This window comes from Ochrobactrum sp. RH2CCR150 (assembly GCA_014138095.1).
Classification (GTDB): Bacteria; Pseudomonadota; Alphaproteobacteria; order Rhizobiales; family Rhizobiaceae; genus Brucella; species Brucella gambitense.
In genome coordinates this window covers 1-57,671 of record JACGXE010000005.1, presented here as the reverse complement: position 1 = coordinate 57,671, position 57,671 = coordinate 1, and the positions used below count along the sequence as shown (strand labels likewise).

The following is a 57,671-nucleotide window of genomic DNA, read 5'->3' as shown; positions in this document are numbered from 1 at the left end:
CCAGACGACCCTGTTGGTCGAAACGGAAGGACGACAGAACTTCCTTCGTGTCCCAAGCGCCCTGACGTTCCGGCAGAATGCTCTTTTTCAGATTGTCGGAGAGCGGCGTGGTTGCAAAATTGAAATAGGGCAGATGTACCAGTTCGGCGCGGACTTCTGCCCATGGCGCATTGGTATAGGCATTGGTGGCGACGACCACCCAGTCAGCCGTGACCGAACCCTTGGCGGTTTTGACGGTCCACTTGCCGTTCTGCTCGCTGGCGCCGACCACCGGGCTGCCCGTGAAAATCTGTGCGCCTGCGCCAACTGCCGCATGGGCCAGACCGCGCACATAGGCCAGCGGCTGGATCGTACCGGCGCGCAGATCGAGCAGCGAACCCGCATAGGCCTTGGTGCCGACCTTGGCTTCCGTTTCCCTGGCGTCGAGCAGTTTCACATTGGCGCCACGACGTGCCCATTGCTCACAGCGGTCTTCCAGTTCCTTCAGGCCCTTCGCGCCCACGGCGCAATGCAGCGTGCCCTGCTTTTCGACTTCGCAGGCAATCTTGTTTTTCTCGATGATTTCGAAAACCAGCTTCGGTCCATTGCCCAGAACATCGAGCAGACGCGCACCGTATTTTTCGCCGAGAACACCCGGCAGATCATCGGGCATCACCCACATGCCGGCGTTGACCAGACCCACATTGCGACCCGAACCGCCAAAGCCGATCTCAATACCTTCAAGGACGATCGCCTTCACGCCCTTTTCCGCCAGATGCAAAGCCGTGGAAAGACCGGAGAAACCGCCGCCCACAATCACCACGTCCGCCGTCATGTCACCTTGCAGCGACGTGGTCTTCGGAGCAGCCGGAGCGGTCTTTTCCCAAAGACCATGAGAGCGCGGATCGTTCAACATTGAGAGCAACCATTTCATATAGTGGAAAACGGGCTATCCACCCGACTGCATCTATTTCACGCCGCGAAAGCCGGATGGACAGCGCTAATTGCGCAACAATTCATTCCGGTTTGGAATGAACCAGTGCCGAATAGTCCGTATTGCCCACCTGCCCGGCGATCCACTGGCAGAACACCTGGGTCAGCGGATTCTCCAGTTTTCCTTCCGGCACAACGAGATAATAGTCATTCTCGGTACGCATGGGCTTTTCGAAAAGCAGCACCAGATCGCCATCACGCAGTTCCTGCTCGATCAGGTAAAGCGGTAGAAGCGCAAAGCCGAGACCGGCCAGCGCCGCCCCGATCACCATCGAGAACTGGTCGAAACGGTGCCCACGATAGGCGGACTGCCCCTCGACGCCGCAGCTCTCAAACCATTGTGCCCACATTTTCGGACGTGTCGCGAGATGCAGAAGCGGCTCACTTTCCAGATCTTCCGGCGCGGCGGGATGGCGCGCTTCCAGCAGGCGCGGGCTTGCGACGGGCACGATCACCTCGCTGCACAGAAAAGTGCAGGTTGCGTGCGCCCAGACCGGCTGCCCATAGTGAATGGCAAGATCGTGCGGCTGTTCCTCGAAATCGAAGACGCCCGAACGCGACGCCACATTGATGGCAATGCCGGGATGTTTCTCGACAAAATCGGGGATACGCGGCATCAGCCAGCGCGTGCCGAATGTCGGCAAGGTCGCGACGCTGAAAGACGATGTGGACTGCGCCGAAGCCATGGCGCGCAACATCGTATCTTCGGTCTGGTTGAGAAGACGCCGGACTTCCGGCAGAAACTTGCGCCCCGCATCGGACAGGAGAATGCGCTGGCGGATACGCTCGAACAAAAGCACGCCGAGCTGGCTTTCCAGATCCTTGATCTGACGGCTGACGGCGCTCTGGGTGAGATTGAGTTCATTGGCCGCCTGGGTGAAGCTGCCATGCCGCGCAGCACATTCAAAGGCTTGCAAAGTGGCGATGTCCGGAATCAGTCTCCTGCTTAGCTTCATTCCAATCTCGCATTAACATAGTTGCTTTCGGCGCAATCATAACCGGAAAGCGGCTGATATGATACATTTTCATCATAATCCCGTCATGTTTTCGCAATGCTGAATATGACCCCTACAAAGACGATCCAAGGTCCACGGAAGCATACGCCATGAACGCGCAGAAATTCGTATCGCCAGACGCCATTCGCTCCGCCTTTTCGGCTGCGATGTCCGGCATGTACAGGGAAGAAGTGCCTGCCTACGGCACGCTGATGGAACTCGTCGCAGATGTGAACGCCAAGGTTCTGGCGGACGACAGCCATCTGCACGAACGCCTCACGGAAACCGACTCGCTGGAGCGTATTTCCGAAGAGCGTCATGGCGCTATCCGCCTCGGTACCGCTGCTGAACTTTCCATGATGCGCCGTGTCTTCGCGGTGATGGGCATGTTCCCGGTCGGCTATTACGACCTGAGCGCGGCTGGCGTTCCTGTGCACTCCACCGCTTTCCGTCCGATTGACGATGCCGCGCTGAAGCACAATCCGTTCCGCGTCTTCACCTCGCTTCTTCGTCTCGACCTCATCGCCGACGAGAAGCTGCGTGCGGAGTCGGAAGAAGTTCTGGCCAAGCGCAACATCTTTACCGCGGGCGCGGTAGTGCTTGTCGAGAAGGCAGAAGCCGAAGGCGGCCTCAATGATGCCGACGCCAAGGCTTTCGTTGCCGAAGTGCTGGAAACCTTCCGCTGGCACGATCACGCCAATGTCTCGACCGAGCTATACCATCGCCTGCATGATGCACACCGCCTGATTGCCGACGTTGTTTCGTTCAAGGGCCCGCATATCAACCATCTGACACCGCGCACGCTCGACATCGACGCCGTGCAGGACCAGATGCCGGAACGGGGCATCAATCCGAAGGCTGTTGTCGAAGGCCCGCCAACCCGCAAGTGCCCGATCCTCCTGCGCCAGACCTCGTTCAAGGCGCTGGAAGAAGAAGTCTCTTTCATAGGCAGCGACGGTCAGTGGACCCCCGGTTCGCACACCGCCCGTTTCGGTGAAATTGAACAGCGCGGCATTGCCCTGACGCCAAAGGGGCGCGGCCTTTACGACAAGCTTCTCAACGACACCCGCGCCATTGCCCGTCCGGCCCCGGATGGCTCCAATGCTAGCACCTATGTGAAGGCGCTGAGCGACACGTTCGCAGCTTTCCCGGACACATGGGCTGGCATTCGTGAAGCGGGCCTCGGCTACTTCGCCTATTCGGTCAAGGACGCCGCAAAGCTTGCAAGCTTCAAGCCAAACACCGATATCGAGCTTCTTGTAGCCGCTGGCGCGGTTCAGTTCGACCCGCTGACCTATGAAGACTTCCTGCCGGTCAGCGCTGCCGGTATATTCCAGTCCAATCTGGGCGATGACGACACGCAGGAATTCGTGGAAAGCCCGAACCAGAAGCGCTTTGAAGAAGACCTTGGCGCCAAGGTTCTCAACGAATTCGAGCATTACGCCCGTATCGAACGTGAATCCATCGAAGCCCTACAGGCCCGCCTCGGCGGCCTTGAAGCGGCAGAGTAAAGTTAAGACATAGAGAGGAAAGCTATGAACACCGCTGTCAGAAAAGTCGATGTGAAGAAGGAAGCCGCAGAGCTTCTCGCCAAGCTCGGTGTTGACGCTGCCGTTTACACCGCAGGCAACTTTGCTGGTTTCAGCCCGGTCTCGGGCGAGCAGATCGCATCCGTCAAGACCCACAGCAAGGACGACGCTGCCAAGATCATCGACAAGGGTGATGAAGCCTTTCGCGCCTGGCGCAATGTTCCGGCACCGAAGCGCGGCGAACTGATCCGTCTTCTGGGCGAAGAACTGCGCGCTTCCAAGGAAGATCTCGGCCGCCTCGTTTCGATCGAAGCTGGCAAGATCACTTCGGAAGGCCTCGGCGAAGTCCAGGAAATGATCGACATCTGCGATTTCGCTGTCGGTCTGTCACGCCAGCTCTACGGCTTGACGATTGCCACCGAACGCGCTGGCCATCGCATGATGGAAACCTGGCATCCGCTCGGCGTTGTCGGCGTCATCTCCGCCTTCAACTTCCCCGTCGCCGTCTGGTCGTGGAACGCCGCCCTCGCCATCGTTTGCGGCAACTCGGTTGTCTGGAAGCCGTCTGAAAAGACCCTCCTCACCGCTCTCGCCTGCGATGCGATCTTCCAGCGCGCGCTCAAGCGTTTCGGCGATGCGCCGGAAGGCCTCTCGCAGGTCCTGCTCGGTGACCGCGAAATCGGCGAAGTCCTCGTGGACAGCCCGAAGGTTCCGGTTCTCTCGGCCACCGGCTCGACCCGCATGGGCCGCGAAGTTGGTCCGCGTCTTGCCAAGCGTTTCGCTCGCGCGATCCTCGAACTCGGCGGCAACAATGCCGGTATCGTCTGCCCGTCGGCCGATCTCGACATGGCTCTGCGCGCAATTGCTTTCGGCGCCATGGGCACCGCTGGTCAGCGCTGCACGACGCTGCGTCGCCTGTTCGTTCATGAAAGCGTTTATGACGCTCTCGTCCCGCGCCTGCAGAAGGCCTATGCCAGCGTTTCCGTCGGTTCGCCGCTTGAAACCACTGCTCTGGTCGGTCCGTTGATCGACAAGGTTGCCTTCGACAACATGCAGAAGGCCCTCAAGGAAGCTTCCGCCCATGGCGGTAAGGTTCAGGGTGGCGAGCGCGTCGATAGCGGCCATGAAAACGCTTACTACGTGCGTCCAGCCATCGTCGAAATGCCAAAGCAGGAAGGTCCGGTTCTCGAAGAAACCTTCGCACCGATCCTTTATGTGATGAAATATTCCGACTTCGACGATGTTCTGGCGAGCCATAACGAAGTCGGCGCAGGCCTGTCGTCCTCGATCTTCACGCTGAACCTGCAGGAAGCAGAACGCTTCCTCTCGGCTGAAGGTTCAGATTGCGGCATCGCCAACGTCAATATCGGCACTTCGGGTGCTGAAATCGGCGGTGCATTCGGCGGCGAAAAGGAAACCGGCGGCGGTCGTGAATCCGGTTCGGATGCGTGGAAGGGCTATATGCGCCGCGCAACCAACACTATCAACTATTCGAAGGCTCTCCCGCTCGCACAGGGCGTTTCCTTCGACATCGACTGATCTTGAAATAAGGTCAAAAGAAAACCCCGCGAAAGCGGGGTTTTTTTATTATGTTATATCTTTCAATCCGGAGCTTAGATGAGATCGGCATCACCGCTTAGGAATAGGGGAGCACGTCCAGCTTTGGCACATCTGTAGGCATTGCCCCGCACACAGCTTCTCGCATTCATCTTTCTTACCAAAATCCTTGCCTTCATGCGGATCCTCCTCAGCTGAAGCCAAAAGAAGTGCCTGAGGAATCGCTTGAGAATCGCGATATACAAATTGTGATGAGTTTATCGATGATGATGCCATCTGTACTGAAGCCTGCTCTCCGGCATAAGCATAACCAGAAGCAATAAAAGTCGACAATGCAAAGAAAAATACTGAATACTTTTTCATAAAACTCTCTAAGAATTAATTACAATTCAGCTTTTAAATTATTATTTCTTAAAATCCATTCCAAGAATTCACTCGCAAATATTGATAACAAAGCGGCTCATCAGGTCACTCAAAAGAAAACCCCGCCGAAGCGGGGTTCTTTATTAGCTGGGCATCGGCGATTAGCGAGATTGTCGTTATGGCGAGACGAAAATCGTGACTTTTGAGAACCGGCACGCAGCGTACTTAGGTACGTGAGCAGCGGAAGCGCAAAAAGGCGCAATTTGCAGGCCGCCAGAGCGGCAATATCAGCCCATGCGTTCGGAGGCGAACGAGCCGGGGCTAGCCGGGAAGACCACGGTGCGGTTGCCGTTGAGGAAAGAACGGTGGTGGATGTGGGCGTGGACCGCACGCGCCAGCACCTGCGCCTCGACATCGCGACCGATGGAAACATAATCGGCAGCGCTCTGCGCATGCGTGATGCGTGCCACGTCCTGCTCGATGATCGGGCCTTCGTCGAGGTCGGCTGTGACGTAATGCGCCGTCGCGCCGATCAGCTTCACACCACGCTCATAGGCCTGCTTGTAGGGGTTCGCGCCCTTGAAAGACGGCAGGAACGAGTGATGAATATTGATGATCTTGCCAGACATCTGCTTGCAAAGCTGGTCGGACAGAACCTGCATGTAACGCGCAAGGACGACCAGCTCCGTGCCGGTATCGTTGACGATATCCATCAGGCGCTGTTCGGCTTCCGGCTTGTTGGCCTTGGTGACGGCTACATGATGGAAGGGGATGTCGTGGTTCACCACGACCTTCTGGTAATCGAAATGGTTCGACACCACACCGACAATATCGATCGGCAGTGCGCCGATCTTCCAGCGATAGAGCAGATCGTTGAGGCAATGGCCGAAGCGCGAGACCATCAAAAGCGTCTTGGTGCGCTTGGCGTTGTCGTGGAAATCGAAATCCATTTCGAACGGGGCCGCAATGGGCTGGAAGCCTTCGCTGAGGGTCTCGAGCGCCACGCCTTCTTCCGAAATGAAACTGACTCGCATGAAGAAACGACCCGTATCGAGATCGTCGAACTGGGCGCTATCAATGATGTTGCAACCCTTCGCCGCAAGATAACCCGAAATTGCGGCAACGATGCCGCGGGTGGACTTGCAGGTGACGGTCAGGACAAAGTTATGCATCGGACTTCCTCAGTTTTCGAAGGCGCGGGCCAAAGCGCGCGCCTTGAAACTAGTTCACGATGCGGTCTCCGCCATGCCAGAATGCGTAATGCACTGACCGGATTGCGCTATCAAGCAACTTTGGAAGAAAGATTGCTCTTATTTGATCAAAGATGCGGATTGCGATCCCGATATCGTGAAACGAGCGCGCGGTTCACGTCACCGGAACCCGGCATATTGGCGCTGAGATAGACCGGCGCGCTGCCATCATCCACGAGGCGGGATGCAACATCGGCAAAGATCGCATTCAGGATCGTCACGCCAAGCGCGGTGGAAACCGGTCCCACCTTCAGGGCGCTGCCCTCCACTTCCAGCACGGCATCGCCCGCAGGCGCATCATTGTCGAGAACGACATCGGCCAGTGAAAGCAGCTGCGTGCGTCCCTTGGCAATCGCGCTGGAATAGGTGACCGACGTAACTGCAATCACCGCCGCCCCCTTCTCGCGGGCATAGCGTGCCGCTTCGATTGGCGCAGCATTGACACCGGAATTGGAAACGACGATCAACACGTCGTCTTCCTGAATGCCGTAGCGGTCGAGGATCGGCAGTACCGCGCCTTCGATCCGCTCGAAATGCGAGCTGGCAACCGCCCCATCCTGCAGCATGATCGCGCCGCAGAGGATCGGCACGGTGATCGCCAGACCACCGGCGCGATAATGCAACTCTTCCGCCATCATATGGGAATGGCCGGTGCCGAACACATAGACCCGGCGGTCAGCGCGCGCGGCGGCGGCAATCAGGTCGGCCGCCCTTTCCATCGGTTCGGCCAGACGGTCACGCAGGCTCGTCAGGCGGGCAATCAGATCGTTAAAATAGCGGTCTGTTATAGCGGTCATCTGCTTTCCCCTCACCCCGCAGCCTGTTTCACGCCGGAGCGCCAGGTAGTTTTCGCAAACAATCCGTCATCGAGATGCACGGCATCCATGCGCATGCCCGGACGCAGCAATCCGCGATCTGCAAGCCGCAGATACCGTGCCGGATAAAGGCTCGCCATGCGCAGGGCTTCGGCCAGCGTCAGCTCCAGTTCCGCCACGCCGAAGCGCACCGCCGAGGCCATGTCGAGGTCGGAACCGGCAATGGTGCCATCCGACAGGATCAGCTTGGAGCAGATGCCGCCCGGCACGCGGTGCACGGCGCGACCATTGATTTCAAAACTGGTCGCATTCGAGCCAACCAGCGACATCGCATCCGTCACGAAGAAAAGATGGGCGTCGCCGCGCTTGGCGCGCAGCGCCAGACGCAGCGCCATCGGATCGACATGATGACCATCGGCTACGATCCCGCACCAGATATCCGGATGGTCGAGCGCTGCGCCTGCCAGACCCGGCGCGCGGTGGCCGATTTGGCTCATGGCGTTGAAGAGATGGGTAACGCTGCGCGCACCGGCATCAAAACGCTTGAAGGCTTCTTCCGCCGTCGTGTCGCTGTGGCCGATGCTGATCACGACACCCGCATCGCTTAAACGGCGCACCTGTTCGGGCGTGACCTGTTCGGCAGCGACGGTCACAAGCAATGTGCCGATCTGCTCCGCCGTGTGGATATAAAGCGCGATATCGGCGTCATCGACCGGGCGCATCAGCTCAGCCAGATGCGCACCCTTGCGCGCAGGCGCCAGATGCGGCCCTTCAAGATGCAGGCCCGCGACGCCCTTGTCGGCTTTCACCGCTTCGACGGCTGCCTCAATGGCGCGGTCACGCACAATCGTCGTGTCGGTAATGAGCGTCGGCAGAAGGCTGGTCGTACCGTATTTACGGTGACCTTCGGCAATCACGAACATGGTCTCCGGCATCGGCTGATCGTTGAGCATACGCCCGCCGCCGCCATTCACCTGCGCATCGATGAAACCCGGAGCAATGACGCCGCCCTTCAGGCGCTCGACCTGATGGGCCTCGCCAAGGGCTGCTTCCGGCACAATGGCTTCAACCTTGCCGTCACTGAAAACAAGGGCGGACTGGTCATGAAACCGCTCGCCATCAAAAATCCGCGCACCCGCGATTGCCGCCTTCTTTGTCATACCGTCACCGTGACCTTGTTGAGATTGCGCGGCTTGTCGGGATCAAAGCCCTTGCGGCGCGTCACCGCTTCAATGACGCGGTAGTAATTGATGAGCGAGACCAGCGGATCGAGATGCGGGCTGCCCGTGCTGGCCGATGGCAGGCGGAAGCCCGGCGTTTCGGCATCGGACAGCGTCACGATGCTCGCGCCGAAGGAATGCAGCCGCTTCAGGGCCTGAATATTGGTGTCGAAAGCCTCGTCGCGTGGCAGGAAGGACAGGATCGGGAACCCCTCCTCGACCAATCGCATCGGACCGTGCATCAGCTCGGCCAGCGAAAAAGCCTCGGCGTGGATATTGGCGGTTTCCTTGGCCTTCAGGGCAGATTCCAACGCAATGGCATAGGCCGTACCGCGACCGCCCGTATAAAGCGAACGCGCATTGAACAGGAGGTTTTCCACGGCTTCGCGCCCATCCGGGCGGGTTGCGGCAAGTGCTTCCGGCAGACGCTGCAAACCGGCGCGCAAATCGGCATCGCCGCTGGCGGCAGCCACCACGCCCGACAGGGCAGCCACTGCTGCAATGAAAGACTTTGTGGCCGCGACGCTCTTCTCCTCGCCTGCATTCAGCGCGAGAACCAGATCCGCCTCTTTCGCGAGAGGGCTGTCCACTACATTGACCACGGCAATCGTCGTCGCGCCGCCCTTTCTGGCAGCGGCCTGTGCCGCCACGATGTCGGGGCTGGCGCCAGACTGCGAAACGGTGAAATGCACGCCGCCGGCAAGCTTCAGCTTCGAGCCATAGACGGAAGCAACCGAAGGCCCGATCGAGGCAACCGGAATGCCCATGGTGATTTCCATCAAATATTTGAAGAATGTCGCCGCGTGATCGGAAGAACCGCGCGCCGCTGTCGTGATGACCGCCGGTTCATTCTTCGCGAAAATCTTTGCGATCTCGGCCAGCGTACCGGCTTCCTTTTCCAGAAGCGTTGCAACCACCGCAGGCGATTGCTCGGTTTCCTGCAACATGAGGGATGGTTGGTTCACCATGATCATTCTCCAATTTTCAGTTCAGCGACGAAGTCATAAGCGTCGGCGCGATAATGCGAGCGGGTGTATTCGACGATACGGTCGTCATCGAGATGCGAGATGCGTTCAATCAAAAGCGCCGGAGCGCCGCGATGCACGCCGAGAAGACGCGCTGTGCCGGGATCAAGCGTAACGGCAGTCAGTCGCTGCAAGGCGCGCACAGGCTTGTAACCACGCCGCGCCAGCGCGCCGTAAAGCGACGCTTCATCGACGCGATCCGTATCCAGATAATGACGCGGCACCACGGCGCGCTCAAAAGCCATCGGCACGCCATCGGCGAGGCGCAGACGGTCAAGCCGCACAATGGACGTATCCACGCCGACGCCGAGCCGAAAGGCTTCGTCTGGCGATGGTTTGTCGATACGGTTCGTCACCACGCGCGCGCCCGGCTCCTTGCCACGCGAAAGCATGTCTTCCGAAAACGATGTCAGCCGCCACAGATGCTGGCTGATGCGCGCTGGGCGCTCTGCAACGAATGTACCGCTGCCGCGCCGGGATTCAACCGCGCCTTGCGCCAGCAGTTCCTTATAGGCATTGCGCACCGTGATGCGCCCAAGCCCAAGCCCCTCGGCCAGATCACGCTCCGGGGGCAACCCGACAGCGGGCGCCAGCTTTCCCTCCTCGATCAGTTCACCGAGAATACGCGCCAGATTGCGATAAAGCGGCCCCGTCCGCTGCGGATCGTGCAGGCCGCGCTCTTCAATGGAAGTGATCAAGGTGGTTCTATTCATGACGAGCATGATAGAACCTATATAGAACCAATAGCAAGTGATGATTTTATGAAATACGCAAGCGCTCGTTCCCGCTGGCGATTTTTGCCAGCGCTTGGACGCAACAGGACAGCATCCGGTCGGACGCAGCCAAGTGACGGCTCAAATTGGAAGCGGATTGGTTCTAGATTCTCTCAACCAACTGCTGACCGGCGGGGCTAAGTTCATAGCGCGTGCGCTGGGTGCGCGGATCGCGCTGCGTGATCACGATATAACCGCCGTCTGCGCCCAGCAGGTTCACCTCACGCAGCACCAGTGCATGCGCAACCCCCAACACCCGGGCGAAGGTCCGGCTGTCGGCGGCAACGCCCAGCGCCAGCGCAGCAACAATGCCTGCGCCAAGCGAAGACAGGTCCGGCGCATTGCCGGTCAGCTTTTCTACGAGCGCCATATAGTCGGCGGCTGCTTGATCCATCAAGCGGCGACGGGCTGTACCGGTCGGAACGAGACGATCACCGATTTCGAGGTCGGCGTAAAACTCTCGTCGCCGGAGCTGCCAATCGGCACGAGCACATTCATCTCCGGATAATAGCCAGCGATACAACCGCGCGGAATGTCATAGGGCACAAAGCGGAAATCACGTGCGACCCGTTCCAGACCATCGACGAAGTCGCCGACAATATCGGCGCGGTCGCCCGCTTCGACACCGATATCCGCCATGTCGAGCGGATTCATGAACACGACCTGCCGCTCGCCATAGACGCCGCGATAGCGGTCATCCATGCCGTAGATGGTCGTGTTGTACTGGTCGTGGCTGCGGAAGGTCTGCAACACATAACGACCCGGACGCCCGCGTGCCTGCTGATGCTCGATGGCTTCCGGCAGTGCGCCAGTCCAGAAAGTGGCCTTGCCGTTCGTCGTATTCCATTCCAGTTCACGCGCCGTATTACGCAGATGGAAACCGCGCGGCACACGCACACGCTTGTTGAAATCGTAGAAATCAGGCAGCACACGCGCGATGCGGTCGCGGATCAGGTCGTAATCGTCGGCCATGTCCAGCCAGTTGACAGGCTTGGGGCCGAGCGTCGCATTGGCCATGCCCGCAATAATCGCCACTTCCGACCGCAGATGCGGCGAGGCTGGCGCATTGATGCCGCCCGATCCATGCACCATGCTCATGGAATCCTCGACCGTGACGATCTGGGCAACGCCCTTGGAATTCAGATCGATCTCAGTGCGTCCGAGACATGGCAGAATGAACGAATCCTGCCCCGGCACCAGATGTGAATGGTTGAGCTTGGTTGCGATATGCACGGTCAGGCGTTGGCTCGACAGCGCTTTCGCGATGATCGGGCTATCCGGCGTCGCGCGGGCAAAATTGCCGCCGAGACCGATAAAGGCCTTCGCCGTTCCGTCCAGCATGGCACCAATGGCACCGATGACATTATGGCCCGGTTCACGCGGCACATCGAAACCGAATTCCTTTTCCAGCGCATCGAGAAATGCGCGCGGCGGATCTTCGTTAATGCCAACCGTGCGGTCGCCCTGCACATTGGAATGGCCACGCACCGGGCACAGGCCCGCGCCGGGTCTGCCGATATTGCCGCGCAGCAGCATGAAATTGGTGATCTCGCGAATGGTGATCACCGAATGGCGATGCTGGGTCACGCCCATGGCCCAGGTGCAGATCACGCGCTCCGCATCCATATAGATCTGCGCGGCCCGCTCCAGAGACTGCCGCAACAGACCGGACTGATCTTCGATCTCCTCCCAGGTCGTCGCATCCACGGCAGCGCGATAGGCTTCGAGTTCGGCGGTATGCGCACTCAGAAAATCCCGGGCGAGAATGGACGGCTCACCTGCGGCGAGCGCCGCGTCATCCGCTGCGAATACCGCCTTTGCCATGCCGCGAAACGCCGCCAGATCACCACCCAGACGCGGCTGGAAATAATCGCTGGCAATCGCTTCGCTGCCGCCATGCAGCATTTCGAGCTTGTTCTGCGGATCAGCAAAACGCTCCAGCCCGCGTTCGCGGATCGGATTGAACACCGCGATGCGCGCGCCGCGTTCGGCAGCACGGCGCAGATCGCCCAGCATGCGCGGATGGTTGGTGCCGGGGTTTTGCCCGACGACGAAAATCGCGTCGGCCTGTTCGAAATCCTCAAGCAGCACCGTGCCCTTGCCGACGCCGACCGATTGTTTCAGCGCCACACCGCTGGCTTCGTGGCACATATTGGAGCAATCGGGGAAATTATTGGTGCCATAGGCACGCACGAAAAGCTGGTAGAGAAAGGCAGCCTCGTTGGAAGCGCGACCCGACGTGTAGAACTCGACCCGGTTCGGATGATCGAACTCACGCAGAAGCGCGCCAATGCGCTCCAGAGCCACATCCCATTCAACCGCCTCATATTTGTCGGTCGCCGCATTGTAGCGAAGCGGATGCGTCAGACGGCCAGTATTTTCCAGATCGTAATCGGTCCATTTGCGCAATTGCGAAACCGTATGGTCCCGGAAGAAAGCGGGCGTGGTGCGCCGGTCGGTCGCCTCCCAGGCCACCGCCTTGACGCCATTTTCGCAGAACTCAAAGGACGAGCCATGTTCCGGGTCGCCCCAGGCGCAACCGGGACAGTCGAAACCATCGGGCTGATTGGCCTTGAGCAAGGCACGCGCACCCGTCAGCGGCGCGCCGCTGGCCAAAAGCTGCTTGCCGCAGCTCTTCAGAGCCCCCCAGCCACCGGCAGCACTTGAGCTTTTGCCGATAAAGCCGGTTTTGGAACCCTTGCCATCCTTGCTCATGTCTCAATCCTTGTTCCATTGCGAACGTATTACGCAGAGCAATAGCATAAGCAAAATAGCCATCACCTTCAATTGACGACCAGTTGATGTCGGTGTTTTGTAGCTTCGCACTTGATTTCAGTCGCGCGATCCTTCATGCGAGTGGTCAAGAAAACTTACCACAAGGGGCAAGAGTAATGTCCAACATCGTTGAAATCGCCGATCTGAAGCGGCTCGCCCAGCGCCGCGTCCCGAAAATGTTTTTCGATTATGCGGATTCGGGCGCTTGGACTGAGTCGACCTATCGTGCCAACGAGGACGACTTCAAGAAGATCAAACTGCGCCAGCGCGTACTGGTCGACATGACCAACCGTTCGCTCGCAACGACTATGATCGGTCAGGATGTAGCCATGCCGGTCGCGCTCGCACCGACAGGCCTCACCGGCATGCAGCATGCCGACGGCGAAATGCTGGCCGCACAGGCTGCCGAGGCTTTCGGCGTGCCCTTCACGCTTTCCACGATGAGCATCTGCTCTATCGAGGACGTTGCCTCGGTGACCAAGAAGCCGTTCTGGTTCCAGCTTTATGTGATGAAGGACCGCGACTTCGTGAAGAACCTGATCGGTCGCGCCAAGGCCGCAGGCTGCTCAGCCCTCGTGCTGACGCTCGACCTGCAAATCCTCGGCCAGCGCCACAAGGATATCCGCAACGGTCTGTCCGCCCCGCCGAAATTCACCCCGAAGCATATCTGGCAGATGGCGACCCGTCCCGGCTGGTGCCTGGGCATGATGGGCACGCAGCGCCGCACCTTCCGTAACATTGCCGGCCACGCCAAGAACGTGACCGACCTGTCCTCGCTTTCCTCCTGGACGGCGGAACAGTTCGACCCGCAGATGAACTGGAACGATGTGGCCTGGATCAAGGAACAATGGGGCGGCAAGCTGATCCTCAAGGGTATCCTTGATGTGGAAGATGCGAAGATGGCCGCCAAGTCCGGCGCAGATGCCATCATCGTGTCCAACCATGGCGGTCGCCAGCTCGATGGCGCGCCGTCATCCATCTCCATGCTGAAGCCGATTGTCGACGCCGTGGGCGATCAGATCGAAGTGCATGTCGATGGCGGCATCCGCTCCGGTCAGGACGTGCTGAAGGCCCGCGCGCTCGGCGCACAGGGTGTCTTCATCGGTCGCCCCTTCCTCTATGGCCTTGGCGCCATGGGCAAGGAAGGCGTCACGCTGGCGCTTGAGATCATCCGCAAGGAACTCGATGTCACCATGGCGCTATGCGGCAAGCGCGATATCAACACGATCGACGCATCAGTCCTGCATTCGGTCAATTTTTAAACGACCACGCTTCCTTTTCCCTCACCCTGAGGAGCCTCTCCTGAGCCTGTCGAAGGAGAGCGTCTCGAAGGGCGAGGGAAAACAGCCGCAGCGCCTGCCCTCGTCCTTCGACCCTTCGGCGGGCTCAGGATGATGCTTCGCTTCGCTCCGCACCTCAGGATGAGGGGATGCGTGGCGGCGGCTTCGATCAGTAACAAGTTCTATCCCCGCGATGACGGCGCTTTCGACAGCAGCACCGTGCGAATGGCGAAGCTGGAATGGATGCGCGCCACGCCCGGCAGACGCGACAGGATTTCCTTGTGAATGATTTCATAAGCCGCAGCGTTTTCAGCTTCGACGCGCAGAATATAATCTGCATCCCCCGTCATCAGATAGCATTCCTGCACTTCCGGATGCCGCCGCACGGCTTCTTCAAAGCGGTTTAGATATTCTTCGGTCTGCCGGTCGAGCGTGATGCGTACAATGGCGACCAGCCGCTCGTCACCGCCCGATGAGCCAACGATGGCCGTATAGCCACGGATGACGCCGCCTTCTTCCAAAATCTGCACCCGTCGCAGACAGGCGGACTGCGACAGCCCCACCTCAGCGGCAAGCTGGCTGTTGGTCATGCGCCCGTCACGGCGCAGACAACGAATGATGTTCCGGTCTATACTGTCGAGTGTCGCCATGCATATTCTTCGAATGAAAAGCTAAAACGTGCGCAGGATGTGCCAAAATTCGCATAATCTGCGACAGATAGCAAAAACATTCGAATAGTCTTCGATTAATATATCTCGATGCCCGTTTGGATGCAGCAACGCATCCGGCGGATATGGGGCAATAAGAATTGCGCAATGGATATGGTTGATATGTCGATGCATTTTTCGAAAGAGCAAAGCGATCTCGCCGCTGGCGGCGTGTTGACCATCGATCTTGCCGCGCTGCGGCACAATTATTCCGCCGTTGCGCAGCACATCGCGCCGACCCGTGCGGCAGCGGTCGTCAAAGCCGATGCCTATGGCCTTGGCGCACATCGCGTTGCGCCCGCCTTTTACGAAGCGGGCTGCCGCGACTTCTTCGTTGCGCATCTGGGCGAAGCCATCGCGCTGCGGCCTGTGCTGAACGCCGATGCGACGCTTTATGTGCTGAACGGCCTGCAACCCGGCACCGAAGCCGCCTGCGCCCGCGAAGGCATCGTGCCGGTGCTCAATTCTCTGGAACAGGTGGAAAACTGGGCCAATCTGGCGGCCAGCAGCGGCAAGAAACTGCCAGCGCTCCTGCAAGTCGATACCGGCATGTCGCGTCTTGGCCTTTCGGCCAAGGAACTGGACCGGCTGGCCGACAATCTTTCGCTGCTCGACGGCATCGATGTGCGGTTTATCATCAGCCATCTGGCGAGCGGCGATGAACCGGAAAACCCGGCCAATGCAAGCCAGCTTGCCGCCATGCGCGCAGCACTGGCGCGCCTGCCGAAACTGCCCGTCGCCTTTGCCAATTCGGGCGGCAGTTTTCTCGACAATTCCTATTATTTCGACCTCGCGCGCCCCGGTGTCGCGCTTTATGGCGTCGGACCCAAAAGCGCGATCGTTCCGGTGCTGACACTGTCGGCGCGCGTCATTCAGGTGCGCGACGTGGAAAAAGGTGCGGCCATCGGTTATGGCGGCACCTATATCGCCGAAGGCCCCATGCGGATTGCCACCATTGCGGTGGGCTATGCCGACGGCTGGTTCCGCGCGCTCAGCAACAAGGGTTCAGCCTTTTATGGCGAAACCCGCCTGCCCATCGTAGGGCGCGTTTCGATGGATTCCATCACGCTCGATGTCAGCGCGCTGCCGGAAGGCACGCTCAAGCTTGGCAGTCTCGTGGAACTGATCGGCCCGCATCAGCGTCTGGAAGACGTGGCGAGCGAATGTGACACGATCCCTTATGAAATTCTGACAGCGCTCGGCAACCGCTATGCCCGTTTCTACGTGGATAGCGCGCGTTCGAGCCAAAATGCATAACAAAAAAGAGGCGAACATGCAGATTACCGTACTCGGCAGTGGCGTCATCGGCGTCACAACGGCTTACTACCTGGCCAAGCTTGGCCATGAAGTGACGGTCATCGACCGCGAGGAAGGTCCGGCGCTGGAAACCAGCTTCGCCAATGCCGGTCAGGTTTCGCCCGGCTATGCCTCGCCATGGGCGGCTCCCGGCATTCCGCTGAAAGCGGCAAAGTGGCTGTTCCAGAAGCATGCGCCGCTGATCATCCGCCCGACATCTGATCCCAAGCAGTATGTCTGGCTGACGCAGATGCTCGCCAACTGCACGGACAGCCGTTACAAGGTCAACAAAACCCGCATGGTCCGCGTGGCGGAATATAGCCGCGATGTTCTTGTCGATCTGCGCAAGGATACCGGCATCGAATATGACCAGCGCATGCAGGGCACCTTGCAGCTCTTCCGCGAGCAATATCAGCTCGATGGCATCGGCAAGGATATCGAAGTGCTGCGGCAGGACGGTGTGCCGTTCGAAGTGCTCGACCGTGACGACTGCGCCAAGATTGAACCTGCGCTCGCCCGCGTGAAGGACAAGTTTGTCGGCGGCCTTCGCCTGCCCCATGACGAAACCGGCGACTGCTTCAAGTTCACCAATGCGCTGGCCAAGATCGCCGAAGGCATGGGCGTCAAATTCCGCTTCGGCGTGAATATCAAGTCGCTGGTTCTGTCTGGCGGTCGCGTTTCCGGCGTGGAAACGTCAGACGGCATTCTCACGGCAGACCGTTATGTGGTTGCGCTCGGCAGCTATACGCCTGCGCTCGTCAAGTCGCTTGGCCTCAATGCGCCGATCTATCCGGTGAAGGGCTATTCGATCACCGCACCGATTATCGATGAGGACCGCGCGCCGGTCTCGACGGTTCTGGACGAAAGCTATAAGATCGCCATCACCCGCCTCGGCGACCGCATCCGTGTCGGCGGCATGGCGGAAGTGTCCGGCTTCACCAAGGATCTTCCGGCGGCCCGTCGCGCAACGCTCGACCTGTCGGTGAGCGATCTGTTCCCCGGCGGTGACCTCAAGGCCGCGACCTTCTGGTCGGGTCTGCGCCCGATGACGCCGGACTCCACGCCGATCATCGGCGGAACCCGTTACGACAACGTGTTCATCAATGCCGGTCACGGCACGCTGGGCTGGACCATGTCCTGCGGCTCGGGCAAGCTTCTGGCCGATCTGGTCAGCGGCAACAAGCCGGATATCCGCGCCGACGATCTCGGTATCTCGCGCTACAATTAAATACCGTTCTCCTGCGCGCCGTCAGAAACTCGGCGGCGTGCAGGCGCTGACCACCTCGCAGGCTGTTGGCCCGATGCATCGAAAGCGATGCGGCAGTTTTGAGGAAAAATAATAGGCGTCGCCCGGCCCCAATATGCGCCGGTCGCTGCCGACGGTCACCTCGATGCGGCCCGAGATGACGATACCGCCCTCCTCGCCCTCATGCATCAGCAGCACCTTGCCTGTGTCGGAGCCCGGCTCATAGCGCTCCTTCAGGATCTGCAACGAGCGCGCAAACAAGTGGTCGCCCACCTGCCGGTAGGAAATGGGGCCTTTGCCGATTTCCACCAGCTCTTCCGCCTGATAGAATACCTTGTGCGGTGTATCCGGCTCCAGCGCGAAAAACTCGGCCATGCCGATCGGAATGCCGTCGAGAATACGCTTGAGCGCACCGACCGACGGATTGGACTGATTGGCCTCGATCAGCGATATGGTCGAGTTGGTTACACCAGCCCTTTTTGCAAGCTCGCGCTGCGACAGATTCTGCCGCATGCGCACATAGCGCAACCTTCCGCCGATATCGATACTCATCGGACATTCCCCTTCTGTTTATGATGTTCGATATAGCATAATTTTCTGAAAGCGACGCCATAAAATCAATAGCTTAAACATTTGAAGAAAAGGGCTTGTTGCCCTTCGCAAAGCGTGTCCTCCTGCCTGAAAATAGGAGGTTACCATGCTCACCAAAACCAACGCGCCCAGCCTTGAAAACTTCTGGATGCCGTTCACCGCAAACCGGCAGTTCAAGGCCGCTCCGCGCCTGCTCGCCAGCGCATCGGGTATGTATTACACCGACACTGACGGCCATCAGGTTCTCGACGGGACGGCTGGTCTGTGGTGCTGCAATGCTGGCCATGGCCGCAAGCGGATTACCGAAGCCGTTGAGCGCCAGATTTCCACGATGGACTTCGCGCCCACCTTCCAGATGGGCCACAATATTGCATTCGATTTCGCCGAAAAGCTCGCGGCCATCGCGCCGGGTGGTCCGGCTGCGCAGCTCGACCGGGTGTTCTTCACCAATTCCGGTTCGGAATCGGTCGATACCGCACTGAAGATTGCCATCGCCTATCAGCGCGCTATCGGTCAGGGTACCCGCACCATGGTGCTGGGTCGCGAAAAGGGCTATCACGGCGTTGGTTTCGGCGGCATTTCGGTTGGCGGTCTGGTCAACAATCGCCGCGTCTTCCCGCAGATCCCTGCCGACCATATGCGCCATACACTCGACATCGAGCGCAATGCCTTCTCGAAGGGCCTGCCTGCGCATGGCATCGAGCTGGCGGATGATCTGGAACGTCTGGTTCAGCTGCACGGCGCTGAAAAGATCGCCGCCGTCATCATCGAACCGATGTCCGGTTCGGCTGGCGTCGTCCTGCCGCCGAAGGGCTATCTGGAACGCATCCGCGCCACTGCCGACAAATACGGCATTCTGCTGATCTTCGACGAAGTCATCACCGGTTTCGGTCGTCTCGGCACGCCGTTTGCCGTCGATTATTTCGGCGTTGTTCCAGACCTCGTCACCACCGCCAAGGGTCTGACCAACGGTGCAATTCCGATGGGCGCAGTCTTTGCCGCGCGCAAGGTCTATGACGGCCTGATGACTGGCCCGGAAAACGCAATCGAGCTGTTCCACGGCTACACCTATTCCGGCCATCCGGTCGCTTGTGCCGCTGGCCTTGCCACACTGGAAGTCTACGCCGAAGAAGGCCTGCTGACCCGTGGCGCGCAGCTTGCTGATCATTGGCAGGAAGCGCTGCATTCGCTGAAAGATGCGCCGAATGTCGTCGACATTCGCAATCTCGGTCTGGTCGGCGCTATCGAACTGTCGTCGCGCAAGGACGCACCGGGCGCGCGCGCCTATGGCGTCTTCGTGGATTGCTTCAAGAAGGGCTTGCTGATCCGCGTCACCGGCGATGTGATTGCACTTTCGCCGCCGCTGATCGTGGAAAAGGAACAGATCGACACGATCGTTTCTGTGATCCGCGACGCCCTGAAGCGCGCCGCATAAAATTTCGATCCAATCCGCGGTGTGATCACCACCCAGATCACGCCGCCTCTTGGCCGCCGCTCCCATTGCGGCGGCTTTTTTCTTTAGCTTTTACTTACTGAAAGATTTCAGCGACACTAGGCGTCCTATGTCCAACAATCAGACCGCCAACTCCTACCGAAAGATAGCTCGGAAGCACTTCCAGAAATGCAAATCATTACTCGCAGAAAATGCGGGCGATGCCTATCGATATGCATGCCTGGAGCTTCGAATGTCTATCGAAGCCCTAACTTACGGCCTTATGGCAATCTACCGGCCCGAACTAGATCAATTAGCTCTTCGCAAGTGGCAACCCGCAAAACTATTGAGAGAGCTTCTTAACATCGATCCTGGCGTTGAAAATCCTCCGATATTCTCAATCCAGCACCCCAACGATGGAACATGGCATCAAGTTTTTGAGAAAGAAAAACGTTTGTCAGCGAAGTGGCTTAACAAGACGCACAATGCTCTTAGCAGCTTCCTTCACGTTCAAATGACCGATCCGGGGCTTGATTCCGAAGAATTCATCACCGCAATCAAGACAAAGCTCGATGAATACTGTTCTGAGTTAGAGACGGCGCTTTCATCTCAGTCATGGAACACGATGTTTCGTGACGAATCGTGGTCTTATCCGTGTGAATGTGGGACCAATATCGTCAGACGCAAAAAACACGTTGGCCTTGATTACGTTTTCAAATGTTCCGAGTGCCCGAGACAATACGATTCGTCTACGGAAGACGGTCAAATCAAATTGAAGCTGAAGCAGATAATCTGGAGATGCAATCTCTGCGAGACAGACAACGCATTTCCAGAATATCAGCTGACTGAACGGTATTTGGTTAAATGCCGAAGCTGCTCCGAACCCGCCCAGATTCGAAAAGAATGGCTCTTTTTTCAAAAAGACGCGCAAAATCAGCCAACAGAGAATGAAACCCGCTAGCCTTGCGAAGGCGTAAACTTCGCCACCAGCGCGTGGCTATCGCCGGGATAGGTGAAGCGCACATGCGTTACCGGCAGATCGGCATTCCATGTCTGGCGTTCGACGACCAGACAGGGCGATCCCGGCGCAATATCGAGCAATGCAGCATTTTCCGGCGTCGCCGCTGTGGCGCGAATGGAGTGCTGTGCGCTGCTCCACGGCACGCAGGCCACGAGCCACGGACCGGGCGAGTGTTCGGAAAAATCCGCTACCGCCGCATCCGGCACCGCGTCCAGATTGATGATGCGTTCTTCCAGCGCGAAAACCCGCTGTCCGGCATGATGACGGCAAACCAGATCGATGATCTGCGTGTGGCGCGGAATATCGATCTTCTGCGCATCGGCTGGCCCACTCAGACGGTCCCAGCGCTTGAGCAGTTCAAACCGGTATGGCGCGCCGAGTGCTGCAACCTCATCGCGAATATCATGAATTTCGAGAATGGCGGCCTGCGATCGCGGGAAAGAAACGAAGCTGCCGGACTTGCGCTTGCGTTCAATCAGTCCGGCCTTGGCTAGCTGGGTCAGCGCCTTGTTCACCGTCATGCGCGAACAGCCATATTGTTCGGTCAGCTCGTGCTCGAACGGGATACGGTGCCCCGGCGCCCATTCCCCCGACAGGATGCGCGATTCAATATCGTCCAAAATACGCTGATGCAGTGAAAGCACCGGACCGTCTTTTGTCGCTGAACCGTCATCCGCCATGGCATGTCCCCTTTGTTTTCCCGCTTTTGCCGGAAATGCTTCAGGCGAGCAACTCGCCTATTGCCTTCTGGAAAGCACGCTCGGCCTGATCGCGCAAGCGGTGACGTCCGCCCTGCACCTGTTTCACGCCGCGTACCCACACATCACTGACCTGCGCGCGACCAGCAAAAATCCAGCCATCCAGCACGGCATCGCCCTTGGCGTGCGGCAGACGTTCGGTATCCAGCGCGACAAAATCCGCCGAAGCGCCAAGCTTCAAGCCGTCATCGGCGCGACCCATCGCGATGTTGCCGCCACGCACAGCACCATCAAACAAGGCGCGGCCCGTGGAAGCTTCACTCTCGGCCAGCACATTGCGGGCGCGATGATGGAGGCGCTGCGAATATTCCAGCTGGCGCAGTTCGTCGCCAATGCCGATCAGCACATTGGAATCCGAACCGACGCCGAATTGGCCGCCTGCTTCCGCAAACACCGTTGCGTTGAAGGTTCCGTCGCCGAGATTGGCTTCCGTCACAGGGCAGAGACCGGCAATCGCCCCGGCCCTGGCCATGCGTCGGGTTTCGTCGTCGGTCATATGGGTTGCATGGATCAGGCACCAGCGCGAGGAAAGGTCCTGATTATCAAGAAGCCATTCGACCGGACGCTTGCCCGACCAGGCAATGCTGTCTTCCACTTCCTTCACCTGCTCGGCCACATGGACATGCACTGGCGTCTCGGGCAGAAGCTTCGTCACCAGATTAAGTTCATCCGGCGTCACGGCGCGCAGGCTGTGCGGCGCAACGCCTAAAACCGCGCCGTCGAAATCCGACAGTGCCTGTTTGCAGCCTTCGATCAGCCGCGCAAAGCGTTCCGGATCATTGATGAAACGGCGCTGGCCTTCATTGGGCGCGCTGCCGCCGAAACCCGAATGCGCATAGAAAACCGGAAGCAGCGTCAGGCCTATGCCTGCAGCCTTTGCGGCAGCGACAATACGGTCCGCCATTTCGGAGAGATTGGCATAAGGCGTGCCGTCGCGATCGTGGTGCAGATAATGAAACTCGCCGACGCGGGTAAACCCGGCCTCCAGCATGTCGACATAAAGCCGCAACGCCACAGCTTCCGCCTGCTCGGGCGACATGGTGAGCGCAAACTTGTACATGATCTCGCGCCAGCTCCAAAACGAATCGGCAGACGGTCCGCGCTTTTCGGCGAGCCCCGCCATCCCATACTGAAACGCATGGCTGTGCAGATTGGGCACGCCTGCAACAATCGCGGCGTGACGTTCATCCCCGGCCCCGGCAGCCTTATCCACCTCAAGCGAGGCAATCTTTCCACCGGCAATGCCAATGCGGACATTGTCGGCCCAGCCATTGTCGAGAAGCGCCTGACCGGCATGGATAAAACGCAGTTCGGGCGTGACAGCTGACATGGATCGGTTCTCCTCGAATGTTCCCGCACAGACTGGCTCATTGTTTTGGGCAGTTTAACGCGAAAGCCGTTGAACAGTTTTCGCGCTAGAATGCCATCTTTCAACAGTTCGCTTGTCTGCGCATTTTTTCTCTTGGCTGTTTCACTAATATGTATATACATTATCAAAAAACAGGGGAAGCGAGAAAACGCTCATGCTCAAGAATTCAAGCATCGTTTTTATCAATGCGCGCATTGCGACGCTGGACGAAGACGCGGACGGTCTCGGTCTCATCGAGAATGCGGCGCTTGCGGTCAAGGACGGCTTGATCGCCTATGTCGGCCCGCAATCGGCACTCCCCGATGCCTATGCCTCCTATGATAGAATCGATTGCGAAAACCGGCTGATCACGCCGGGCCTCGTCGATTGCCACACCCATCTCGTTCATGCCGGAAATCGCGCCCATGAATTCGAGCTTCGCTTGCAGGGCGCTTCCTATGAGGAAGTTGCACGGGCCGGTGGCGGCATTGTTTCCTCGGTCAAGAACCTGCGCGCTGCCAGCGAAGACGATCTGGTGCGCGAAACCCTGCCCCGTCTTGATGTGCTGATTGCCGAAGGCGTCACCACCGTTGAAGTCAAATCCGGTTACGGTCTCGACCGCGACAGCGAAATCAAATCGCTGAAAGCCGCCCGTCGGCTCGGCGAAGAACGCGACGTGGCAATCCGCACCACTTTCCTAGGCGCGCATGCGCTGCCGCCGGAAATGAATGGTGACAAGACGGCCTATATCGACAAGATCGTCGACGACATGCTGCCCGCCATCGCAGCCGATCATCTGGCCGATGCGGTGGATGGTTTTTGTGAAGGCATCGCCTTCCTGCCCGACGAAATCGCCCGGGTATTCGATGCGGCCAAGGCGCATGGCATCGCGGTCAAGCTTCATGCCGATCAGCTTTCCAATCTGCATGGCGCAGCCCTTGCCGCGTCCTATGGCGCATTGTCCGCTGATCACCTCGAATATACCGATGCGAAAGGTGCTGCTGCCATGGCCAAGGCCGGAACAGTGGCCGTGCTGCTTCCCGGCGCTTACTACTTCATCCGCGAAACGCAGAAGCCACCGGTCGAGGCCTTCCGCACTGCGGGCACGAAGATGGCGCTTGCCACCGACAACAATCCGGGCACATCACCGCTGACCTCGCTTTTGCTCACCATGAATATGGGCGCAACGCTCTTCCGCATGACGGTTGATGAGTGCATTGCGGGCGTCACCCGCGAAGCCGCGCGTGCCCTTGGCATTCTCGACCAGACCGGCACGCTGGAAGTCGGCAAGGATGCCGATCTGGCCATCTGGAACGTCGAGCGCCCCGCCGAACTCGTCTACCGTATCGGCTTCAACCCGCTGTGGAAGCGGGTTTTCAAAGGCCGAATTTAATACTGTCCGTATGGGCATGGCCCATACGGGAACCCAACGGAGCCTTTCATGACCATTATCCTCAAGCCCGGTTCTGTTCCGCTTGAAACGCTGGAAACGATCTATCGCGATGCGGTTCCCGTCCGCATCGACCCCGCATTTCATGCCGGTGTCGAAAAGGCCGCCGCGCGCATTGCAGAAATCGCAGCAGGCGACGAGCCGGTTTACGGCATCAATACCGGCTTCGGCAAACTCGCCTCCATCCGCATTGCGCCCGGCGATGTCGCCACGCTTCAGCGCAACCTGATCCTGTCGCATTGCTGCGGCGTCGGCGATGCGCTGCCGGAAAATATCGTACGCCTCGTCATGGCGCTGAAGCTGATTTCGCTCGGTCGCGGCGCGTCCGGTGTGCGGCTTGAAGTCATCACGCTTCTCGAAGACATGCTGGCAAAAGGCGTGATCCCGATGATCCCGGAAAAGGGATCTGTCGGCGCGTCCGGCGACCTTGCACCGCTGGCCCATATGACTGCCGCCATGATCGGCGAAGGTGAAGCCTTCTATCAGGGCGAACGTCTCTCCGGCGCAAAGGCGCTGGAAAAGGCCGGTCTGAAGCCGGTCGTGCTTGCCGCCAAGGAAGGACTGGCGCTGATCAACGGCACGCAGACATCGACGGCCCTTGCACTGGCCGGGCTTTTCCGCGCACATCGCGCAGCGCAGACGGCTCTGATCACCGGCGCACTGTCCACCGATGCCGCCATGGGGTCGGATGCGCCGTTCCACGAGGAAATCCACACGCTGCGCGGCCATAAGGGCCAGATCGACGCCGGTCGTGCATTGCGCGCCCTGCTCGAAGGCTCGGTCATTCGCCAGAGCCATCTTGAAGGCGACCAGCGCGTGCAGGACCCCTATTGCATCCGTTGCCAGCCGCAGGTCGATGGCGCTTGCCTCGACATTCTGCGACAGGCCGCCCGCACGCTGGAAATCGAAGCCAATGCGGTTACCGACAATCCGCTGGTTCTCTCGGACGGACGCGCCGTATCGGGCGGCAATTTCCACGCCGAACCGGTCGCCTTTGCCGCCGACCAGATTGCGCTTGCCATCTGCGAGATCGGTGCAATCGCCCAGCGCCGCATCGCGCTGCTGGTCGATCCGGCGCTGTCCTTCGGCCTGCCCGCCTTCCTTGCCCGCAAGCCGGGACTGAATTCGGGCCTGATGATTGCGGAAGTCACCTCCGCCGCGCTGATGAGTGAAAACAAGCAGATGGCGCATCCGGCGTCCGTCGATTCCACGCCAACCTCGGCCAATCAGGAAGACCATGTGTCTATGGCCTGCCATGGCGCGCGCCGCCTGTTGCAAATGACCGCCAATCTCAATGCCATTATCGGCATCGAGGCTTTGACCGGCGGACTGGGCGTCGAGCTGCGTGAGCCGCTGACCACCAGCCCAGAACTGGCCAAGGTCATCGCCGTGTTACGCGGGCGCGTGCCGACGCTGGAAGACGACCGCTATATGGCCGACGACCTCAAGAATGCTGCCGATCTGGTGGCTGACGGTGCGCTGGCCGGTGCGGTTTCGAGCGGCATCCTGCCAGCGTTGGAGGCGTGATCATGAGCCCGTTTGAAGTTCGTCAGGGAACGTCGCCCGTCATTATCGGCCTGCCGCACACCGGAACCGATGTGCCGCAGGATATCTGGGCGCGGCTCAACGACAACGGCAAAATTCTTGCCGATACCGACTGGCATATTCACAGGCTCTATGACGGCCTGATCGACAGCGCCACCATGGTGCGCGCAACCTTCCACCGCTATTGCATCGACGCCAATCGCGATCCGGCGGGCGCAAGCCTCTATCCGGGTCAAAACACGACGGCGCTGATCCCGGAAACCGACTTTGACGGGCTTTCGATCTGGAAGGATGGAGAGGCACCGACTGAAGCCGATATTGCCGAGCGCATGGCGCGCTTTCACAAGCCCTATCACGAAGCGCTTGCCGCCGAGATCGAGCGCGTAAAGGCGATCCACGGCGTTGCCATCCTCTATGACTGCCATTCGATCCGCTCGCATATTCCGTTCCTGTTCGAAGGCAAATTGCCCGATTTCAACATCGGCACGGATATGGGCAAGACCTGCGATCCGAAGATCGAGGCGGCGGCTGTCGAAGTGACTGCCGGGGCACAAGGTTACACGTCGATCCTCAATGGCCGCTTCAAGGGCGGCTGGACGACCCGCCATTACGGCCGGCCTGAAACCGGCATCCACGCCATCCAGATGGAGCTTGCCCAATCAACCCATCTTGCGACCGAAGCCGTTCCCTTCGCCTATGACGAGGCCAAGGCTGACAAGCTGCGCGTCCATCTCAAAACCCTTTTGCAGCGGCTGGAAAAGCTTGCGCACGACCTGAAATCCTGAGGAGAACACCATGTCGAACCCACGCCATAACGAGCGCGAAGTCCGAGCGCCGCGCGGAGACGAACTCAACGCCAAGAGCTGGCTGACCGAAGCGCCGCTGCGCATGCTGATGAACAATCTCGACCCCGATGTGGCCGAGCGTCCGCATGAGCTGGTGGTCTATGGCGGCATTGGCCGCGCTGCCCGCACATGGGACGATTTCGACCGCATCGTTGCGACCCTCAAGACGCTCAATGAAGACGAAACCCTGCTGGTGCAGTCGGGCAAGCCGGTTGGCGTTTTCCGCACCCACAAGGATGCGCCGCGTGTTCTGATTGCCAATTCCAACCTCGTGCCGCATTGGGCGACCTGGGATCATTTCAACGAACTGGATAAGAAAGGTCTCGCCATGTATGGCCAGATGACCGCCGGTTCGTGGATCTATATCGGCGCGCAGGGCATCGTTCAGGGCACTTACGAAACCTTCGTTGAAGCCGGTCGCCAGCATTTTGACGGCAACCTCACCGGCAAGTGGATTCTGACCGGCGGTCTCGGCGGCATGGGCGGCGCACAGCCTCTGGCGGCAGTCATGGCTGGCGCCTGCTGCCTTGCCGTGGAATGCGACGAAACCCGCGCCGATTTCCGTCTGCGCACCCGTTATGTCGATGAGAAGACCCACAGCCTCGACGAAGCGCTGGCCAGGATCGATGCCTGGACCAAGGCAGGCGAGGCAAAGTCCATCGCGCTGATCGGCAATGCGGCTGAAATCTTCCCGGAACTCGTCAAGCGTGGCGTGAAGCCGGACATCGTGACCGACCAGACCTCCGCGCATGATCCGGTGCATGGCTATCTGCCGCTCGGCTGGACCGTCGCCGAATGGCGCGCCAAGCAGGAGAGCGACCCAAAAGCCGTCGAAAAAGCTGCGCGCGCTTCGATGAAGCTGCATGTGCAGGCGATGGTCGATTTCTGGAATATGGGCATCCCGACCCTCGACTATGGCAACAATATTCGCCAGATGGCACTGGAAGAAGGCCTCGAAGACGCCTTTGCCTTCCCCGGCTTTGTACCTGCCTATATCCGTCCGCTGTTCTGCCGCGGCATCGGCCCGTTCCGCTGGGCTGCCCTTTCCGGCGACCCGGAAGATATCGCGAAGACCGATGCCAAGGTGAAGGAACTGCTGCCCGACAATAAGCATCTGCACAACTGGCTCGACATGGCGAAGGAACGCATCGCGTTTCAGGGCCTGCCTGCACGCATCTGCTGGGTCGGCCTTGGCGACCGCCATCGCCTCGGTCTCGCCTTCAACGAAATGGTCCGCAATGGCGAGCTGAAAGCGCCGATCGTCATCGGTCGCGACCATCTCGACAGCGGCTCGGTCGCCTCGCCGAACCGCGAAACGGAAGCCATGAAGGACGGTTCGGATGCCGTGTCCGACTGGCCGCTCCTCAACGCCCTTCTTAACACCGCTTCCGGCGCGACATGGGTGTCGCTGCATCACGGCGGCGGCGTCGGCATGGGCTTCAGCCAGCATGCGGGCATGGTCATCTGCTGCGACGGCACGGAAGATGCGGACCGCCGTCTGGAGCGTGTTCTGTGGAACGACCCGGCCACCGGCGTCATGCGCCATGCTGATGCGGGTTATGAAGAAGCGCTGGATTGGGCCAAGCAGCAGGGTCTGCGCCTGCCCGGCATTCTGGGGAACTGAGGTCGAATGGCCGTCACTCTTCTCAAGGCCGAAAATCATCGCCGCATGCCGTGGAAAAACGGCGGCGGCGTGACGGTTGAGATCGCCGTCCACCCGCAAGGCGCGTCCGTCGATGATTTCGACTGGCGCATCTCCATGGCGACCGTCGCAAGTGACGGCCCGTTTTCCGTCTTTCCCGGCATCGACCGCACCTTGTCGGTGCTCGAGGGCGACGGCATTGTGCTCGATGTCGAAGGACAGGAGAGCACCCTCACCCGCGACAGCTCACCCCTGGCCTTTGCGGCAGACAGCCATTCGGCTGCGCGCCTGATCGGCTCCGCCATCACCGACCTCAATGTCATGACCCGGCGCACGCACTATGCGCACCGGGTCCGCCGCATCACCGGGAGCAATGCTGCGGCGACATTGGATACCGGAATCACAGGTGAAGCACTGCTTATTTTCTGTGCAGAAGGAGAATTTGCACTCCAGATCGACACAGGACTCGTACATCTCGGTCCACATGACGCAGCGATCCTGCCTGCGCCTGTCACAAATTCCGTTGAACTTAAGGGTAAGGGAGACCTGTTCCTGATAACAATTATCGCAATTGAATCAGGTGCTTAAATGATTTTCCACCAGAAATGCCCGCAAAGAAATCTTTGTCGGCCTCTCTGGACAGGAAAAACGGTCCTGCTAATTTGCTGAGATCGATATGTATAGGCTTATAAACACATAAAAGGGGTACTATTCATGAAAAAATCGTGGTTTGCAGGTGTTGCGCTCGCAGCATTCGCCTTTGCCTCAACTGCTCAAATATCGAATGCGGGGGCTGAGACCGCCGTTTCCATCGGCTTTTCCGGCTGGACGGGTTTTGGCCCGCTGACGCTGGCCAAGGAAGCTGGCATTTTCAAGAAGCACGGGCTGGACGTCACGCTGAACAAAATCCCGCAGGCAAGCCGCCATCTGGCGCTGGCATCGGGCGACATTCAGTGCGCCGCCACCACCGTTGAAACCTGGATCGTCTGGAACGCAGTGGGTGTGAAGTCCAAGCAGATTTTCCAGATGGACAAGTCCTATGGCGCTGACGGCATTGCGGTACGCGCCGACGTCAACTCCTTCGCCGATCTGAAGGGCAAGACGATTGCCGCTTCTGCACCGGGCACCTCGCCTTACTTCCTGCTGGCTTTCATGCTCGCCAAAAACGGCATGACCACCAAGGATGTGAAGGTCGTCAACATGGAGCCGGGACCGGCAGCACAGGCTTTCGTGGCTGGCCAGAACGACGCCGCCATGACCTATGAGCCTTATCTCTCAACCGTGCGCGCTGCGCCTGACAAGGGCAAAATTCTCGCCACCACGCTCGACTATCCGGCTGTGACGGATACCGTTGGCTGCACACCTGCCTTCCTCGAAAAGAACCCGGAAGCTGCCAAGGCGCTTGCCGACAGCTATTTCGAAGCGCTGGAACTGATCGCCGCCGACAAGGACAAGGCCTATGAAATCATGGGCAAGGACGTGAAGCAGTCGGGCAAGGAATTCGGTGCTTCTGCCGAATACCTGCGCTGGCAGGACAAGGCCGCCAATCACAAGTTCTTCGAAGGCGACTTCAAGGAATTCTCCGCTGAAGCGGCTGATCTGCTGTTGCAGGCTGGTGTGATCAAGTCGAAGCCGAACCTTGATGAAATCGTGGATACGAGCTTCATCAAGTAAGATCGCTTTCTGGAACACTGCCCGAAACGTTTGAAACACCTTTCGGGCAAAGTGTTCAGAACAGATAGTGAGTGCTGTTCCGGGCGGCGACGCCCGGACCGACCTCTCCCCTTCCGTCTCTCTTTAAAGACGGGCGCGCGACTGAACGGACAACGTCATGCAGCCTTTGCAGCCGATAGGCAACACGACCCGGATCTTACTGGGCATCCTGTTTTTCATTCTATTTTTTGTGTTCTGGGGCATTGCCACGCTTGGCGGCTTTGTCTCCGCCACCTTCCTCGCCGATCCGATCACCATGGTGAAGGACGGCTATGACCTCATCGCCAATCAGGGCTTCCTGTCCGATATCGGCATGACGGTCTGGCGCGTGCTGGGCGGCTTCGTGCTGGCAAGCCTCGTTGCCATTCCGGTCGGTGTGGCCATGGGCGCTTACAAGCCCATCGAAGCGCTGCTGGAGCCTTTCGTCTCCTTTGCGCGCTATCTGCCCGCTTCCGCTTTCGTGCCGCTCCTTATCCTCTGGGCTGGCATTGGCGAAACGCAGAAGCTGCTTGTCATCTTCATCGGCGCGGTGTTCCAGATCATCCTCATGATCGCCGTCATCGTCGCCAATACCCGCCGCGATCTGGTGGAAGCGGCCTATACGCTGGGCGCGTCCAACAGCGGCATCATCCGCCGCGTGCTCATGCCTGCCAGCGCGCCCGACATTGCTGAAACGCTGCGTCTCGTGCTCGGCTGGGCATGGACCTATGTGATCGTTGCCGAACTGATCGGCGCATCGTCGGGTATCGGCTATATGATCATCAACAGTCAGGCGCTGATGGCCACTGGCCAGATCATTTTCGGCATCATCATCATCGGCGTTATCGGCCTGATCTCCGACCTTGCATTCAAATATTTCAACCGCTGGCTCTTTGCATGGAGGTTCGCGTAATGGCTGCCAAGACCGATCAGGAACTGGTTGTTAAGGGCGTCAGCCGCACCTTTCCCGGCGTGCACGGCGGCAAGCCGACGCTGGCGCTGCAAGCAACCGATCTCATCATCCCGAAGAACGACTTCGTCACCATTCTCGGCCCTTCAGGCTGCGGCAAGTCCACGCTTCTGCGCATCATTGCCGGTCTCGACAAACCGACGACGGGCACGGTGACGCTGGAAGGCAAACCTGTAACCGGCCCCGGTGCTGATCGCGGCATGGTGTTCCAGTCCTATACGCTGTTTCCATGGCTCACCATCCGTCAGAATGTCGGCTTCGGTCTGCGTGAAAAGGGCCTGCCGGAAAGAGAGGCCCGCGAAATCGTCGATAGCTATATCGACAAGGTGGGGCTGCGCGGCTTTGAAAATCACTGGCCGAAGCAGCTTTCGGGCGGCATGCAGCAGCGCACGGCCATTGCACGCGCACTGGCCAACGATCCGAAAATCCTGCTGCTCGACGAGCCATTCGGCGCACTCGACAACCAGACACGCGGTCTGATGCAGGAACTGCTGCTGGGCATCTGGGAACGCGAGCACAAGACTGTGATTTTCGTCACCCACGATATCGAAGAAGCAATCTTCATGGCCACCCGTGTGGTCACGATGACCGCACGCCCGGGCAAGATCAAATCGATCACGCCGGTCGATATCGCGCATCCGCGTTCTTACCACGTCAAGGCAAGCCCGGAATTTTCCGAACTGCGCCTCAAACTGACGGAAGAAATCCGCAGCGAAGCCATTGAAGCAGCCAGGCAGGCTGCCTGAAAATAACGGTTTCTTGAGATTATCGGGTGGATTATGAAAGGGCTGCGACATTCGTCGCGGCCCTTTCTTTTCAGGACAGATTCCACCATGGCCGTTACAGCAGAAGACCTCGAGAACCGTATTGTCTACGTCAACGGTGACTATGTTGCCGCGCGCGATGCCCGCATTTCCATTTTCGACCGAGGCTTCCTTTTCGGCGACGGCATTTATGAAGTGACAGCCGTGCTGGAAGGCAAGCTGATCGACAGCGGCCCGCATATGACACGCTTGCGCCGCTCCACCGGCGAAATCGGCATTCCCATGCCGTTGAGCGAAGACGAGATTGTCACGATCGAGCGCGAGCTGGTGCGCCGCAACAATCTCGTTGAAGGCATGGTCTATCTCCAGATCACCCGTGGCGATGGCCGCGACCGCGACTTCGTGCCGGGCAAGGGCATCAAGCCTTCCATCGTTCTGTTCACGCAGGAAGCCAATCTGCTCGACAAGCCCGCGCTGAAAACCGGCGCGCGCGTACTCTCGCTGGATGATCTGCGCTGGAAGCGCCGCGACATCAAGACGGTGTGCCTGCTGCCCCAAGCGCTGGCCAAGGAAATCGCCAAGAATGCCGGTTGCGATGAAGCCTGGATGATCGAGGACGGCTATGTCACCGAAGGCGCATCATCCACGGCCTATATTGTCACCAACGACGATGTCGTCGTCACGCGCCCCAACAGCAACGCCATCCTGCCCGGCTGCACACGCCTGTCGCTGCTGCAACTGATTGCCGAGACCGGCATGAAGCTGGAAGAGCGCCTTTTCACCATCGACGAAGCCTACGCAGCCAAGGAAGCCTTCCTTACGAGCGCTGGCACCTTCGTCACCCCGATCACGGTCATTGACGACAAGACCATAGGAACGGGCAAACCCGGCCCGGTCGCCCAGCGCCTGCGCGAGATTTATCTCCACCACGCTCGCCGCACAGCGATCTGAAAACGAGGATGGACCGGAGCATTTTTCCCTCATCCTGAGGGGGTAAGCATCGCGCTTAAAACAGAACCGCGCCGGAATTGCTTCCGGCGCGGTCTGATGCTTCACCCGCCCCCGAAGGCGAAGCAGCGTATTCAGATCAGCGCTTCTGGTTGTAGACGTCGATACAGACAGCACCCAGCAGCACGATACCTTTGATAACCTGCTGATAGTCGATGCCGATGCCGAGGATCGACATGCCGTTATTCATGACGCCCATGATAAGCGCACCGATCACCGCACCCGTCACACGACCCACACCGCCATAAGCTGATGCACCGCCGATGAAGCAGGCTGCAATCACGTCCAGCTCGAAGCCAATGCCGGCCTTTGGCGTTGCCGTATTCAGGCGCGCCGCGAAAACCAGACCGGCGAGAGCTGCCAGCACGCCCATATTGACGAAAGCGAGGAAGGTCAGCCGTTCGGTCTTCACGCCGGAAAGCTTGGCCGCATGGCGGTTGCCGCCGACCGCATAAATCTGGCGACCGATCACTGTACGATTGGTGAGAAACGCATAGGCCGCAATCAGCACTGCCATGATGATCAGCACATTCGGCAGGCCGCGATGCATGGAAATCAGGAGCGACAGATAGGCAATGGCCGCAAAGAACAGAATGTTCTTGATGACGAACAGGCCAAACGGCTCCGTTTCCACTTCATGCGCGATATGGCGCTGACGCGACTTCACATTCTGCCAGATCATGAAACCGGCCAGAAGCACGCCGATGATCAGCGATGTCAGATAAACGCCGCCAGCCGTGGTGCCGAAAATTTCGGGAATGAAGCCGGACGAGAGCTTCTGGAACACGACCGGGAACGGGCCGACCGACTGGCCGCCGAGCACGGCCAGCATCAGGCCCTTGAACACCAGCATACCCGCCAGCGTCACAATGAAGGACGGTATATTGAAATAGGCGACCCAGAAGCCCTGCAACGCGCCGATGATACCGCCTGCCAGCAGGCAGAGAATGGCGGCAATGGGAAACGGGATACCCCAATGCACCATCATCACTGCCGCCAGGGCACCGATGAAGCCGCAGACCGACCCGACCGACAGGTCGATATGGCCGGTCACGATGATCAGCAGCATGCCGAGCGCCATAATGACGATATAGCTGTTCTGCAAGACCAGATTGGTCAGGTTCAGCGGCTTCATCAGCACGCCGCCCGTGACGATCTGGAAGAAGATCATGATCGCGACAAGCGAGAGCAGCATCCCGGATTCGCGCAGATTGTTCTTGAGATAACGCCCCACGCTGCTTGTCTGGCTGCTTCCGATAATATTCTCGCTCATTGCCGTTTTCCCTTGTTCCGCATGATGGCGCGCATGATGTTTTCCTGCGTTGCCTCTTCGCCGGCGACTTCGCCGACGAAAGCGCCTTCATGCATGACGACGATGCGGTCGCAGATGCCGATCAGTTCCGGCATTTCCGAAGAAATGACGACCACGCCCTTGCCGCTCTCCGCCAGTGAATTGATGATGGTGTAAATGTCGTATTTCGCGCCGACATCGATGCCGCGCGTCGGCTCGTCGAGGATGAGCACATCCGGTCCGGTGAACAGCCATTTCGACAGCACGACCTTCTGCTGGTTGCCGCCCGAAAGGGTGCCGGTCTGCTGGAAGACATTGTGGCTGCGAATGCTCATCTGGTTGCGATAGTCACTGGCAACCTTCATTTCGCGAATATCGTCGATGACGCCCTTCGGGCTGACACCGCGCAGATTGGCCAGCGAAATATTGCGCGAAATGTTTTCGCCCAGCACGAGGCCGAGCTTCTTGCGATCCTCGGTCACATAGGCAAGCCCGGACTTGATCGCCCGCGCCACCGTGGAAATATCCGCGGCCTTGCCGTTAATGCGCGCCTCGCCGGTGATATTCGTACCCCAGGAGCGCCCGAACAGGCTCATGGCAAATTCGGTGCGGCCAGCGCCCATCAGGCCTGCAATACCGACTATTTCACCCGCCTTGACCTTGAACGACACGTTCTTGACCGAATGCCGCTCGGGATGCAGCGGATGATAGACCGACCAGTTATCAACCTCGAAGATCACATCGCCAATCTTCGGGTCGCGCTTCGGATAGCGGCTTTCCAGATCACGATCGACCATCTTGCGGATGATATCGTCTTCCTCGACCTCGCCCTCATGACAATCGAGCGTCGCCACAGCCTTGCCGTCGCGCAGCACGGTGATCTTGTCGGCAACTTCGCGAATTTCATTGAGCTTATGCGAGATCAGGATCGACGTGATGCCCTGCGCACGAAACTCCTTCAGGAGCGTCAGAAGTGCAGCACTGTCCGTTTCGTTCAGGCTGGCCGTCGGCTCATCAAGGATCAGCAGGCGCACGCGCTTCGACAGGGCCTTGGCGATTTCCACCAGCTGCTGCTTGCCGATACCGATATCGGTGATCAGCGTATCGGGCGATTCCGACAGGCCGACCTTCTTTAAAAGTTCCCGCGTGCGCATATGCACGGCACTGCGGTCGATGACGCCACGACTCGCCGGCGGATTGACCAGGAAAATATTTTCCGCAATCGACATCAGCGGGATAAGCGCCAGTTCCTGATGGATGATGACGATGCCGAGCGCCTCGGAATCGTTGATGTCGCGAAATTGCCGTTCTTCTCCGTCGAAGAAGATCGAGCCTTCATAGCTGCCATGAGGATAGACCCCCGACAGCACCTTCATGAGCGTGGATTTGCCGGCGCCGTTTTCGCCGACAAATGCGTGAATCTCCCCCGGCATGACCGTAAAATTGACGTCGCTCAACGCCTTCACGACCCCGAAGGATTTGCTGATGCCGCGCATTTCAAGAATAGGTTTGCCAGCCCCATTCAGCTGGCCTCCCTGCTCTTCAAGCGGGACAGGATTGGCTACATTCATCGCTCACTCCCGACAGAGCGCCTCGCATCCCTCCGGATGCTCAACACGACGCTCCAAACCCTGTTAAACCCTGCCCATCCGAAGCGCCGTTGCGGTTGCTTCGATCAATGGCGCAGGATTTCCGAATGCCATTGCGTACAGGCTAAAGCCTTGTTTTAGAACGCGCCTCAAAGCACACGCTAAAAAAGACAACGCTGTCAATCTTACGGCCTACCCCAGTTTGAAACTGAGGTAAGCTTGGGATTAAGCAATGGCATTACAGAAATTCGATGCTGTTTCGGACGAAGCCGGAAAATCGCCGGATTTTCGGCCCGAAACCGCGCAGATGCAAGGGTTGTCGAACGCGCCGCCAAGCCGCAGCATCTGGGCGCGCTCGCCATCCCTTAGAAGCCCAGATTACTTGATCTGGTCTTCCTTGTAGTAACCGCTATCGACCAGAACCTGCTTCCAGTTCGACTTGTCGACGATAACCGGCTTCAGAAGATAGGCCGGTACAACCTTGACGCCATTGTCATAGGTCTTGGTGTCGTTGACCTGCGGTTCCTTGCCGCTCATCAGCGCGTCAACCATGTCGACGGTGACCTTGGCCAGTTCGCGGGTGTCCTTGAAGATCGTCGCGGTCTGTTCGCCGGCGAGGATCGACTTGACCGAAGGCACTTCGGCGTCCTGACCGGAAACGATTGGCATTGGCATGTCGCCGCTGCCATAGCCGACGCCCTTCAGCGACGACAGGATGCCGATGGAGATGCCGTCATAAGGCGACAGAACTGCATCGACGCGCTTGTCCGAATAATAGGCGGACAGGATGGAATCCATGCGGGCCTGAGCGGTCGCACCGTCCCAACGCAGCGTTGCAACCTTGTCCATGCCGGTCTGGCCGCTGGCAACGACAACCTTGCCGCTGTCGATGTACGGCTGGAATACGGACATGGCGCCATTGTAGAAGAAGTAGGCGTTGTTATCGTCCGGCGAACCGCCGAAGAGTTCGATATTGAACGGGCCCGGCTTGTTCTTGAGGTCCAGTGCCGTTTCAATCGACTGTGCCTGAAGCACGCCGACCTGGAAATTGTCGAAGGTCGCATAGTAATCGACATTCGGCGTATCGCGGATCAGACGGTCATAAGCGATGACCTTGATGCCTGCATCATGCGCCTTGGCCAGCACGTCCGACAGCGTGGTGCCGTCGATGGACGCAACGACGAGAACCTTGGCGCCCTTGGTCACCATGTTTTCGATCTGCGCCAGCTGGTTTGGCACATCGTCTTCAGCATACTGAAGATCGGTCTGATAGCCGCGTTCCTTCAGAACCTTGACCATGTTGTCGCCATCCGCGATCCAGCGAGCCGACGATTTCGTCGGCATGGCGACTGCCACAAGACCTTTGTCTTCGGCGCGGGCGATGCCCGTGAAGGCAAGCGCGGCCATCGCGACTGCCAGGGTTAGAGTTTTCATACCTGCCATTGTTACACTCCCAAAAATTGGGACAGACTTCTCCGCGAAGCCTGCCGTTCTCCCAAACTCCCGCTCCCCGCCCAAATTGTTGGCCAGCAGTTTGCGGAATGCCTCCAAGACCATTTCCGAACACGGTTTAACCCCTATTCGGAAATGCCTAAACCCAAACAAATTGCGTGCCTCCTTCAGCCCGCAATTGCCTCCCATGCGGCGACAGCACGTTTGGCGCGCTCACGCACATCGGCCACCGTGAAACCAGCCTTGTAAAGGCTTGATCCAAGGCCAAAACAACTTACCCCTGCCGCGACATAGGTTGCGAAATCGCTTTCCGACACGCCGCCCACTGCACCAAACGGAATATCCTTCGGCAGGACGGCGGAAACCGCCTTGATCCCATCTGCGCCCAGCACACTCGCCGGAAAGAATTTCAGCGCCGATGCACCTGCACGGATCGCCGCAAAGGCCTCTGTCGGCGTGAACACGCCCGGCATCGTCACCATGCCATGACCGCTGGCGCGGCGAATGACATCTGGCTCGACATTGGGGCTGACCATCAGCCTGCCGCCAACATCGTGCAGCCGGTCGACATCCTCGACGCTCAGAACAGTACCGGCGCCGATCAGCACATTGGCAGGCGCAAGCTTCGCAGCCTTGCCAATCGACACGAACGGATCGGGCGAATTGAGCGGGATCTCGATGGCTTCAAAGCCCGTCTCGATCAGCGCCTCGACGATTGCTTCGCTTTCCTCCGGGTGAATGCCGCGCAGGATCGCGACAAGCGGATAGCGCAGTTTCGGCCATGCAACGCGCGCGCTCATTGGGCACCTCCCGCAAAGGCGTGCTTTGCCGCCATGAACAGGCCATCGCGCACCAGTTCGTCCGCCTCGACGCGCTTGACCGTCAGCCCGGCAATTTCAAGCGCGCTTGCATAAAGTGCACCCATCATGCCGTCCGAGAGCAGCAGCACCTGCTGCGGCTTACCGTAAAGCGTGCGCCCGCCTGCAACTTCCAGCCCGATCAACAGGCCGGAAAGCCGCGCCAGCTGGTCGGTCGGCTTGCGGTCATGTACGAGCCAGCCCGCGCGAACCGAGAACAGCGCATTGGCGATCAGTTCCGGCGTTTCGAGCGAGGCTTTGACGCCAGCCGCAAAAGCTGCTCCGGCCGGATCGACGCTGCCTGCGCCTTCCAGCGCACCAGCCAGCACCGACTTGTCTTTCAGGAGAGCGAACAATTCACCCGTCATGAAGGTCCGGTAATCGGCGAGACCACCATCGGCAATCCGTACCCATTTGGCATGGGTGCCCGGCATGACGACGACAGCGTCATGCGTGCCGCCATGCACAAGACCGAGCAGTTTTGTCTCTTCGCCGCGCATGACGTCGGGAGCAGCTTCGTCCCGCCGCGCAACGCCCGGCAGCATGATGACGTGACGGCGCGCAGGTACGCGCACCGCAGCCTTCACAATGCCGTCCAGCCCGGCAGGCAGGCTCATATAGGGTGCTTCGATCCAGCCGGTCCGCGAACCGGCCATGCCGCAAATCACCACCGGCAGATCGGCAGGCGCGCCGAGCGTGGCCAGATGCCGTTCGAGCGTTGGCTCGAAACCGGCTTCCTTTGCCCGCAGCAAACCGTCATCGCCCCGGCTTTCACCCAGCACGGCACCGTCCGCATCCAGCGTCCAGAGCCGCAATCGGGTGGTGCCCCAGTCGGCGACGGCAGCAAAAGGCTCTTTATCAACAGCCATTCCGGCGAGCCTCAGTGGTTGTCACGCGGCAGGCCGCGTGTATGCGCGATATCCTGATACTTGATCGCGTTTTCGAGAACCGCGCCGGTTTCCATCTGACCGACAACGGCACGCTGAATTTCCTGCCAGGGCGTCTGGCTTTCCGGATATTTGAAGCCGCCAGCGGCTTCCAGCGCCTTGTGGCGCTCGGCAAGTTCCTCATTCGAAATCAGAATATCAGCCGTGCCGCGACCAAGATCGATGCGCACGCGGTCGCCGGTCTTGAGAATTGCCAGACCGCCGCCAGCGGCAGCTTCCGGCGAGGCATTGAGGATCGACGGCGAACCCGACGTGCCCGACTGGCGACCGTCGCCAATGCATGGCAGCGAGCTGATGCCCTTCTTCAGCAGATAGTCCGGTGCGCGCATATTGACGACTTCCGCTGCGCCTGGATAGCCGATAGGCCCAGCGCCGCGCATGAACAGCACCGTATGCTCGTCGATTTCCAGCGACGGATCGTCGATGCGGTGATGGTAATCTTCCGGTCCGTCGAACACGACCGCCTTGCCTTCAAAGGCATTCGGGTCCTTGCTGTCAGAGAGGTAGCGGTTGCGAAACTCGTCCGAAATAACACTGAGCTTCATGATTGCCGACGAGAACAGATTGCCGCGCAGCACGCGGAAACCGGCATGTTTCTTCAGCGGCTGATCGTAGGTCTTGATGACATTGCTATCTTCAATGGTGGCGTTCTTGCAGTTTTCGCCAATGGTCTTGCCGTTGACGGTGAGTGCATCCTCGTTGATGAGGCCCTGCCCCATCAGCTGGTTGACGACAGCTGGCACACCACCGGCATGGTAATAATCTTCGCCGAGATATTCACCGGCTGGCTGAAGATTGACCAGAAGCGGGATTTCCTCACCGTATTTCTGCCAGTCGTCCACGGTCAGCTCAACGCCGACATGGCGGGCGAGCGCGTTCAGATGGATCGGCGCATTGGTCGAACCACCAATGGCGGAATTGACGCGGATGGCATTGACGAAAGCGTCCTTGGTCAGAACGTCCGAAGGCTTGAGATCTTCATAGACCATCTCGACGATACGGCGGCCAGTCAGATAGGCCACTTCCTGACGGTCACGATACGGCGCCGGAATAGCGGCGGAACCCGGAAGCTGCATGCCCAGCGCTTCAGCAAGCGAGTTCATCGTGGTAGCCGTGCCCATCGTGTTGCAATAGCCGGTCGACGGGGCCGAGGAAGCAACGAGCTTAACAAAGCCCTGATAGTCGATCTCGCCCTTGGCCAGAAGTTCGCGCGCCTTCCAGACGATGGTGCCCGAACCCGTGCGTTCGCCGCGGAACCAGCCGTTGAGCATCGGACCGACCGAAAGCGCAATCGCCGGAATATTGACCGTCGCAGCAGCCATCAGGCAGGCAGGCGTGGTCTTGTCGCAGCCAATTGTCAGCACAACGCCGTCGAGCGGATAGCCGTAAAGCACTTCCACGAGGCCGAGATAGGCAAGGTTACGGTCCAGACCGGCGGTCGGACGCTTGCCGGTTTCCTGGATTGGATGAACCGGGAATTCGATGACAATACCGCCTGCCTCACGCACGCCTTCGCGGACGCGATTAGCCAGTTCCAGATGGTGACGGTTGCAGGGCGACAGGTCCGAACCCGTCTGCGCGATGCCGATGATCGGACGGCCCGACTGCAATTCTTCCTGGCTCAGGCCATAATTCATGTAGCGCTCAAGATAGAGCGCCGTCATATCGACATTGTCAGGATTGTCGAACCATGCGCGCGAGCGGAACTTTGGCGTTTTCGGAGTGACGGGCTTGTTCATGTCTTTGTCCTGCTGGGTAAGAGGCCGCGTTGCGACAACCTCGTTTCCTAATCTTCGAAAGCTTCAACCGCGTGCCGCTTTCCAAACAGGAAGGCGTCGGCGACGTGGGTCAGCGGAGCGAGATCGACATCCGAACGCCCCTCACCGATCAATTGCACAAAATGCTTGTAAAGGCGCTGATATTCGCGGTCCGGCTCGGCCATTTTTTCCGTGCCCGCAATGGTCAGGCGGCTGCCGCCATGGGTGAGCAAAAGCGTGCCCTTGTCGGTTTCAACACGAATGTCCCAGGTCTGCGGTCCGGTCTGCCGCCAATCCAGCTCGAACGAAACCGGAATACCGCTTTCCGTCTGAAACTGAAGGTCAGCCGCAATCGGCGCTGCGCGATTTTCAGGGAAATACAGGTCCGACTGCGTGAGGAAAAAGCGCTCTGGCAGAATGTGCGTCACGATGGAAAGCGCATTGATGCCCGGATCGAACACGCCGAGCCCACCCGGCTCCCAGATCCATTGCTGGCCGGGATGCCAATGGCGCACATCTTCCTTCCATGCAACGGCGACCGAACGGATCACCGCATCTTTCAGAAAATCACGGGCCGGTTCCACCGCTGCGGCTTCGCGCGAATGCCAGGTGGCATAAAGCGTCAACCCTTCCGCCTTGGCCAGACGGTCCAGCGCCTGCACTTCGGAAATGGTCGCACCCGGAGGCTTTTCCAGCATCACATGCTTGCGGGCCTTCAGCGCGGCATAGGCCTGCGCGAAACGGCCCTGCGGCGGGGTACACAGCGACACGGCGTCGATGGCGACACCGGATGCCAATAGCTGGTCGATATCCGTGAAAGACGGCACACTATCCAGCCCGGCATTGCGGCTGGCGACAGCGGCAAGCGCAATCCCGTCCACCGCCTCGATGGACGGCAGATGCTGGTCGCGCGCGATCTTGCCAAGACCGACAATTGCTAAAGCGATGTTGGACGAAGCTGGCATCTTGTCACTCACAATGCGCTGACGGCGACTTTCTCCGCCGCAGCCTGTGTCTTTGTCGCCTCGGCAAGCTTGTTGACCAGCGGATAACGGAACGGCTTGGCCGAAATCTCGAACTGGTCGCCCGTTTGCGTCTTCACGCCTTCCGAGAAGGACAGGGTCGCCGTGCCGAAGAAATGCACGTGAATATCGCCCGGGCGGCGGAACAGCTCATATTTGAAGTGATGATGTTCCAGATTGGCGATGGTGTGCGACATGTTCGCTTCACCCGACAGGAACGGCTTTTCGAAGACCACCTCATTGCCGCGACGAATGCGCGACACGCCTTCCACATGATCCGGCAGCGCGCCGACATAAAGCTCCGGTCCAAGCGATGCCTGACGCAGCTTGGAATGAGCGAGCCAGAGGTAATTCTGCTTTTCGGTCACATGATCGGAAAATTCATTGGCGAGGCAGAAGCCAAGACGATGCGGCTGACCATCCGGCCCGATCAGATAAATGCCCGCCAGCTCCGGCTCTTCACCGCCATCTTCGGCGAAGGAAGGTGACACCAGTTCGCCGCCGGTCGCGACCAGCGCGGAACCATCACCCTTGTAGAACCATTCCGGCTGAACGCCGGTTTCGCCGGGCTTCGGCTTGCCGCCTTCGACGCCCATCAGGAACATGCGCATCGAATCGGTCGGCTTTTCGGCAGCCTGCGCCGCCTTGTGCATCTTGTCGCGACCATCGGCGGAACCAAGATGCGTGAGGCCGGTGCCTGCAACGATCAGATGAGCAGGATCAGAATGGGTGATCGGCAGGCCGACACGACCCGCAGCCAGCGCAGCGTCGATATCGACGGCTTCGCCCTTGCCATTGCGCTCCACCTGCTCTGCAAGGCTGATGCCTGCGCCAATGGCCGCCCAGGCCAGTTCATAGGTCGTCGATGCGCCTTTGACGATATGTGCCGCACCATCATCCCCGCATGCAGCCACACGCGTTTCACCGCCCGCATCGCGGAACTGTACCAGACGTAACATTGAACCTCCCTAACCGCGAAAAAAATCGCGGGCACTCCATACCGGCCGATTAAACGCATGCTAACGCTTTGCGGCAGCTTCCATTATTAATATGACTATTTTGCCAAGACCCGCTTTGTCAAGCAAGCTGAACCACCCCATACACAGCCGGATATATGACAACGCTGCCAGCAGAATTCAACTAGCTGATTTTATTATATTAATGTTGTAAATGCCTGTTTGTCGCAGCCAAAATTCATCGTGATCCAGCGAAAGGCGCTTGCCATAAAGTAATATTATATGCTTCATAAACACGAAGGCCGGGAGGGCCTTTTTATTGGGAGGAACAATCATGAAACGCAGTATCGCCGCCCTGTCGGCTGTCTTTTCGTTCGCCTTGATTTCAAGCGTGTCGGCGGCATCGCTGACGGTCGGCTTTTCGCAGATCGGTTCGGAATCGGGCTGGCGCGCCGCAGAAACGGCCCTGACCAAGCAGGAAGCTGAAAAGCGCGGATATACGCTGAAGTTCGCCGATGCGCAGCAGAAGCAGGAAAACCAGATCAAGGCCGTGCGGGGCTTCATCGCACAGGGTGTAGATGCGATCCTGATCGCACCGGTCGTCTCGACCGGCTGGGACGCCGTCCTGAAGGAAGCCAAGGAAGCTGAAATTCCGGTCGTTCTGCTCGACCGCCAGATCGATTCCCCGGAAGATCTCTATCTCACCGCCGTCACTTCCGATCAGGTCCATGAAGGCAAGGTTGCCGGTGAGTGGCTGGTGAAGGACGTTGGCGACAAGTCCTGCAATGTGGTCGAACTTCAGGGCACGACCGGTTCTTCGCCTGCGATCAACCGCAAGAAGGGCTTCGAGGAAGCGATCAAGGGTCACGACAACATCAAGATTTCCCGTTCGCAGACTGGCGACTTTACCCGCACCAAGGGCAAGGAAGTCATGGAAAGCTTCATCAAGGCTGAGGGCGGCGGCAAGAACATCTGCGCTGTCTACGCCCATAATGATGACATGGCCGTCGGCGCCATTCAGGCGATCAAGGAAGCCGGTCTGAAGCCGGGCACCGACATCAAGATCGTGTCGATCGATTCCGTGCCGGATATCTTCCAGGCCATGGCCAATGGCGAAGCCAATGCCACTGTGGAGCTGACGCCGAACATGGCCGGTCCAGCTTTCGATGCAATCGAAGCCTTCAAGGCCAAGGGCACCGTTCCGCCGAAGTGGATCCAGACGGAATCCAAGCTTTACACACAGGCTGACGATCCGAAGGCCGTATACGAAGCCAAGAAGGGCCTCGGCTACTAATCTTCGTGTCATTCGGGCCGCCGGCTTTCGGCGGCCCGGGTTTCCCTTCGGCCCGGCCTGCTTCGGCTTGTTCCGGCCAAGGGTATCGTTGCAATTCGCAAACGGAAGACTGCCATGACTCGCCCTGAAACAGGCGCTCAACAGGCGTCGGTTATACCGCTTCTCGAAGCTCGCTCGATCACCAAATCCTTTCTGGGCGTTACCGCACTTGACCATGTCGATTTCGCGCTCAAACGCGGCGAAATCCACGCTCTGCTTGGTGAAAACGGCGCAGGTAAATCCACACTCATCAAGATATTGACCGGCGCCTATCATGGCTTTGACGGCTCGATCCTTCTTGACGGAGAGCCCATTGCGCCAGCCTCAGTGGCGGAAGCGCAGACGCTCGGCATCGGCACCGTCTATCAGGAAGTGAACCTGCTGGAGAACCTCACCGTCGCCGAAAACCTGTTTCTCGGCCGCCAGCCGCGCCGTTTCGGCTTTGTCGATCGGCGGCGCATGGAAAAGGACGCAACCACCCTTCTCGCACGTTATGGCCTCGGCATCGATGTCAGCGCGCCGCTCTCGGCCTATTCCGTCGCCATACGCCAGATCATCGCGATTGCACGCGCCGTCGATTTGTCGGGCAAGGTGCTTGTTCTTGACGAACCGACCGCCAGCCTTGATGCGCGTGAAGTCGAAATGCTGTTCACCGTGCTGCGTCAGCTGAAGGCTGAAGGGCTTGGCATCATCGTCATCACGCATTTTCTGGATCAGGTCTATGCGATTGCCGATTGCGCCACCGTGCTGCGCAACGGTCGTCTGGTCGGCAGCCGCAACCTGTCGGAACTGCCGCGCACCGACCTCATCTCCATGATGCTCGGCCACCAGTTGCAGGAAACAGTGCGCCGTCAGCTGACCGAAGAGGTCAGCGACAACACGGTCGCGCCGATCCGCTTTGCGGGCTACGGCAAGAAAGGCAGCGTTGCGCCATTCGATCTCGCCATCAAGCCCGGCGAAGCTGTCGGCATTGCAGGCCTGCTGGGTTCGGGCCGCACCGAAACCGCCCTGCTCATGTTTGGCGTTGATGAAGCCGATAGCGGCCAGCTCACCGTCGATGGCAAGGAGATAAAGCTGCCCTCGCCCGTCGCGGCCATATCGGAGCGGTTCGCCTTCTGCCCGGAAGAACGCAAGACGGACGGCATCATCGGTGATTTTTCGGTGGCCGAAAATATTGCTCTTGCCGTGCAGGGCAAACGCGGCTGGTCAAAGCCGCTGTCTTCGCGTGAAAAGGCGGCGCTGGCCGACCGCTATATCAAGGCGCTCGATATCCGCCCGCCCGATCCGCACAAGCCGATCAAGTTTCTGTCCGGCGGCAACCAGCAAAAGGCCATTCTGGCGCGCTGGCTCGCCACCGATCCACGCCTTCTGATTCTCGATGAACCGACACGCGGCATCGACATCGGAGCGCATGCAGAAATTCTCAAACTGATCGGTGAGCTCTGCGGACAAGGCATGGCGCTCGTCATCATCTCGTCCGAATTCGAGGAACTGGCCGCCGTCGCCAATCGCGTGGTGGTTCTGTCGGACCGCCGCCATGTCGCGGAATTGCGGGGTGAAGAAATCACCGCCGACAATATCGTGCGCGCAATAGCAGAGACCGGCCCGAAAATCGCTTCTGCGAGCCAGAAGGAAGCCGCAGCATGATTGCCCGCATATCCAGAAAATTCAAAAGACTGGCGCCGCAGCTTGCAGCCCTCATTCTGATACTTGCCGCAAATACCATCATTTCGCCCGGCTTTCTTGACGTTTCGTTCCAGAACGGCCGCCTTTACGGCAGCCTGATCGACATTCTGGTGCGCGCAGCACCCGTCGCCATTCTGGCCGTCGGCATGACGCTGGTGATCGCCACACGCGGCATCGACCTGTCCGTCGGCGCGGTCATGGCGATCAGCGGCGCTTTCGCCGCATCGCTGATCGTCGCGGGCTATCCACTCGCTATCGTCATTCCGGCGGCTCTCGGCGTCGGCCTGCTCTGTGGCCTGTGGAACGGCTTTCTGGTCGCCGTCTTCGATATCCAGCCGATTATCGCAACACTGATCCTCATGGTGGCCGGGCGCGGTATCGCCCAGCTCATCACTGAAGGCGCAATCCTCACCTTCAACAATGACGCCTTCGCCGCACTCGGCTCCGGCTCGTTTCTCGGCGTGCCCATCCCTGTGCTGATCTGGCTTCTGGCTGGGCTGGTTGTCGGCATCGCGGTGCGCTCCAGCGCTCTCGGTTTCCTGATTGAGGCAACCGGTATCAATCGCCGCGCCGCCATGCTGGCGGGCGTCAAGGCACGCTTCCTGCTGTTCAGTGTCTATGCCGTTTCTGGCGTTGGCGCAGCGCTTGCAGGCTTGATCGCAACCGCCGACATTCGCGGCGCAGATGCCAACAATGCCGGTCTGTGGCTTGAACTCGATGCCATTCTGGCGGTCGTCATCGGTGGCACATCGCTCAATGGCGGGCGTTTCTCGATCACCGCCTCGCTGCTCGGCGCACTCATCATCCAGTCGATCAACACCGGCATTCTGATGGCGGGCTTTCCGCCGGAATTCAACCTCATCATCAAGGCAGGCATCATCATCGTGGTGCTCACTTTCCAGTCGGCGGCCATTGTCAATCTGATCGGCTTCCTGCGCTCGCAGCGCAAGAGCGGCGCGGCCAATGGCGCCCATCAGAACGCACAGCCCCGGCAAGAGGCCCGGCCTCAGCGAGGAGCAGGACAATGAGAATTCTTCGCAACCTGCCCTTTCTGACCACGGTGGCGATTTTCCTGATCGCCTATGCGATCTGCGCCGTGCAGTTCCCGAACATGCTGTCGACGCGGGTGATCGGCAATCTGTTGATCGACAATGCCTTTTTGGGCATCGCCGCTGTTGGCATGACCTTCGTCATTATTTCCGGCGGCATCGACCTCTCCGTCGGCTCGGTGATTGCCTTCACCAGCGTTTTCGTCGCGGTCCTCGTCGGGAAGCTTGGCGTTCATCCGCTCGTGGCATTCGCGCTCGTTCTCGTCATCGCTGCCATATTCGGCGCGTGGATGGGCATGATGATCCATTATCTCGGCATCCCGCCTTTCGTCGCGACGCTGGCTGGCATGTTCCTCGCGCGCGGCGCGGCCTTCCTGATCTCGACGGAATCGGTGCCGATCTCGCACCCCTTCATCGACACGTTGCAGGGGCTCTATTTCCGGCTGCCGGGCGGCGGCAGGCTGACATTCATCGCCATGCTGATGCTGGCCGTGTTCATCGTCGGCGGCATTCTCGCCCACCGCACGCGCTTTGGCGCAAACATCTATGCGCTTGGCGGCAACCAGCAATCGGCAGAACTGATGGGTGTTCCCATCGGTCGCACGACCATCGGCATTTATACAATGTCGGGCGTGCTTTCCGGTCTCGCCGGCATCGTCTATACGCTCTATACCTCGTCCGGCTATTCGCTGGCGACGGTGGGCGTGGAGCTGGATGCCATCGCATCGGTGGTCATCGGCGGAACGCTTCTGACAGGCGGCGCAGGACTGGTCGCGGGAACATTTGTCGGCATTCTGATACAGGGGCTGATACAGACCTATATTGTTTTCGACGGCACGCTGTCTTCCTGGTGGACGAAAATCGCAATCGGTATATTGCTGTTCCTGTTCATCGCCCTGCAACGAGGACTGTTGTGGTTCTCGGATCTCAGACTAGCGCGGCAACGCATGAAGGAGGCCTGAATTGGGATTGCTGGAAACGGCCATAACCGGACGCAAGCGGCATAACAGCCACGCTGTCGTCGTGGGGGAACTCGGGCGCGGCATTGTCGCGGGCACCATTCCCGAAGGTTCGATCCTGCCCGGTGACAACGAGTTGTCATTGCGCTTCGGCGTTTCCCGCACGGTCCTGCGCGAGGCGATGAAAACACTTGCCGCCAAGCGCCTGATTGAACCCAAGGCCAAGGTCGGCACCCGCGTTCTGGGCCATGCCAGCTGGAACTTCTTTGATCCCGACGTTCTGACATGGCGCTTCGAGGCGGGCTTCGATGAAGTCTTTGTCGACCATCTGGCCGAAATGCGCATGGCGCTTGAACCGGCTGCAGCCGCAGCCGCTGCCGAACGCGCCACCAGCGACGAAATCATCGAACTCTATGCGCTCGCCGCCAAGTTCGATAATCCGCAGCACACGCCCGAAACCATCGCCAAGGTCGATCTGGAATTTCATCTCGCCGTTGCGCGCATGTCGGGCAATCCGTTCATGCGCTCGGTTAGCGGGCTGATCGAGGCGGCGCTCGCCGTATCGTTTCAGCTTTCCTCGCCCGCCGCATCGCGCGAAGGCATAGCCGAATGCGCAGCCAACCATCTGCGCATTGCCCACGCCATCGCATCCCGCGATCCGCAAAAGGCCCGCGCAGCAATGGAAAGCGTCATCAAACTTGGTGTGGAACGCATCCGCAACGTCATCTGACGAAGACGGATAATCGTGGGGATTTTGAAAGAAATCCGTCACGGCCTCGACCTATAATTAGTTTGGGCTTAATTTGCCGCCGGGAAGAAACCGAATTTCTTCCGCCCATTCATACGGGGTGCAGTCGCACCTTACTTACGACAGGGTTTTTCATGTCTTATCTTGCCGCTTCCGACCGCTACGACAAGGCCAATTTCCGCCGTGTCGGGCGCAGTGGTCTCGTCCTGCCTGCCATTTCGCTCGGCCTCTGGCACAATTTCGGAGACGGAATTCCGCTCGACCGTCAGAAGGCGATGTTGTTCAAGGCCTTCGATCTTGGCATCACCCATTTCGATCTTGCCAATAATTACGGCCCGCCTCCCGGCTCGGCAGAACGCAATTTCGGCCAGATCCTGAAAAGCGACCTTGGCCGTTACCGTGACGAACTGATCATCTCCAGCAAGGCTGGCTGGGAAATGTGGCCCGGGCCCTATGGACGTGGCGGCGGCTCGCGCAAGGCGATCCTTGCCAGCCTCGACCAGAGCCTGTCGCGCCTCGGGCTCGACTATGTGGATATTTTCTATTCGCACCGTTTCGATGCCAATACGCCGCTGGAAGAAACGGCTGGCGCGCTGGCCAGCGCCGTCGAACAGGGCAAGGCGCTTTATGTCGGCATTTCGTCCTATTCGGCAGGCAAGACGCGTGAAATCGCCAAGATACTGGCAGCGCGCAACGTACCGCTTTTGATCCACCAGCCGTCTTACAATCTGTTCAACCGCTGGATCGAAAAAGATCTTCTGTCGGCGACCGACGATGTCGGCGTGGGAGTCATCGCCTTCACGCCACTGGCGCAGGGTCTGCTGACCAATCGCTACCTCAACGGCATTCCGGCGGATGCGCGCATCAACCAGCCAGGCAACAAATCGCTGCGCCCGGTGCATCTGAGCGACGACAACATCGATCGCGCCCGCAGTCTCAACGAAATCGCCAAGAAGCGCGGACAGAGCCTCGCCCAGATGGCGCTGGCCTGGGTGCTGCGCGATCCGCGCGTCACCTCCGCGCTGATCGGCGCAAGCTCGCCCGAGCAGATCGTTGAAAACGTCAAGGCGCTGGACAATCTCTCCTTCTCGGCAGACGAGCTGAAAGAGATCGACAAATACGCAGTCGAAGGCGGCGTGAACCTTTGGGAAAAACCCGCCAACGACGAAGCGGTGTGATCTCCCACTATTCAAAGAAAAGCCCGGTTGTAACCGGGCTTTTCTTTGTTACCCGACCTTCAGGTCAAAGGCGGGATTGCTGCGCAGCGTATTGCTGACGGTGCAGATTTCCTCGGCCAGTTCGGCGATGTGTTGTTTCTCTTCGGCTGAAAGATCGCCATCGAAGTGAAATGCGATATGGAACCGCTCGATACGTGACGGGCTTTCATGTGTCTTGTCGCCCGTAACCTCGACGCGAACATCAGCGAGCTTTTCGCGCAGGCCAAGCTTGCCCGCAGCGATGCGTGCGCTCAGCGCCATGCAGGCGGCGACCGATGCATAGAGCAGATCAAGCGGGTTAAAACCCGGCTGGCTCACACTCGTCACAAGCTCGACCTTGCCGCCCGTCGGCGTGGTGATCACCGGCAGCTTGCCTTCCGGCATTTCGGCAACCGCACCCGTCTCGCGGGTTCTGACCTTGAGCTCGCTCATGACTTTCCTCGTTTAGCCGGAGACTTTCAGATAGTTGACAGCCCGCGCCAGCCAGCAGCTGACCGAAGCCGCGATAATATCGCCCTTGTCGTTGCGACGGAAGACAAGCTTCCATTCGCCCGGCGATGGCGCATCCATGGAACGCTGCACCGGCATAAGCCAGACATCGGCACCCACGGCATAAAGCGGATACATGTCACTTTTACCGAGAAAACCCTCGAACGCACCGTAGATCGCGCCGCCTTCGGCCACCAGAGCCAAGTCTGCGCCAAGTTCCTCATTGCGGAAACGTCCAAGGATGTCGCGCTTGGTCTCGCCGGTCACCCGGCCCATGGTGAGAAACAGGTTTTCATCGACACGCGCGAGGTGGATGGTATCACCCTCGCGGCGGATCGTGGTCATGGAGGACCGCGCCTCGTCCTTGCTCACCACATCCATCACTTCCGGGCCGGTGCCGAAACGCGCTTTCATGCGACCGCGTCCGGCATCGTCAAGGCTGAGCACTAGACCGGTTTCAGCGTCGAGCCACGACCCGAACCAGCCCGCATCGGCTTCGACCCGTTCCGGTTCCGGCGATGGCACACCGAGCGCAAGCTTCATCAGCTTGGCCGCGAGATCAGAAGCGCCGCCTTCAAAATTGAACATAGCGATGGTGGAAATCCGCTCATCGGCGCAATGCCAGCGCTGGCAGCGCCAGCCGCGCAGCGCGCCGCCATGGCCGGTGAGCCGCTTGCCGCCCGCTTCCTCGAATTTGAGGCCGAAACCGTAAGGTGCTGCTGCGCCATCGTTGAAAACCTGCGGCCCGCTCAGACGGCGATAAAGGCCGTTCTCATTATCGCGCGTTGCGTCGATGAACTGTTCCCAGGCGATCATATCGTCCAGCGATGCGCAAATGCCCGCATCGCCCATCCAGTGGATGCGGTTGGTGGCAGGCAGGAAGCCGCGCACCGTATCGCCTTCATAGCCGGTGCATTCGGTGAAGAGCGCCGTATCGGTGATCTGTTCCGCCGTCTTCATGCCAGCCGGTTTGAAAATCCGCTCCGACAGAAGATCAACCAGCGAGCGGCCCGTATGGGCTTCGATCAAATCCGCCAGAATGCGGAAATTGCCATTGCTGTAGGAATAATGGCTGCCCGGCGCAAAATGAGTAGTCTTCAGGCGTTTCAGCAGCGATTGCGCATGTTCGGCCAGAAACACACCTTCCGGGTCGCCACCGCAAAGCACCGTCAACGCCCAGTAATCGCGCAGGCCCGACTGGTTGTTGCACAGGGTGCGCGGGCTCGGGCGTTCGCCCTCGAAACCAGCGAGATAGGCGGCCAGCGCGTCGTCCAGCACTTCCGGCTCGCCGACGCTGTCGAGAAGCACGCCACAGGTAAACTGCTTGCTGACCGAGCAGATCGGCATCCGCGTCTGCGCCGTCATCGGCTGACGCGTGCGCAGATCGGCAAAACCCCAGGCATGGCTGAGGACGACTTCGCCGTCCTTGACGACGGCGACGACACCGCCGGGGCCTTTGTAATTCTGCGGGATGGTGTCGACGAAAGCGCGAAGGGCGGGAAGATCAAGATGCGGCATGATGGGTCTCGGACGACTCAGATGAAAATCAACAGCCGTCACGAGGCATCATTTCAGCCGATCAATCAAGGCCATAGCCGCATGGGGATTCTGCGCCTTATAGCCGCTGATAACATAGAGATAGACATCGCGCGCCACGCCGTCATCCACGGCAGGCTCGATGGTGCGCAAACCGCCCGGGGCCTTTCCGGCGGCAATCGCCTTGGCCCTTGTGGACCATTGGTCGAGTTCGGCTTCGCTGTAGCCGAGCGGCTCGCCTTCCCTGGTGCCCATGATCCGCAGATAAGCGAAAGGAGCCGCCAGATCGGCAAATTGCGGAAAGGCGCTGTCACCGGCGATGACGGCTGCAACACCATATTCCCGCAACAGTGCGGTGAACTCGGGCGAATTGAAACTGTCGTGGCGCACTTCCACCGCATGGCGCAGGTCGCGTCCGTCAAGACGCTTTGGCAAAAGCTTGAGAAAGGCTTCGAAATCCACCGGATCGAATTTCTTGGTTCCCATGAACTGCCAGTTGACGACGCCAAGCTTCTCCTTCAGCTCCATCACACCGCCGGTCAGAAAGCGCTCAATGCTCTCGCCAGCTTCGGCCAGCACGCGGCGATTGGTCGAAAAGCGCGGTGCTTTCAGTGAAAAGACAAAGCCGTCTGGCGTTTCGTCATGCCACTTGGCAAAAGTCGTCGGCTTTTGCGGGCCGTAATAGGTGGAGTTGATTTCGATCGAGGTCAGCTTGCTCGACGCATATTCCAGCTGGCGCTTCTTCGCGAGCTTCTCCGGATAAAAGCTTTCGTCCCACGGCTCGAATGCCCAGCCGCCAATGCCGACACGAATCTTGCCCGAACTTGCGTGAACCATCTGCTCCTCCTGTTTCAAAGCGCATCTTTTCCGAAAACCGTTTCAACTTTCGGGATACGCTCTCATGTCGAATCGGCTCCGTTTTATACCAGAACCACATGAGATCATCTGTTTTGGTCATCATGTTTAGTCTGTATTCACGCCGGGGGCTATGCTGTTATGCATATGTTTGACCGGGAGGGGCCGAACAATATCAACTGCGTGTGGTGCATACCAAAGGGCCCTACGGTTCGCCCCGCCATCCAAAGAAGAGACGAACAATCGTCCGAGATTTGAGAGTGAGGAAATGCATCAGATGACCAGCAAACCCAATACGCGTACCGGGGGCCAGATATTGGTGGACGCGTTGCGCATTCACGGCGTGGACCGTGTTTTCTGCGTTCCCGGAGAAAGCTATCTCGCCGCGCTCGACGCTTTTCACGACGTACCGGATGAAATCGATCTGATCGTCTGCCGTCAGGAAGGTGGCGCGGCCTATATGGCTGACGCCCATGGCAAACTGACCGGCAAACCCGGCATCTGTTTCGTCACGCGCGGACCGGGCGCAACCAACGCTTCCGTCGGCGTACACACTGCTTTTCAGGATTCGACGCCGATGCTCCTGTTCATAGGTCAGGTGGCCAGCGATCAGGTGGAACGCGAAGCCTTTCAGGAAGTCGATTACCGCCGCATGTTCGGCCAGATGGCCAAATGGGTCGTGCAGATCGACGATGCCGCCCGCATTCCGGAACTCGTCAGCCAGGCCTTTCATCGCGCCGTCAACGGACGCCCGGGCCCTGTTGTGATTGCCCTGCCGGAAGATATGCTGACATCTTATGCCGCCGTCAGCGACGCCCCGGCCTATAAGAAGGTCGAGATGCACCCCGGTCAGGACCAGTTGCAGGACATGGTGCAGCTGATCGAAAAGGCCGAACGCCCGCTGATGATCGTCGGTGGTGGCGGCTGGGATCAGGACGCGGTGCGCGACCTGCGCACATTTGCCGAGAACATGCATCTGCCGGTGGCCGCTTCCTTCCGCTGTCAGGACATGTTCGACAATACCCATCCGCTTTATGCGGGCGAAATGGGCACGTCGATCAGCCCGAAGCTGGCGCAACGCGTGCGCGACAGCGACCTTCTCGTGGTGGTGGGCGCGCGGCTCGGCGAAATGACCACGCAAGGCTATGAGCTGGTCAGCATTCCGGTGCCGCAGCAGAAGCTCATCCACATCCATCCGGGTGCTGAAGAGCTGGGCCGTGTCTATCACGCCGATCTGCCGATCAATGCCAGCATGCCGGCTTTTGCCCGCGCTGCATCGAAGCTTGCCCCCATCGCCGCGCCGCGCAGCAAGGCATGGGCGGAAACGGCCAATGCCGATTATCGCGATAATATGAAAACGCCGGTCATACCGGGCGCGGTGCAGATGGGCGAGATCATGGAATGGCTGCGCGCGCATCTGCCTGCCGATTCCATCATCACCAATGGCGCTGGCAATTATTCCGCCTGGCCGCATCGCTTCTACCAGTACCGCACCTATCGCAGCCAATTGGCGCCCACCAACGGCTCCATGGGCTATGGCGTTCCCGCTGCGGTATCGGCCAAGCTTGCCGCACCGGAGCGTACCGTCGTGGCCTTTGCCGGTGACGGCTGCTTCCTGATGAACGGTCAGGAACTGGCGACCGCCGCACAATATAATGCCAAGGCGATTTTCGTGGTGGTCAATAACGGCATGTATGGAACCATTCGCATGCATCAGGAGCGGACCTATCCGGGTCGCGTTTCCGGCACAGGCCTCGCCAATCCGGATTTCGCAGCTCTTGCACGCGCCTATGGCCTGCATGGCGAAACGGTCGAAGCGACTGCCGATTTTGCAGCTGCTTTCGAGCGCTGTGAACAATCAGGCAAACCCGCCTTGATCGAAATCCGCATTGATCCGGAAGCGCTTTCACCGAAAATGTCGCTCAGCCAGATGCGGGAACAAGGCCTCGCCAAGCAGAAATAATCCAAAGCCCCGGTTCGTCCGGGGTTTTTCCTTTGTTACCTACAACTTTTGTCTCACTGGCAAACTTTCCAGCTGGACTCCGCTTTCAAAGCCCCGCATACCCACTTTACGTTGCGTAAAGTGGAGGGGGACCATGAACACGCTTAGTCTATCCATTATTTTGTTTGGTTGCATCGCGCTCGCCGTGGCATGCTTTATCGCCTTTACCGGCGTCAATCTCTGACGCCCGGGCCTCGCCAATTACGGCTGCAAAAGGCTTTCGCCCAGAAAATCGCTTGAGAATTCCCGCGCGGCGCGAACCATGAAATCGCTGATGACCCGGATACGCGGTGCGGCCATGACATCGACATGGCAGCTCATCCAGTATTCGCGCACCAGATGCATGTCGCGCGGCAAAACTGGCACCAGTTCGGGATGCTTACTGGCTATGTAAAACGGCAGAACGCACAGGCCATAGCCGGTCTGGGTGGCGACAAGCTGCGCGTGAATGCTGGAGCTTTGATAGGTGCAGCGCTGGCCCGGTAGAATCTCGCGCATATAATCCAGGCCGGGCGTGAACACCATGTCCTCGATATAGCCGATGAAGGGATGGCGCGCCAAATCTTCCCGGCTGCGGATCGGCGGATGTCGGGCCAGATAATCGCGATGCCCGTAGATAAACAGCCGGTAGGATGTGAGCTTGTCACTGTGATAGGGCCCGTTGCGCGGCATATGCAGTGTGATCGACAGTTCCGCCTCGCGGCGTGACAGCGACATGATCTGCTGGATCGTCACCACCTCCACGAACAGGCTCGGATAAGATTGCGCCAGCACCGGCAGGCGGTCGGCCAGAAAGAAATTGCCGAAGCCTTCAAGCGTCGAAAGACGTACGACACCCGACAGCGCTGCAAGATTGCCGGTGGCCTCGGTCTGGAACTTCATGGCCTCGCGTTCCATGACCTCGGCAGGCTCGACCAGGCGCTCGCCCATCGGCGTCAGCATATAGCCACGCGGGTTGCGCTCGAATAATTTGGTGGCCAGCGCCTGCTCCAGCCGGTCGATGCGGCGCAGCACCGTTACATGGCTGGTGCGCAATTGCCGCGCCGCGGTAGAGAGCTGCCCTGTGCGCGCCACAGCCAGAAAATATTGCAGATCGTCCCATGTAAACTGCCGCATGCCACGCTCCCAAAAGACTGCCCGTATTTTCTTCGAGGCATCTGTACATTTCTGAACAGACGCTGTTCAAAAATTGTTGTTCTTGTACGCATTTGTCAATGCTACCGTTCTAATTGAAAGCCCGAACGGAGGAACAAATCGGGCGGAAGCATAAAGACGACTGGTCTGAGGAGGCCAATTGTCCCGCCTGTAACAAGGCCGCTTCACTGGAGGATACCCTTCGATTTTATCGAGGGGTTAAGGGAATTATTGGGAGGAGTATTTTATGAAGTGTCTTGCACTCGCAACGGCAGCACTGCTGGCTGCAACGGCCATATCTTCAGCAGCTGAAATTTCCGATGGTAAAGTCAAGATTGGCATTTTGAACGACCAGTCGGGCGTCTATGCCGATTTCGGCGGCAAATGGTCTTATGAAGCCGCCAAGATGGCCGCCGAGGATTTCGGCGGCAAGGTGCTCGATGCGCCGATTGAAATCATCACCGCCGACCACCAGAACAAGCCGGACGTCGCCTCGAACATTGCGCGCCAGTGGTACGACACCGAACAGGTCGATTCCATCATGGAACTGACGACCTCGTCCGTCGGCCTCGCCGTGCAGGCACTGTCGAAGGACAAGAAGAAGATCACCATCAATACGGGTGCAGCCACGTCGGAACTGACCGGCAAGCAGTGCACACCCTACGGGTTCCATTGGGCCTATGACACCCACGCGCTTGCGGTTGGCACCGGCGGTTCGCTCGTGCAGCAAGGCGGCGATACATGGTTCTTCCTGACCGCCGATTACGCTTTCGGCTATTCGCTGGAAGAACAGACCACGAAATTCGTGGAATCGAAGGGCGGCAAGGTACTGGGCTCCGTCCGCCATCCGCTATCCACTACGGATTACTCCTCGTTCCTGCTGCAGGCGCAGTCTTCCGGCGCGAAGGTTTTCGGTCTCGCCAATGCGGGTCTCGATACCTCCAACGCAATCAAGCAGGCTGCGGAATTCGGCATCGTTGCAGGCGGACAGCGCCTCGCCGCCCTGCTCTTCACCCTGTCGGAAGTGCACGGTCTCGGCCTCGAAGCCGCACAGGGCCTGACCCTGACCGAGGGCTTCTACTGGGATCGCGATGATGAATCGCGTGCCTTCGGCAAACGCTTCTTCGACCGCACCGGCCGTATGCCGAACATGATCCAGGCAGGCACCTACTCCGCCGTCACGCAATATCTGAAGGCGATCAAGGAAGCGGGCACGGACGAAACCGAAGCCGTCGCCAAGAAGCTGCATGAAATGCCGGTTGAAGACGTCTTTGCCCGTCACGGCAAGGTCGGCCCCAACGGACGCATGATCTACGACATGTATCTGATGGAAGTGAAGAAGCCGGATGAAAGCAAGGCCCCTTGGGATTACTATAAGGTGCTCGCAACGATCCCCGGCGATCAGGCCTATATGAAGCCGGAAGAAAGCGGCTGTCCGTTGGTAAAGCAGTAAGAGGCTGATTTGATGATGGCTTCGACTGGGACTGATGCGGCTCTGCGTGAGGCAGGGCCGTCGGGTTCGGGTAATTCACGGCAAGGTTCTGCGCGTCATGTTTTGTCGGCGCGTGGACTGGGCAAGTCGTTTGGCGGCTTTTATGCGGTGAAGAATGTCGATCTTGATGTGGAACATGCCCGTGTTCATGCGCTGATCGGTCCGAACGGGGCTGGCAAGACGACGGTTTTCAATCTTCTGACCAAGTTTCTGCAGCCGACAAGCGGCGAGATCACGCTTCTGGGCGAAACGATCACCAAAACCGATCCGGCCAGAGTGGCCCGGATGGGGCTGGTGCGCTCGTTCCAGATTTCGGCCACCTTCCCGCATCTGACTGTGCTGGAAAACGTCAAGGTGGCGTTGCAGCGCCCGAACGGCCTTGCCACGCAATTCTGGCGTGCGCTTTCAGCGCTTGATCGGCTGGACGCGAG

51 protein-coding genes (1 of these 51 running past the window's edge) are annotated in these 57,671 nt (G+C 59.0%); 25 read left to right on the top strand and 26 right to left on the bottom strand.

Translation table 11 applies throughout. The features are described from left to right. Together FHW03_RS12290 and FHW03_RS12285 are read right to left on the bottom strand one after the other, a co-directional pair. A protein-coding gene (locus FHW03_RS12290; protein WP_182520905.1) for an FAD-binding oxidoreductase crosses the window boundary here: on the bottom strand, positions 1–895 show its 5' portion. The gene continues 389 nt to the left of window position 1, outside the view; 895 of the gene's 1,284 nt are visible here — the first part of the coding sequence; the start codon lies at positions 893–895; its stop codon lies off the left edge, out of view. Between the two features lie 100 nt (positions 896–995). After that, positions 996–1,928, bottom strand: coding sequence for a LysR family transcriptional regulator (locus tag FHW03_RS12285; protein WP_113533836.1), 933 nt, complete (start codon positions 1,926–1,928; stop codon positions 996–998). 149 nt (positions 1,929–2,077) lie between these two features. Here FHW03_RS12285 and FHW03_RS12280 point away from each other — a divergent pair, with 149 nt between their 5' ends. Both FHW03_RS12280 and FHW03_RS12275 read left to right on the top strand, forming a co-directional pair. Beyond that, complete coding sequence (locus FHW03_RS12280) at positions 2,078–3,478, top strand: VOC family protein (RefSeq protein WP_182520904.1); 1,401 nt, start codon at positions 2,078–2,080, stop codon at positions 3,476–3,478. Positions 3,479–3,502: 24 nt separating this feature from the next. Beyond that, positions 3,503–5,035 (top strand): aldehyde dehydrogenase family protein, encoded by a 1,533-nt coding sequence (locus FHW03_RS12275; RefSeq protein ID WP_182520903.1) that lies wholly within the window; start codon positions 3,503–3,505, stop codon positions 5,033–5,035. A 90-nt stretch (positions 5,036–5,125) separates the two neighbouring features. On the opposite strand, the gene FHW03_RS12270 is transcribed toward FHW03_RS12275, so the two are convergent. The 8 genes from FHW03_RS12270 to FHW03_RS12235 form a co-directional block, all read right to left on the bottom strand. After that, positions 5,126–5,416: a hypothetical protein gene (locus FHW03_RS12270; protein WP_182520902.1), complete on the bottom strand. Its 291-nt coding sequence runs from the start codon at positions 5,414–5,416 to the stop codon at positions 5,126–5,128. Between the two features lie 287 nt (positions 5,417–5,703). Next, the gene (gene purU, locus FHW03_RS12265; RefSeq protein ID WP_182520901.1) at positions 5,704–6,588 is read right to left on the bottom strand and encodes a formyltetrahydrofolate deformylase; all 885 of its coding nucleotides are present in this window, start codon (positions 6,586–6,588) and stop codon (positions 5,704–5,706) included. Between the two features lie 146 nt (positions 6,589–6,734). After that, the gene (locus FHW03_RS12260; protein WP_182520900.1) at positions 6,735–7,463 is read right to left on the bottom strand and encodes a sugar isomerase domain-containing protein; all 729 of its coding nucleotides are present in this window, start codon (positions 7,461–7,463) and stop codon (positions 6,735–6,737) included. Positions 7,464–7,474: 11 nt separating this feature from the next. Further along, positions 7,475–8,641 (bottom strand): N-acetylglucosamine-6-phosphate deacetylase, encoded by a 1,167-nt coding sequence (gene nagA / locus FHW03_RS12255; RefSeq protein WP_182520899.1) that lies wholly within the window; start codon positions 8,639–8,641, stop codon positions 7,475–7,477. Then, a complete protein-coding gene (locus FHW03_RS12250; protein WP_182521180.1) occupies positions 8,638–9,666 on the bottom strand; it encodes an SIS domain-containing protein in 1,029 nt (342 codons plus the stop codon). Before FHW03_RS12250 ends, nagA begins: the two co-directional genes overlap by 4 nt. A 5-nt stretch (positions 9,667–9,671) precedes the next feature. Beyond that, positions 9,672–10,439 (bottom strand): GntR family transcriptional regulator, encoded by a 768-nt coding sequence (locus FHW03_RS12245; RefSeq protein ID WP_182520898.1) that lies wholly within the window; start codon positions 10,437–10,439, stop codon positions 9,672–9,674. 163 nt (positions 10,440–10,602) lie between these two features. Continuing rightward, positions 10,603–10,893, bottom strand: a complete 291-nt coding sequence (locus tag FHW03_RS12240) for a hypothetical protein (RefSeq protein WP_377514717.1) — start codon at positions 10,891–10,893, stop codon at positions 10,603–10,605. Further along, on the bottom strand, positions 10,893–13,214 hold the full coding sequence (locus tag FHW03_RS12235; protein WP_182520896.1) for an FdhF/YdeP family oxidoreductase: 2,322 nt from the start codon (positions 13,212–13,214) through the stop codon (positions 10,893–10,895). The genes FHW03_RS12240 and FHW03_RS12235 overlap by 1 nt, the downstream gene beginning before the upstream one ends. 176 nt (positions 13,215–13,390) lie before the next feature. On the opposite strand from FHW03_RS12235, the gene FHW03_RS12230 reads away from it, so the two are divergent. Next, the gene (locus FHW03_RS12230) at positions 13,391–14,536 is read left to right on the top strand and encodes an alpha-hydroxy acid oxidase (RefSeq protein ID WP_182520895.1); all 1,146 of its coding nucleotides are present in this window, start codon (positions 13,391–13,393) and stop codon (positions 14,534–14,536) included. Positions 14,537–14,736: 200 nt separating this feature from the next. Here FHW03_RS12230 and FHW03_RS12225 read toward each other — a convergent pair whose 3' ends face one another. Then, positions 14,737–15,204: an Lrp/AsnC family transcriptional regulator gene (locus FHW03_RS12225; protein ID WP_182520894.1), complete on the bottom strand. Its 468-nt coding sequence runs from the start codon at positions 15,202–15,204 to the stop codon at positions 14,737–14,739. 171 nt (positions 15,205–15,375) lie between these two features. Between FHW03_RS12225 and alr the strand changes: the two genes are divergently transcribed. Both alr and FHW03_RS12215 read left to right on the top strand, forming a co-directional pair. Continuing rightward, positions 15,376–16,518, top strand: a complete 1,143-nt coding sequence (alr, locus tag FHW03_RS12220; RefSeq protein WP_182521179.1) for an alanine racemase — start codon at positions 15,376–15,378, stop codon at positions 16,516–16,518. A gap of 16 nt (positions 16,519–16,534) precedes the next feature. Then, positions 16,535–17,785, top strand: coding sequence for a D-amino acid dehydrogenase (locus tag FHW03_RS12215; protein ID WP_182520893.1), 1,251 nt, complete (start codon positions 16,535–16,537; stop codon positions 17,783–17,785). A gap of 21 nt (positions 17,786–17,806) precedes the next feature. On the opposite strand, the gene FHW03_RS12210 is transcribed toward FHW03_RS12215, so the two are convergent. After that, positions 17,807–18,355: a cupin domain-containing protein gene (locus tag FHW03_RS12210; RefSeq protein WP_078338831.1), complete on the bottom strand. Its 549-nt coding sequence runs from the start codon at positions 18,353–18,355 to the stop codon at positions 17,807–17,809. A 145-nt stretch (positions 18,356–18,500) separates the two neighbouring features. Here FHW03_RS12210 and FHW03_RS12205 point away from each other — a divergent pair, with 145 nt between their 5' ends. Both FHW03_RS12205 and FHW03_RS12200 read left to right on the top strand, forming a co-directional pair. Then, on the top strand, positions 18,501–19,829 hold the full coding sequence (locus tag FHW03_RS12205) for an aspartate aminotransferase family protein (protein WP_182520892.1): 1,329 nt from the start codon (positions 18,501–18,503) through the stop codon (positions 19,827–19,829). A gap of 250 nt (positions 19,830–20,079) precedes the next feature. Next, the gene (locus tag FHW03_RS12200) at positions 20,080–20,787 is read left to right on the top strand and encodes a hypothetical protein (RefSeq protein WP_182520891.1); all 708 of its coding nucleotides are present in this window, start codon (positions 20,080–20,082) and stop codon (positions 20,785–20,787) included. Here the strand turns inward: FHW03_RS12200 and hutC are convergent. Both hutC and FHW03_RS12190 read right to left on the bottom strand, forming a co-directional pair. After that, positions 20,784–21,527: a histidine utilization repressor gene (gene hutC / locus FHW03_RS12195; RefSeq protein WP_182520890.1), complete on the bottom strand. Its 744-nt coding sequence runs from the start codon at positions 21,525–21,527 to the stop codon at positions 20,784–20,786. The genes FHW03_RS12200 and hutC overlap by 4 nt on opposite strands. Positions 21,528–21,567: 40 nt before the next feature. After that, the gene (locus tag FHW03_RS12190; RefSeq protein ID WP_182520889.1) at positions 21,568–22,935 is read right to left on the bottom strand and encodes a formimidoylglutamate deiminase; all 1,368 of its coding nucleotides are present in this window, start codon (positions 22,933–22,935) and stop codon (positions 21,568–21,570) included. A gap of 193 nt (positions 22,936–23,128) precedes the next feature. On the opposite strand from FHW03_RS12190, the gene hutI reads away from it, so the two are divergent. From hutI to FHW03_RS12145, 9 genes are all read left to right on the top strand, one after another. Then, a complete protein-coding gene (hutI, locus tag FHW03_RS12185) occupies positions 23,129–24,346 on the top strand; it encodes an imidazolonepropionase (RefSeq protein WP_182520888.1) in 1,218 nt (405 codons plus the stop codon). Between the two features lie 48 nt (positions 24,347–24,394). Continuing rightward, positions 24,395–25,930 carry a histidine ammonia-lyase gene (hutH, locus tag FHW03_RS12180; protein ID WP_182520887.1) on the top strand — a complete coding sequence of 512 codons (1,536 nt, stop codon included), beginning with the start codon at positions 24,395–24,397 and terminating at the stop codon, positions 25,928–25,930. A gap of 2 nt (positions 25,931–25,932) precedes the next feature. Then, positions 25,933–26,733 (top strand): N-formylglutamate deformylase, encoded by an 801-nt coding sequence (gene hutG / locus FHW03_RS12175; RefSeq protein WP_182520886.1) that lies wholly within the window; start codon positions 25,933–25,935, stop codon positions 26,731–26,733. Positions 26,734–26,743: 10 nt separating this feature from the next. Next, complete coding sequence (hutU, locus tag FHW03_RS12170; RefSeq protein WP_151591125.1) at positions 26,744–28,417, top strand: urocanate hydratase; 1,674 nt, start codon at positions 26,744–26,746, stop codon at positions 28,415–28,417. 6 nt (positions 28,418–28,423) lie between these two features. After that, entirely contained in the window at positions 28,424–29,023 is a 600-nt protein-coding gene (locus tag FHW03_RS12165) for a HutD family protein (RefSeq protein ID WP_182520885.1), read from the top strand. Positions 29,024–29,149: 126 nt separating this feature from the next. Next, positions 29,150–30,109: an ABC transporter substrate-binding protein gene (locus tag FHW03_RS12160; RefSeq protein WP_182520884.1), complete on the top strand. Its 960-nt coding sequence runs from the start codon at positions 29,150–29,152 to the stop codon at positions 30,107–30,109. Between the two features lie 157 nt (positions 30,110–30,266). Continuing rightward, positions 30,267–31,040 carry an ABC transporter permease gene (locus tag FHW03_RS12155; protein WP_138785427.1) on the top strand — a complete coding sequence of 258 codons (774 nt, stop codon included), beginning with the start codon at positions 30,267–30,269 and terminating at the stop codon, positions 31,038–31,040. Next, positions 31,040–31,843 (top strand): ABC transporter ATP-binding protein, encoded by an 804-nt coding sequence (locus FHW03_RS12150; protein ID WP_182520883.1) that lies wholly within the window; start codon positions 31,040–31,042, stop codon positions 31,841–31,843. The genes FHW03_RS12155 and FHW03_RS12150 overlap by 1 nt, the downstream gene beginning before the upstream one ends. An 87-nt stretch (positions 31,844–31,930) precedes the next feature. After that, positions 31,931–32,812, top strand: coding sequence for a D-amino-acid transaminase (locus FHW03_RS12145; RefSeq protein WP_182520882.1), 882 nt, complete (start codon positions 31,931–31,933; stop codon positions 32,810–32,812). Between the two features lie 136 nt (positions 32,813–32,948). Here FHW03_RS12145 and mmsB read toward each other — a convergent pair whose 3' ends face one another. From mmsB to araD1, 8 genes are all read right to left on the bottom strand, one after another. Then, positions 32,949–34,142 carry a multiple monosaccharide ABC transporter permease gene (gene mmsB / locus FHW03_RS12140; RefSeq protein ID WP_182520881.1) on the bottom strand — a complete coding sequence of 398 codons (1,194 nt, stop codon included), beginning with the start codon at positions 34,140–34,142 and terminating at the stop codon, positions 32,949–32,951. Further along, a complete protein-coding gene (mmsA, locus tag FHW03_RS12135) occupies positions 34,139–35,731 on the bottom strand; it encodes a multiple monosaccharide ABC transporter ATP-binding protein (protein ID WP_182520880.1) in 1,593 nt (530 codons plus the stop codon). The genes mmsB and mmsA overlap by 4 nt, the downstream gene beginning before the upstream one ends. A 396-nt stretch (positions 35,732–36,127) precedes the next feature. Further along, positions 36,128–37,192 carry a multiple monosaccharide ABC transporter substrate-binding protein gene (gene chvE / locus FHW03_RS12130; protein WP_182520879.1) on the bottom strand — a complete coding sequence of 355 codons (1,065 nt, stop codon included), beginning with the start codon at positions 37,190–37,192 and terminating at the stop codon, positions 36,128–36,130. 176 nt (positions 37,193–37,368) lie between these two features. Continuing rightward, positions 37,369–38,001, bottom strand: a complete 633-nt coding sequence (locus tag FHW03_RS12125; protein ID WP_182520878.1) for a 2-dehydro-3-deoxy-6-phosphogalactonate aldolase — start codon at positions 37,999–38,001, stop codon at positions 37,369–37,371. After that, a complete protein-coding gene (locus tag FHW03_RS12120; protein ID WP_182520877.1) occupies positions 37,998–38,927 on the bottom strand; it encodes a 2-dehydro-3-deoxygalactonokinase in 930 nt (309 codons plus the stop codon). The genes FHW03_RS12125 and FHW03_RS12120 overlap by 4 nt, the downstream gene beginning before the upstream one ends. 11 nt (positions 38,928–38,938) lie before the next feature. After that, positions 38,939–40,744 carry an IlvD/Edd family dehydratase gene (locus FHW03_RS12115; protein ID WP_138785434.1) on the bottom strand — a complete coding sequence of 602 codons (1,806 nt, stop codon included), beginning with the start codon at positions 40,742–40,744 and terminating at the stop codon, positions 38,939–38,941. A 47-nt stretch (positions 40,745–40,791) separates the two neighbouring features. Next, complete coding sequence (locus FHW03_RS12110) at positions 40,792–41,727, bottom strand: Gfo/Idh/MocA family protein (protein WP_182520876.1); 936 nt, start codon at positions 41,725–41,727, stop codon at positions 40,792–40,794. A gap of 8 nt (positions 41,728–41,735) precedes the next feature. Then, positions 41,736–42,743, bottom strand: a complete 1,008-nt coding sequence (gene araD1 / locus FHW03_RS12105) for an AraD1 family protein (protein WP_182520875.1) — start codon at positions 42,741–42,743, stop codon at positions 41,736–41,738. Between the two features lie 331 nt (positions 42,744–43,074). Here araD1 and ytfQ point away from each other — a divergent pair, with 331 nt between their 5' ends. The 6 genes from ytfQ (at position 43,075) to mgrA (ending at position 49,693) form a co-directional block, all read left to right on the top strand. Beyond that, a complete protein-coding gene (gene ytfQ / locus FHW03_RS12100; RefSeq protein WP_078338851.1) occupies positions 43,075–44,034 on the top strand; it encodes a galactofuranose ABC transporter, galactofuranose-binding protein YtfQ in 960 nt (319 codons plus the stop codon). 114 nt (positions 44,035–44,148) lie between these two features. Continuing rightward, positions 44,149–45,720 carry a sugar ABC transporter ATP-binding protein gene (locus FHW03_RS12095; protein ID WP_182520874.1) on the top strand — a complete coding sequence of 524 codons (1,572 nt, stop codon included), beginning with the start codon at positions 44,149–44,151 and terminating at the stop codon, positions 45,718–45,720. After that, entirely contained in the window at positions 45,717–46,787 is a 1,071-nt protein-coding gene (locus FHW03_RS12090) for an ABC transporter permease (protein ID WP_182520873.1), read from the top strand. Before FHW03_RS12095 ends, FHW03_RS12090 begins: the two co-directional genes overlap by 4 nt. After that, positions 46,784–47,770 carry a galactofuranose ABC transporter, permease protein YjfF gene (gene yjfF / locus FHW03_RS12085; protein WP_182520872.1) on the top strand — a complete coding sequence of 329 codons (987 nt, stop codon included), beginning with the start codon at positions 46,784–46,786 and terminating at the stop codon, positions 47,768–47,770. Before FHW03_RS12090 ends, yjfF begins: the two co-directional genes overlap by 4 nt. Position 47,771: 1 nt before the next feature. Next, entirely contained in the window at positions 47,772–48,497 is a 726-nt protein-coding gene (locus FHW03_RS12080; RefSeq protein ID WP_182520871.1) for a FadR/GntR family transcriptional regulator, read from the top strand. 152 nt (positions 48,498–48,649) lie between these two features. Continuing rightward, entirely contained in the window at positions 48,650–49,693 is a 1,044-nt protein-coding gene (mgrA, locus tag FHW03_RS12075; protein WP_182520870.1) for an L-glyceraldehyde 3-phosphate reductase, read from the top strand. A gap of 48 nt (positions 49,694–49,741) precedes the next feature. On the opposite strand, the gene FHW03_RS12070 is transcribed toward mgrA, so the two are convergent. From FHW03_RS12070 to FHW03_RS12060, 3 genes are read right to left on the bottom strand one after another with little or no spacing between them, the layout of a single operon-like run. After that, a complete protein-coding gene (locus FHW03_RS12070; RefSeq protein WP_182520869.1) occupies positions 49,742–50,164 on the bottom strand; it encodes an OsmC family protein in 423 nt (140 codons plus the stop codon). Positions 50,165–50,176: 12 nt separating this feature from the next. Next, entirely contained in the window at positions 50,177–51,739 is a 1,563-nt protein-coding gene (locus FHW03_RS12065; RefSeq protein WP_182520868.1) for a D-aminopeptidase, read from the bottom strand. Between the two features lie 48 nt (positions 51,740–51,787). After that, the gene (locus FHW03_RS12060) at positions 51,788–52,594 is read right to left on the bottom strand and encodes a DUF72 domain-containing protein (RefSeq protein WP_182520867.1); all 807 of its coding nucleotides are present in this window, start codon (positions 52,592–52,594) and stop codon (positions 51,788–51,790) included. 295 nt (positions 52,595–52,889) lie between these two features. Between FHW03_RS12060 and FHW03_RS12055 the strand changes: the two genes are divergently transcribed. Then, complete coding sequence (locus tag FHW03_RS12055) at positions 52,890–54,575, top strand: thiamine pyrophosphate-binding protein (protein WP_182520866.1); 1,686 nt, start codon at positions 52,890–52,892, stop codon at positions 54,573–54,575. Positions 54,576–54,815: 240 nt separating this feature from the next. Here FHW03_RS12055 and FHW03_RS12050 read toward each other — a convergent pair whose 3' ends face one another. After that, positions 54,816–55,730: a LysR family transcriptional regulator gene (locus FHW03_RS12050; protein ID WP_182520865.1), complete on the bottom strand. Its 915-nt coding sequence runs from the start codon at positions 55,728–55,730 to the stop codon at positions 54,816–54,818. 265 nt (positions 55,731–55,995) lie between these two features. On the opposite strand from FHW03_RS12050, the gene FHW03_RS12045 reads away from it, so the two are divergent. Together FHW03_RS12045 and FHW03_RS12040 are read left to right on the top strand one after the other, a co-directional pair. After that, on the top strand, positions 55,996–57,201 hold the full coding sequence (locus tag FHW03_RS12045; RefSeq protein ID WP_182520864.1) for an ABC transporter substrate-binding protein: 1,206 nt from the start codon (positions 55,996–55,998) through the stop codon (positions 57,199–57,201). A gap of 12 nt (positions 57,202–57,213) precedes the next feature. Continuing rightward, a partial coding sequence (locus tag FHW03_RS12040) for an ATP-binding cassette domain-containing protein (RefSeq protein WP_182520863.1) occupies positions 57,214–57,671 on the top strand: 458 nt, incomplete at its 3' end.

Excerpts from the sequence above, each read along its gene's own strand:
- FHW03_RS12285 (WP_113533836.1), bottom strand. The coding sequence starts at position 1,928 with ATGAAGCTAAGCAGGAGACTGATTCCGGACATCGCCACTTTGCAAGCC.
- FHW03_RS12280 (WP_182520904.1), top strand. The coding sequence starts at position 2,078 with ATGAACGCGCAGAAATTCGTATCGCCAGACGCCATTCGCTCCGCCTTT.
- FHW03_RS12275 (WP_182520903.1), top strand. The coding sequence starts at position 3,503 with ATGAACACCGCTGTCAGAAAAGTCGATGTGAAGAAGGAAGCCGCAGAG.
- FHW03_RS12270 (WP_182520902.1), bottom strand. The coding sequence starts at position 5,416 with ATGAAAAAGTATTCAGTATTTTTCTTTGCATTGTCGACTTTTATTGCT.
- purU (WP_182520901.1), bottom strand. The coding sequence starts at position 6,588 with ATGCATAACTTTGTCCTGACCGTCACCTGCAAGTCCACCCGCGGCATC.
- FHW03_RS12260 (WP_182520900.1), bottom strand. The coding sequence starts at position 7,463 with ATGACCGCTATAACAGACCGCTATTTTAACGATCTGATTGCCCGCCTG.
- nagA (WP_182520899.1), bottom strand. The coding sequence starts at position 8,641 with ATGACAAAGAAGGCGGCAATCGCGGGTGCGCGGATTTTTGATGGCGAG.
- FHW03_RS12245 (WP_182520898.1), bottom strand. The coding sequence starts at position 10,439 with ATGAATAGAACCACCTTGATCACTTCCATTGAAGAGCGCGGCCTGCAC.
- FHW03_RS12240 (WP_377514717.1), bottom strand. The coding sequence starts at position 10,893 with ATGGATCAAGCAGCCGCCGACTATATGGCGCTCGTAGAAAAGCTGACC.
- FHW03_RS12235 (WP_182520896.1), bottom strand. The coding sequence starts at position 13,214 with ATGAGCAAGGATGGCAAGGGTTCCAAAACCGGCTTTATCGGCAAAAGC.
- FHW03_RS12230 (WP_182520895.1), top strand. The coding sequence starts at position 13,391 with ATGTCCAACATCGTTGAAATCGCCGATCTGAAGCGGCTCGCCCAGCGC.
- FHW03_RS12225 (WP_182520894.1), bottom strand. The coding sequence starts at position 15,204 with ATGGCGACACTCGACAGTATAGACCGGAACATCATTCGTTGTCTGCGC.
- alr (WP_182521179.1), top strand. The coding sequence starts at position 15,376 with ATGGTTGATATGTCGATGCATTTTTCGAAAGAGCAAAGCGATCTCGCC.
- FHW03_RS12215 (WP_182520893.1), top strand. The coding sequence starts at position 16,535 with ATGCAGATTACCGTACTCGGCAGTGGCGTCATCGGCGTCACAACGGCT.
- FHW03_RS12210 (WP_078338831.1), bottom strand. The coding sequence starts at position 18,355 with ATGAGTATCGATATCGGCGGAAGGTTGCGCTATGTGCGCATGCGGCAG.
- FHW03_RS12205 (WP_182520892.1), top strand. The coding sequence starts at position 18,501 with ATGCTCACCAAAACCAACGCGCCCAGCCTTGAAAACTTCTGGATGCCG.
- FHW03_RS12200 (WP_182520891.1), top strand. The coding sequence starts at position 20,080 with ATGTCTATCGAAGCCCTAACTTACGGCCTTATGGCAATCTACCGGCCC.
- hutC (WP_182520890.1), bottom strand. The coding sequence starts at position 21,527 with ATGGCGGATGACGGTTCAGCGACAAAAGACGGTCCGGTGCTTTCACTG.
- FHW03_RS12190 (WP_182520889.1), bottom strand. The coding sequence starts at position 22,935 with ATGTCAGCTGTCACGCCCGAACTGCGTTTTATCCATGCCGGTCAGGCG.
- hutI (WP_182520888.1), top strand. The coding sequence starts at position 23,129 with ATGCTCAAGAATTCAAGCATCGTTTTTATCAATGCGCGCATTGCGACG.
- hutH (WP_182520887.1), top strand. The coding sequence starts at position 24,395 with ATGACCATTATCCTCAAGCCCGGTTCTGTTCCGCTTGAAACGCTGGAA.
- hutG (WP_182520886.1), top strand. The coding sequence starts at position 25,933 with ATGAGCCCGTTTGAAGTTCGTCAGGGAACGTCGCCCGTCATTATCGGC.
- hutU (WP_151591125.1), top strand. The coding sequence starts at position 26,744 with ATGTCGAACCCACGCCATAACGAGCGCGAAGTCCGAGCGCCGCGCGGA.
- FHW03_RS12165 (WP_182520885.1), top strand. The coding sequence starts at position 28,424 with ATGGCCGTCACTCTTCTCAAGGCCGAAAATCATCGCCGCATGCCGTGG.
- FHW03_RS12160 (WP_182520884.1), top strand. The coding sequence starts at position 29,150 with ATGAAAAAATCGTGGTTTGCAGGTGTTGCGCTCGCAGCATTCGCCTTT.
- FHW03_RS12155 (WP_138785427.1), top strand. The coding sequence starts at position 30,267 with ATGCAGCCTTTGCAGCCGATAGGCAACACGACCCGGATCTTACTGGGC.
- FHW03_RS12150 (WP_182520883.1), top strand. The coding sequence starts at position 31,040 with ATGGCTGCCAAGACCGATCAGGAACTGGTTGTTAAGGGCGTCAGCCGC.
- FHW03_RS12145 (WP_182520882.1), top strand. The coding sequence starts at position 31,931 with ATGGCCGTTACAGCAGAAGACCTCGAGAACCGTATTGTCTACGTCAAC.
- mmsB (WP_182520881.1), bottom strand. The coding sequence starts at position 34,142 with ATGAGCGAGAATATTATCGGAAGCAGCCAGACAAGCAGCGTGGGGCGT.
- mmsA (WP_182520880.1), bottom strand. The coding sequence starts at position 35,731 with ATGAATGTAGCCAATCCTGTCCCGCTTGAAGAGCAGGGAGGCCAGCTG.
- chvE (WP_182520879.1), bottom strand. The coding sequence starts at position 37,192 with ATGGCAGGTATGAAAACTCTAACCCTGGCAGTCGCGATGGCCGCGCTT.
- FHW03_RS12125 (WP_182520878.1), bottom strand. The coding sequence starts at position 38,001 with ATGAGCGCGCGCGTTGCATGGCCGAAACTGCGCTATCCGCTTGTCGCG.
- FHW03_RS12120 (WP_182520877.1), bottom strand. The coding sequence starts at position 38,927 with ATGGCTGTTGATAAAGAGCCTTTTGCTGCCGTCGCCGACTGGGGCACC.
- FHW03_RS12115 (WP_138785434.1), bottom strand. The coding sequence starts at position 40,744 with ATGAACAAGCCCGTCACTCCGAAAACGCCAAAGTTCCGCTCGCGCGCA.
- FHW03_RS12110 (WP_182520876.1), bottom strand. The coding sequence starts at position 41,727 with ATGCCAGCTTCGTCCAACATCGCTTTAGCAATTGTCGGTCTTGGCAAG.
- araD1 (WP_182520875.1), bottom strand. The coding sequence starts at position 42,743 with ATGTTACGTCTGGTACAGTTCCGCGATGCGGGCGGTGAAACGCGTGTG.
- ytfQ (WP_078338851.1), top strand. The coding sequence starts at position 43,075 with ATGAAACGCAGTATCGCCGCCCTGTCGGCTGTCTTTTCGTTCGCCTTG.
- FHW03_RS12095 (WP_182520874.1), top strand. The coding sequence starts at position 44,149 with ATGACTCGCCCTGAAACAGGCGCTCAACAGGCGTCGGTTATACCGCTT.
- FHW03_RS12090 (WP_182520873.1), top strand. The coding sequence starts at position 45,717 with ATGATTGCCCGCATATCCAGAAAATTCAAAAGACTGGCGCCGCAGCTT.
- yjfF (WP_182520872.1), top strand. The coding sequence starts at position 46,784 with ATGAGAATTCTTCGCAACCTGCCCTTTCTGACCACGGTGGCGATTTTC.
- mgrA (WP_182520870.1), top strand. The coding sequence starts at position 48,650 with ATGTCTTATCTTGCCGCTTCCGACCGCTACGACAAGGCCAATTTCCGC.
- FHW03_RS12070 (WP_182520869.1), bottom strand. The coding sequence starts at position 50,164 with ATGAGCGAGCTCAAGGTCAGAACCCGCGAGACGGGTGCGGTTGCCGAA.
- FHW03_RS12065 (WP_182520868.1), bottom strand. The coding sequence starts at position 51,739 with ATGCCGCATCTTGATCTTCCCGCCCTTCGCGCTTTCGTCGACACCATC.
- FHW03_RS12060 (WP_182520867.1), bottom strand. The coding sequence starts at position 52,594 with ATGGTTCACGCAAGTTCGGGCAAGATTCGTGTCGGCATTGGCGGCTGG.
- FHW03_RS12055 (WP_182520866.1), top strand. The coding sequence starts at position 52,890 with ATGACCAGCAAACCCAATACGCGTACCGGGGGCCAGATATTGGTGGAC.
- FHW03_RS12050 (WP_182520865.1), bottom strand. The coding sequence starts at position 55,730 with ATGCGGCAGTTTACATGGGACGATCTGCAATATTTTCTGGCTGTGGCG.
- FHW03_RS12045 (WP_182520864.1), top strand. The coding sequence starts at position 55,996 with ATGAAGTGTCTTGCACTCGCAACGGCAGCACTGCTGGCTGCAACGGCC.